This window comes from Nitratireductor aquibiodomus (assembly GCF_900105565.1).
Taxonomy (GTDB): domain Bacteria; phylum Pseudomonadota; class Alphaproteobacteria; order Rhizobiales; family Rhizobiaceae; genus Nitratireductor; species Nitratireductor aquibiodomus.
In genome coordinates this window covers 2,557,428-2,611,710 of the sequence record NZ_FNSL01000001.1, presented here as the reverse complement: position 1 = coordinate 2,611,710, position 54,283 = coordinate 2,557,428, and the positions used below count along the sequence as shown (strand labels likewise).

At 62.3% G+C, this 54,283-nt stretch carries 60 protein-coding genes and 1 tRNA gene (2 of these 61 only partly in view); 30 read left to right on the top strand and 31 right to left on the bottom strand.

Annotated elements, in window-relative coordinates:
* From BLW55_RS12540 to BLW55_RS12520, 5 genes are all read right to left on the bottom strand, one after another.
* Positions 1-754, bottom strand: partial view of a dihydrodipicolinate synthase family protein gene (locus BLW55_RS12540; protein WP_090329990.1) — the 5' portion only. The gene continues 209 nt to the left of window position 1, outside the view; 754 of the gene's 963 nt are visible here — the first part of the coding sequence; it begins with the start codon at positions 752-754; its stop codon lies beyond the left edge, outside the window.
* Between the two features lie 174 nt (positions 755-928).
* On the bottom strand, positions 929-1,633 hold the full coding sequence (locus tag BLW55_RS12535) for a GntR family transcriptional regulator (protein ID WP_090329027.1): 705 nt from the start codon (positions 1,631-1,633) through the stop codon (positions 929-931).
* A gap of 186 nt (positions 1,634-1,819) precedes the next feature.
* Positions 1,820-2,443: a glutathione S-transferase family protein gene (locus BLW55_RS12530; protein WP_090329026.1), complete on the bottom strand. Its 624-nt coding sequence runs from the start codon at positions 2,441-2,443 to the stop codon at positions 1,820-1,822.
* A gap of 139 nt (positions 2,444-2,582) precedes the next feature.
* Positions 2,583-2,658: transfer RNA gene (locus tag BLW55_RS12525), tRNA-Ala, on the bottom strand.
* Between the two features lie 174 nt (positions 2,659-2,832).
* On the bottom strand, positions 2,833-3,240 hold the full coding sequence (locus tag BLW55_RS12520; protein WP_090329025.1) for a TIGR02300 family protein: 408 nt from the start codon (positions 3,238-3,240) through the stop codon (positions 2,833-2,835).
* Between the two features lie 301 nt (positions 3,241-3,541).
* Between BLW55_RS12520 and aroA the strand changes: the two genes are divergently transcribed.
* The 5 genes from aroA to BLW55_RS12495 all read left to right on the top strand — a co-directional run bounded on the left by aroA (position 3,542) and on the right by BLW55_RS12495 (position 8,632).
* Positions 3,542-4,879 carry a 3-phosphoshikimate 1-carboxyvinyltransferase gene (aroA, locus tag BLW55_RS12515; protein ID WP_090329024.1) on the top strand — a complete coding sequence of 446 codons (1,338 nt, stop codon included), beginning with the start codon at positions 3,542-3,544 and terminating at the stop codon, positions 4,877-4,879.
* Positions 4,880-4,908: 29 nt separating this feature from the next.
* Positions 4,909-5,613 (top strand): SDR family oxidoreductase, encoded by a 705-nt coding sequence (locus tag BLW55_RS12510; protein ID WP_090329023.1) that lies wholly within the window; start codon positions 4,909-4,911, stop codon positions 5,611-5,613.
* Between the two features lie 5 nt (positions 5,614-5,618).
* Positions 5,619-6,269: a (d)CMP kinase gene (gene cmk, locus BLW55_RS12505; RefSeq protein ID WP_090329989.1), complete on the top strand. Its 651-nt coding sequence runs from the start codon at positions 5,619-5,621 to the stop codon at positions 6,267-6,269.
* A gap of 148 nt (positions 6,270-6,417) precedes the next feature.
* The gene (gene rpsA, locus BLW55_RS12500; protein WP_090329022.1) at positions 6,418-8,121 is read left to right on the top strand and encodes a 30S ribosomal protein S1; all 1,704 of its coding nucleotides are present in this window, start codon (positions 6,418-6,420) and stop codon (positions 8,119-8,121) included.
* Positions 8,122-8,326: 205 nt separating this feature from the next.
* The gene (locus BLW55_RS12495; RefSeq protein WP_143038432.1) at positions 8,327-8,632 is read left to right on the top strand and encodes a hypothetical protein; all 306 of its coding nucleotides are present in this window, start codon (positions 8,327-8,329) and stop codon (positions 8,630-8,632) included.
* 337 nt (positions 8,633-8,969) lie between these two features.
* Here BLW55_RS12495 and BLW55_RS12490 read toward each other — a convergent pair whose 3' ends face one another.
* Positions 8,970-9,173 carry a SlyX family protein gene (locus BLW55_RS12490; RefSeq protein ID WP_007008515.1) on the bottom strand — a complete coding sequence of 68 codons (204 nt, stop codon included), beginning with the start codon at positions 9,171-9,173 and terminating at the stop codon, positions 8,970-8,972.
* Between the two features lie 178 nt (positions 9,174-9,351).
* Here BLW55_RS12490 and BLW55_RS12485 point away from each other — a divergent pair, with 178 nt between their 5' ends.
* From BLW55_RS12485 to deoA, 6 genes are read left to right on the top strand one after another with little or no spacing between them, the layout of a single operon-like run.
* The gene (locus tag BLW55_RS12485; RefSeq protein ID WP_090329020.1) at positions 9,352-10,884 is read left to right on the top strand and encodes an ABC transporter ATP-binding protein; all 1,533 of its coding nucleotides are present in this window, start codon (positions 9,352-9,354) and stop codon (positions 10,882-10,884) included.
* Positions 10,881-12,020: an ABC transporter permease gene (locus BLW55_RS12480; protein ID WP_090329019.1), complete on the top strand. Its 1,140-nt coding sequence runs from the start codon at positions 10,881-10,883 to the stop codon at positions 12,018-12,020. Before BLW55_RS12485 ends, BLW55_RS12480 begins: the two co-directional genes overlap by 4 nt.
* A 1-nt stretch (position 12,021) precedes the next feature.
* Positions 12,022-12,993 (top strand): ABC transporter permease, encoded by a 972-nt coding sequence (locus BLW55_RS12475; RefSeq protein ID WP_090329018.1) that lies wholly within the window; start codon positions 12,022-12,024, stop codon positions 12,991-12,993.
* Positions 12,993-13,388: a cytidine deaminase gene (locus BLW55_RS12470; protein WP_007010600.1), complete on the top strand. Its 396-nt coding sequence runs from the start codon at positions 12,993-12,995 to the stop codon at positions 13,386-13,388. The genes BLW55_RS12475 and BLW55_RS12470 overlap by 1 nt, the downstream gene beginning before the upstream one ends.
* Positions 13,385-14,191 (top strand): purine-nucleoside phosphorylase, encoded by an 807-nt coding sequence (locus BLW55_RS12465; protein WP_090329017.1) that lies wholly within the window; start codon positions 13,385-13,387, stop codon positions 14,189-14,191. Before BLW55_RS12470 ends, BLW55_RS12465 begins: the two co-directional genes overlap by 4 nt.
* A gap of 7 nt (positions 14,192-14,198) precedes the next feature.
* Positions 14,199-15,518, top strand: a complete 1,320-nt coding sequence (gene deoA, locus BLW55_RS12460; protein ID WP_090329988.1) for a thymidine phosphorylase — start codon at positions 14,199-14,201, stop codon at positions 15,516-15,518.
* A gap of 31 nt (positions 15,519-15,549) precedes the next feature.
* On the opposite strand, the gene BLW55_RS12455 is transcribed toward deoA, so the two are convergent.
* The 3 genes from BLW55_RS12455 to BLW55_RS12445 form a co-directional block, all read right to left on the bottom strand.
* Complete coding sequence (locus tag BLW55_RS12455; RefSeq protein WP_090329016.1) at positions 15,550-16,125, bottom strand: retropepsin-like aspartic protease family protein; 576 nt, start codon at positions 16,123-16,125, stop codon at positions 15,550-15,552.
* A 96-nt stretch (positions 16,126-16,221) separates the two neighbouring features.
* On the bottom strand, positions 16,222-16,851 hold the full coding sequence (upp, locus tag BLW55_RS12450; RefSeq protein WP_025031130.1) for a uracil phosphoribosyltransferase: 630 nt from the start codon (positions 16,849-16,851) through the stop codon (positions 16,222-16,224).
* 175 nt (positions 16,852-17,026) lie between these two features.
* Entirely contained in the window at positions 17,027-18,007 is a 981-nt protein-coding gene (locus BLW55_RS12445; RefSeq protein ID WP_090329015.1) for an adenosine deaminase, read from the bottom strand.
* Between the two features lie 108 nt (positions 18,008-18,115).
* Between BLW55_RS12445 and ubiE the strand changes: the two genes are divergently transcribed.
* From ubiE to BLW55_RS12415, 6 genes are all read left to right on the top strand, one after another.
* Positions 18,116-18,892 (top strand): bifunctional demethylmenaquinone methyltransferase/2-methoxy-6-polyprenyl-1,4-benzoquinol methylase UbiE, encoded by a 777-nt coding sequence (gene ubiE / locus BLW55_RS12440; protein ID WP_090329987.1) that lies wholly within the window; start codon positions 18,116-18,118, stop codon positions 18,890-18,892.
* 10 nt (positions 18,893-18,902) lie between these two features.
* Positions 18,903-20,480 carry a 2-polyprenylphenol 6-hydroxylase gene (gene ubiB, locus BLW55_RS12435; protein WP_090329014.1) on the top strand — a complete coding sequence of 526 codons (1,578 nt, stop codon included), beginning with the start codon at positions 18,903-18,905 and terminating at the stop codon, positions 20,478-20,480.
* A 296-nt stretch (positions 20,481-20,776) separates the two neighbouring features.
* The gene (locus BLW55_RS12430; protein WP_007010430.1) at positions 20,777-21,031 is read left to right on the top strand and encodes a FitA-like ribbon-helix-helix domain-containing protein; all 255 of its coding nucleotides are present in this window, start codon (positions 20,777-20,779) and stop codon (positions 21,029-21,031) included.
* Entirely contained in the window at positions 21,015-21,440 is a 426-nt protein-coding gene (locus tag BLW55_RS12425; RefSeq protein WP_007010429.1) for a type II toxin-antitoxin system VapC family toxin, read from the top strand. Before BLW55_RS12430 ends, BLW55_RS12425 begins: the two co-directional genes overlap by 17 nt.
* Before the next feature lie 14 nt (positions 21,441-21,454).
* A complete protein-coding gene (gene coaBC / locus BLW55_RS12420; RefSeq protein WP_025031415.1) occupies positions 21,455-22,699 on the top strand; it encodes a bifunctional phosphopantothenoylcysteine decarboxylase/phosphopantothenate--cysteine ligase CoaBC in 1,245 nt (414 codons plus the stop codon).
* Positions 22,696-23,220, top strand: a complete 525-nt coding sequence (locus tag BLW55_RS12415) for a GNAT family N-acetyltransferase (protein ID WP_090329013.1) — start codon at positions 22,696-22,698, stop codon at positions 23,218-23,220. The genes coaBC and BLW55_RS12415 overlap by 4 nt, the downstream gene beginning before the upstream one ends.
* Before the next feature lie 161 nt (positions 23,221-23,381).
* On the opposite strand, the gene BLW55_RS12410 is transcribed toward BLW55_RS12415, so the two are convergent.
* A complete protein-coding gene (locus tag BLW55_RS12410) occupies positions 23,382-24,200 on the bottom strand; it encodes a helix-turn-helix transcriptional regulator (RefSeq protein WP_210184101.1) in 819 nt (272 codons plus the stop codon).
* Between the two features lie 73 nt (positions 24,201-24,273).
* On the opposite strand from BLW55_RS12410, the gene BLW55_RS12405 reads away from it, so the two are divergent.
* Complete coding sequence (locus BLW55_RS12405; protein ID WP_090329012.1) at positions 24,274-25,851, top strand: MFS transporter; 1,578 nt, start codon at positions 24,274-24,276, stop codon at positions 25,849-25,851.
* A gap of 152 nt (positions 25,852-26,003) precedes the next feature.
* Positions 26,004-26,921, top strand: a complete 918-nt coding sequence (locus BLW55_RS12400; RefSeq protein ID WP_090329011.1) for a pirin family protein — start codon at positions 26,004-26,006, stop codon at positions 26,919-26,921.
* A gap of 46 nt (positions 26,922-26,967) precedes the next feature.
* Here BLW55_RS12400 and BLW55_RS12395 read toward each other — a convergent pair whose 3' ends face one another.
* The 7 genes from BLW55_RS12395 to BLW55_RS12365 form a co-directional block, all read right to left on the bottom strand.
* Positions 26,968-27,360 (bottom strand): VOC family protein, encoded by a 393-nt coding sequence (locus BLW55_RS12395; RefSeq protein WP_090329010.1) that lies wholly within the window; start codon positions 27,358-27,360, stop codon positions 26,968-26,970.
* Positions 27,361-27,367: 7 nt separating this feature from the next.
* Entirely contained in the window at positions 27,368-27,790 is a 423-nt protein-coding gene (locus BLW55_RS12390) for a VOC family protein (protein ID WP_007007969.1), read from the bottom strand.
* A gap of 34 nt (positions 27,791-27,824) precedes the next feature.
* Positions 27,825-28,373, bottom strand: a complete 549-nt coding sequence (locus BLW55_RS12385) for an SRPBCC family protein (protein WP_090329009.1) — start codon at positions 28,371-28,373, stop codon at positions 27,825-27,827.
* A 42-nt stretch (positions 28,374-28,415) separates the two neighbouring features.
* A complete protein-coding gene (locus tag BLW55_RS12380; protein WP_090329008.1) occupies positions 28,416-28,769 on the bottom strand; it encodes an ArsR/SmtB family transcription factor in 354 nt (117 codons plus the stop codon).
* A gap of 71 nt (positions 28,770-28,840) precedes the next feature.
* On the bottom strand, positions 28,841-29,191 hold the full coding sequence (locus BLW55_RS12375; RefSeq protein WP_090329007.1) for an MliC family protein: 351 nt from the start codon (positions 29,189-29,191) through the stop codon (positions 28,841-28,843).
* A 143-nt stretch (positions 29,192-29,334) separates the two neighbouring features.
* Entirely contained in the window at positions 29,335-29,994 is a 660-nt protein-coding gene (locus BLW55_RS12370; protein WP_007007973.1) for a peroxiredoxin, read from the bottom strand.
* A 188-nt stretch (positions 29,995-30,182) separates the two neighbouring features.
* Positions 30,183-31,772 carry a peptide chain release factor 3 gene (locus tag BLW55_RS12365; RefSeq protein ID WP_090329985.1) on the bottom strand — a complete coding sequence of 530 codons (1,590 nt, stop codon included), beginning with the start codon at positions 31,770-31,772 and terminating at the stop codon, positions 30,183-30,185.
* Between the two features lie 201 nt (positions 31,773-31,973).
* Here BLW55_RS12365 and dut point away from each other — a divergent pair, with 201 nt between their 5' ends.
* The 4 genes from dut (at position 31,974) to BLW55_RS12345 (ending at position 36,277) form a co-directional block, all read left to right on the top strand.
* Complete coding sequence (dut, locus tag BLW55_RS12360) at positions 31,974-32,459, top strand: dUTP diphosphatase (protein ID WP_090329006.1); 486 nt, start codon at positions 31,974-31,976, stop codon at positions 32,457-32,459.
* Between the two features lie 226 nt (positions 32,460-32,685).
* Entirely contained in the window at positions 32,686-33,642 is a 957-nt protein-coding gene (locus BLW55_RS12355; RefSeq protein ID WP_090329984.1) for a TAXI family TRAP transporter solute-binding subunit, read from the top strand.
* A gap of 161 nt (positions 33,643-33,803) precedes the next feature.
* Positions 33,804-35,921 carry a TRAP transporter permease gene (locus BLW55_RS12350; protein ID WP_007007977.1) on the top strand — a complete coding sequence of 706 codons (2,118 nt, stop codon included), beginning with the start codon at positions 33,804-33,806 and terminating at the stop codon, positions 35,919-35,921.
* Complete coding sequence (locus BLW55_RS12345) at positions 35,918-36,277, top strand: DUF1850 domain-containing protein (RefSeq protein WP_090329005.1); 360 nt, start codon at positions 35,918-35,920, stop codon at positions 36,275-36,277. The genes BLW55_RS12350 and BLW55_RS12345 overlap by 4 nt, the downstream gene beginning before the upstream one ends.
* Before the next feature lie 9 nt (positions 36,278-36,286).
* Here BLW55_RS12345 and BLW55_RS21040 read toward each other — a convergent pair whose 3' ends face one another.
* From BLW55_RS21040 to BLW55_RS12335, 3 genes are all read right to left on the bottom strand, one after another.
* Positions 36,287-36,421, bottom strand: a complete 135-nt coding sequence (locus BLW55_RS21040; RefSeq protein ID WP_280109689.1) for a hypothetical protein — start codon at positions 36,419-36,421, stop codon at positions 36,287-36,289.
* Between the two features lie 211 nt (positions 36,422-36,632).
* A complete protein-coding gene (locus BLW55_RS12340; RefSeq protein ID WP_090329004.1) occupies positions 36,633-37,679 on the bottom strand; it encodes a M42 family metallopeptidase in 1,047 nt (348 codons plus the stop codon).
* Between the two features lie 99 nt (positions 37,680-37,778).
* Positions 37,779-38,480: an ArsR/SmtB family transcription factor gene (locus BLW55_RS12335; RefSeq protein WP_090329003.1), complete on the bottom strand. Its 702-nt coding sequence runs from the start codon at positions 38,478-38,480 to the stop codon at positions 37,779-37,781.
* A 71-nt stretch (positions 38,481-38,551) separates the two neighbouring features.
* Between BLW55_RS12335 and BLW55_RS12330 the strand changes: the two genes are divergently transcribed.
* Genes BLW55_RS12330 through BLW55_RS12320 form a run of 3 tightly spaced genes read left to right on the top strand, consistent with a single transcriptional unit; the run spans position 38,552 to position 39,507 of the window.
* Positions 38,552-38,767, top strand: a complete 216-nt coding sequence (locus BLW55_RS12330) for a DUF1127 domain-containing protein (RefSeq protein WP_090329002.1) — start codon at positions 38,552-38,554, stop codon at positions 38,765-38,767.
* A gap of 24 nt (positions 38,768-38,791) precedes the next feature.
* Entirely contained in the window at positions 38,792-39,163 is a 372-nt protein-coding gene (locus BLW55_RS12325; RefSeq protein ID WP_177175071.1) for an NIPSNAP family protein, read from the top strand.
* Entirely contained in the window at positions 39,160-39,507 is a 348-nt protein-coding gene (locus BLW55_RS12320; protein WP_090329982.1) for an antibiotic biosynthesis monooxygenase family protein, read from the top strand. Before BLW55_RS12325 ends, BLW55_RS12320 begins: the two co-directional genes overlap by 4 nt.
* A gap of 6 nt (positions 39,508-39,513) precedes the next feature.
* Here the strand turns inward: BLW55_RS12320 and mbfA are convergent, their stop codons facing one another.
* The 5 genes from mbfA to BLW55_RS12295 all read right to left on the bottom strand — a co-directional run bounded on the left by mbfA (position 39,514) and on the right by BLW55_RS12295 (position 44,295).
* Positions 39,514-40,497 (bottom strand): iron exporter MbfA, encoded by a 984-nt coding sequence (gene mbfA / locus BLW55_RS12315; RefSeq protein WP_007007984.1) that lies wholly within the window; start codon positions 40,495-40,497, stop codon positions 39,514-39,516.
* A gap of 102 nt (positions 40,498-40,599) precedes the next feature.
* Complete coding sequence (locus tag BLW55_RS12310; RefSeq protein ID WP_090329001.1) at positions 40,600-41,733, bottom strand: ABC transporter permease; 1,134 nt, start codon at positions 41,731-41,733, stop codon at positions 40,600-40,602.
* The gene (locus BLW55_RS12305) at positions 41,730-42,647 is read right to left on the bottom strand and encodes an ABC transporter ATP-binding protein (RefSeq protein WP_090329000.1); all 918 of its coding nucleotides are present in this window, start codon (positions 42,645-42,647) and stop codon (positions 41,730-41,732) included. Before BLW55_RS12305 ends, BLW55_RS12310 begins: the two co-directional genes overlap by 4 nt.
* Positions 42,644-43,597: an HlyD family secretion protein gene (locus BLW55_RS12300; protein WP_090328999.1), complete on the bottom strand. Its 954-nt coding sequence runs from the start codon at positions 43,595-43,597 to the stop codon at positions 42,644-42,646. The genes BLW55_RS12305 and BLW55_RS12300 overlap by 4 nt, the downstream gene beginning before the upstream one ends.
* Positions 43,594-44,295, bottom strand: coding sequence for a CerR family C-terminal domain-containing protein (locus tag BLW55_RS12295; RefSeq protein WP_090328998.1), 702 nt, complete (start codon positions 44,293-44,295; stop codon positions 43,594-43,596). Before BLW55_RS12295 ends, BLW55_RS12300 begins: the two co-directional genes overlap by 4 nt.
* Before the next feature lie 137 nt (positions 44,296-44,432).
* Here BLW55_RS12295 and BLW55_RS12290 point away from each other — a divergent pair, with 137 nt between their 5' ends.
* The 3 genes from BLW55_RS12290 (at position 44,433) to BLW55_RS12280 (ending at position 47,382) form a co-directional block, all read left to right on the top strand.
* Positions 44,433-45,248, top strand: a complete 816-nt coding sequence (locus BLW55_RS12290) for a YiiX/YebB-like N1pC/P60 family cysteine hydrolase (RefSeq protein ID WP_025031256.1) — start codon at positions 44,433-44,435, stop codon at positions 45,246-45,248.
* Entirely contained in the window at positions 45,248-46,456 is a 1,209-nt protein-coding gene (locus BLW55_RS12285) for a cation:proton antiporter domain-containing protein (protein WP_090328997.1), read from the top strand. The genes BLW55_RS12290 and BLW55_RS12285 overlap by 1 nt, the downstream gene beginning before the upstream one ends.
* A gap of 131 nt (positions 46,457-46,587) precedes the next feature.
* Positions 46,588-47,382, top strand: a complete 795-nt coding sequence (locus BLW55_RS12280) for a DUF2189 domain-containing protein (protein WP_007007990.1) — start codon at positions 46,588-46,590, stop codon at positions 47,380-47,382.
* Between the two features lie 22 nt (positions 47,383-47,404).
* On the opposite strand, the gene BLW55_RS12275 is transcribed toward BLW55_RS12280, so the two are convergent.
* Positions 47,405-47,983, bottom strand: coding sequence for a MarR family winged helix-turn-helix transcriptional regulator (locus BLW55_RS12275; RefSeq protein WP_333782884.1), 579 nt, complete (start codon positions 47,981-47,983; stop codon positions 47,405-47,407).
* On the opposite strand from BLW55_RS12275, the gene lepA reads away from it, so the two are divergent.
* Complete coding sequence (gene lepA, locus BLW55_RS12270) at positions 47,982-49,790, top strand: translation elongation factor 4 (RefSeq protein ID WP_090328996.1); 1,809 nt, start codon at positions 47,982-47,984, stop codon at positions 49,788-49,790. The two genes, BLW55_RS12275 and lepA, sit on opposite strands and share 2 nt — an antisense overlap.
* A gap of 189 nt (positions 49,791-49,979) precedes the next feature.
* Here the strand turns inward: lepA and BLW55_RS12265 are convergent, their stop codons facing one another.
* From BLW55_RS12265 to gyrB, 5 genes are all read right to left on the bottom strand, one after another.
* On the bottom strand, positions 49,980-50,339 hold the full coding sequence (locus tag BLW55_RS12265; RefSeq protein ID WP_090329981.1) for a hypothetical protein: 360 nt from the start codon (positions 50,337-50,339) through the stop codon (positions 49,980-49,982).
* 108 nt (positions 50,340-50,447) lie between these two features.
* Positions 50,448-50,930, bottom strand: a complete 483-nt coding sequence (locus BLW55_RS12260) for a hypothetical protein (protein ID WP_090328995.1) — start codon at positions 50,928-50,930, stop codon at positions 50,448-50,450.
* On the bottom strand, positions 50,927-51,562 hold the full coding sequence (locus BLW55_RS12255) for a CGNR zinc finger domain-containing protein (RefSeq protein ID WP_090328994.1): 636 nt from the start codon (positions 51,560-51,562) through the stop codon (positions 50,927-50,929). The genes BLW55_RS12260 and BLW55_RS12255 overlap by 4 nt, the downstream gene beginning before the upstream one ends.
* Before the next feature lie 125 nt (positions 51,563-51,687).
* Positions 51,688-52,353, bottom strand: a complete 666-nt coding sequence (locus BLW55_RS12250) for a dihydrofolate reductase family protein (RefSeq protein WP_090328993.1) — start codon at positions 52,351-52,353, stop codon at positions 51,688-51,690.
* A gap of 155 nt (positions 52,354-52,508) precedes the next feature.
* On the bottom strand, positions 52,509-54,283 hold the 3' portion of the coding sequence (gyrB, locus tag BLW55_RS12245) for a DNA topoisomerase (ATP-hydrolyzing) subunit B (protein WP_090328992.1). It continues 673 nt past the right edge of the window; 1,775 of the gene's 2,448 nt are visible here — the last part of the coding sequence; the start codon falls outside the window, past its right edge — the gene reads right to left on this strand; its stop codon occupies positions 52,509-52,511.

Here is a 54,283-nt window from a genome sequence, read left to right as displayed (position 1 = left end):
AGAGCACTGCAAGCGCTGCATCGAGCTCGGAAGCGCGCTGACGCGCATCCGCATCGCCGGCCGCAGCGGCCTGGCTCAGCGCGACGAGATGCAGGACTTCGCGGGGAAGCACATTGCCGATGCCGGTGATGGCACCATCGGCGCCGCAGTTGACAAAGCCGTGATAGACCGTGGTGTCGACACCGATCATCAGCTTGATGTCGGGGTCGCCGCTGGTGATGTTCTCCGCCGCATAGCGCAGATCGGCTGCGCCGCCGAATTCCTTGAAGCCAACCAGGTTGGGATGCTCGGCACGCAGGGCGAAGAAGAGGTCCGCCCGGGTGGCAAACCCGTAATAGGGGCTGTTGTAGATCACCGCCGGCAGATCGGGCGCAGCCGAAAGAATGGCCTTGAAGTGGTTCCGCTGCGCGGCCGGCGAGCTGCCGCGCGACAGGACGCGCGGGATGACCATGAGACCCTCGGCACCGACCTCGGCCGCATGCGCCGCATGGGCCACGGCGCTTGCCGTGTTCACCGCTCCCGTGCCCACGATGACCGGCACGCCAGCCTCAACCAGCCGGTCAACGCCTTCCATGCGCTGCGCGTCGGTCAACAGCGGCCAGTCGCCCATGGATCCGCAATAGACCACGGCGCGCATACCGGTATCGATCAATTCCTTGCCCTTGCGCACCAGCGCGTCGAAGTCGGGGCTGCGATCCGCCTTGCAGGGGGTCATCAGAGCGGGAATGCATCCCGAGAAAATATGGTTGGTCATGCCGATCTCCTTCAAATGCCTGATCTCATGCGCCGCAATGCATCCGCAGCCGGCCGCTCACAGTTTGGATCGCCTGCAAAATATCACTTGTATTTTTTTTGTCGACACAAATTTTCGCGCAGTGGCACTTCGATGAATCGGGATGGGCGGAGCGTTTTTTCCGGGGTTCTGATGCTAAAGCGCGATCTTCTGGCGATGGTCGCGGGCAATCATGTTGCGAATCTGCTCGACGATCTGGTCGGCGTGCTCATTGGCCAGCGCATCGGCCTTTTCCACATCCCGCGCCTCGATGGCCGCTATCATGTCCTCATGCTCGACAACGTAGCGTTTTGGCAATTGATCGTTGAACGAGGAATAATAAAGCCGAAGGAGCCGGCGCCCCTCATCGAGGAGGCGCAAAAACAGGCTTTCATAATAGGGGTTGCGGGCCGCTGCGGCGATGGCCGCGTGGAACTCGCGATTGGTGGCGATCATCGCCAGCGCGTCCTGTTCCGCGACAGCTTTGGCAAACTCGGCCTGGCGGGCGCGTATGGTGACGAGATCGTCCGCCTGATGATTGAGGGCGGCGAGCCGCGTCGTCACACGATACATCAGCGTCAGCGCATCGAAGAATGTGTGCAGGTTCAGAAAGTCGATATTGGCGACCACGGTGGAGCGGTTGGGCAGGGTCGTGACCAGCCCCTCACCGGCCAGACGCACCAGCGCCTCACGAATGGGCGTGCGCGACATGGAAAGACGCTGAGCAAGCTGGATTTCGTCGATCGGTGTGCCCGGCGCCAGCGCGAGGTCCAGTATTTCGTCACGCAGCACATTGTAGACGAACTGAACGCCGGAACCGCGCTTGCGTTCGGCGGGTTTGCGCGTGGCGGCTTCGGACATGTCTGATCCTCATGTGTACAAGAAAAATACTGTTAGGAATGAAAGGGCGCGATCGTCAAGTGCGCACGAAGCCTGTCCGCTGAACTTGACTGGACAGGGCCGGGCCGGGGCCAAACCGCTCGAAAGATGCTCGGCGGGCGTCAGTCCGCGCCGACGACCGACCATCCGACCGGTTCGCCCCTTTGCTCAATCGGCTTTTGCGAAATGCGCCATCTGGTCCGCATGGGCTTTTTTAAAAGCGGGCCGGTCCGTGATTCGCTTTACATAGGCTTCCGTTGCCGGGCGCTCCCCGAAAGACCGGACCCTGGTGATGCGCAGGGCATCAGCCATAAGCAGATCGGCGACCGTGAAGCGGTCGGCTGCCAGCCATTCCCGTTCAGCGAGTACGTTTTCCATATGACCAAGGCGACTTTCCAACCAGCCGGTCAGATAATTCTGCTCTGCGCCCCTCACTTCCAGAAACCACCAGGGGACGGAAACCATTTCGACCGAATTGAGCGCGGCAACCAGCCATTGTAGGGTTTGCGCTTCTCCAGCAGGGTCGCGCGGCATCAGCTTTTCGCTTTTCCGGGCCAGATGCAGCAGGCATGCGCCGCTCTCGAACAGTTCGAGATCACCGTCGCTCAGAAACGGGGTCTGACCGAAGGGCTGTTGCGCGAAATGCTCCGGTCCGCGATCTTTGAATGGGACGGTGCGAACGGTGTAGGCCAATCCGGCCTCCTCGCATGCCCATCTCAGCCTTATGTCGCGCACAAAACCGCGGGGACCTTCCGGAACCCAGTCATACGTCCAGACAATCAGATCACTCATGACATCCAATCCAGTTCAACCGGCGCTCCCCAAGCGGCATGATGCCGCCGGCACGATTGCCTGATTTTCCCTGCGGATCAAGGTGCGTTGACGGGCGCGCCCAAGAAGCGGTCAATCTGTCGGAATTTCAGAGGAAAACTGGTGGAGCCAAGGGGAGTCGAACCCCTGACCTCTTGAATGCCATTCAAGCGCTCTCCCAACTGAGCTATGGCCCCACACTCCGGCGATATGGCCGGTCGCCGTCTCCGGCGAAGAGGTCCGGAAGGCCCGCCGGGCCAACCGTGTGGGCGGCTTCTAAACCCGCCCGGCGGGAAGATCAAGCCCCGATTTGCACCCCGCGCCACTTTTGACACGGGGCCGAAGCCATTCTTCCCGCGTGCGCTGAAAAATCAGCTCTCGTCGTCGTCGTCGCCGACGCCGATGAAGTCCTTCACATCATCGTCATCGTCGTCTTCGTCGTCATCGAGGAACGTGTCGTCCTCATCGTCGCCGAGGTCGACATCATCGTCATCATCATCATCGCCGTCGAGATCCGGGATCTCTGCCTTGTCGCTGGACGATGCCTCATCGTCGGCATCTTCGAGCGAGACGACCTCCGGTGCATCTTCCTCACCGTCCAGCTCTTTTTCCTCCACTTCGTCTTCTTCATCCATGGAGGTGTCGCCGCCGGCCTCGAAGAAGCTGCGCGGATAGGTCTGGCCCGTATAGGGCGAAACGATCGGGTCCTTGTTCAGGTCGTAGAATTTGCGGCCCGTCTCCGGGCAGATGCGTTTTGTTCCGAGTTCCGGTTTAGCCACCTTGCTGCCTCATCGTCTTGCGGTCGGCCCAGCCTGCGACGGCTCCATCGCGGCCGGCACCGGAAGCGCTTCCTGCCTTACTGAAAATTTCGGTCCCCATAACGGCAAGTCGCGCACCTGTCAAAGCCTAATACGCACCCTGGAAAGGCCTCTCCTCCCAAGGTCCGCTCTCTTTACAACCCCGACAGGGGCCATCCGTCAACCGGGGGATGACCGACTATCCTCATCATGCTAGAGCGAGCAGGCAAAATCCTCGAATAATCTGCCGCCCGGCAGAACGCCTATCATCAGGGACCAGACAATGCATACGACCGAGCCGCGCCCCATGAGCGCCAGAAAATCAGACGCCCTTTCGGGCCGGGCCCGCGTGCCCGGCGACAAGTCGATTTCGCACCGGGCGCTGATGTTTGGCGGGCTGGCGGCCGGCGAGACACGCATTACCGGCCTTCTGGAGGGCGAAGACGTGCTGCGCACAGGCGAAGCCATGAAGGCCATGGGCGCGACCATCGAGAAGCACGGCGATGAATGGATCGCCACCGGCACCGGCAACGGCGCCCTGCTCGAACCCAAAGAGCCGCTCGATTTCGGCAATGCCGGCACCGGCGTACGGCTGACCATGGGTCTTGTCGGCTCCTACGACATGACGACGCGCTTCATCGGCGATGCGTCTCTTTCCAAGCGCCCCATGGGCCGGGTGCTCGATCCCTTGAAAGAAATGGGCCTGCAGGTGGTTTCCGCCGAGCCGGGCGATCGCCTGCCCATTACGCTGCGCGGGCCGAAACACGCAGCGCCCATCTCCTACCGGGTGCCGATGCCGTCCGCGCAGGTGAAGTCGGCAGTGCTGCTCGCCGCGCTCAACACGGCCGGTGTGACCACGGTGATCGAACCCGTTGCCACGCGCGACCACACCGAAAAGATGCTGGCTGGCTTCGGTGCTACACTTGAGGTGGAGACCGACGCCGACGGTGCGCGCCACATCCGCATCGAGGGCCAGCCGAAACTCATCGGCCAGACCATTGCCGTTCCCGGCGACCCGTCTTCGGCTGCCTTCCCGCTCGTGGCCGCGCTCATCGTGCCGGGCTCGGAGGTGGTGATCGAAAACATGCTCATGAACCCGACGCGCACCGGGCTCGTCACCACGCTCATGGAGATGGGTGCGGACATCGAGATTCTCGACCGCCGCAATGAGGGCGGCGAGGATGTGGCGGATCTGCGCGTGCGCGGTTCCGAACTCAAGGGCGTGACCGTGCCGGAAGACCGCGCACCCTCCATGATCGATGAATATCCCGTGCTTGCCGTGGCGGCCTCCTTTGCCGAGGGCGACACGCTGATGCAGGGGCTGGAAGAGCTGCGCGTCAAGGAATCCGACCGGCTTTCGGCTGTCGCCGACGGGCTCAAGGCGAATGGTGTCGATTGCGAAGAGGGCGAGGCCTCGCTCAGGGTCACGGGCCGCCCTGGCGGCAAGGGGCTTGGCGGCGGCACGGTCCAGACGCATCTCGACCACCGCATTGCCATGAGCTTCCTCGTCATGGGCCTTGCGACCGAGAAACCCGTCACCATCGACGACCAGGCGATGATCGCCACCAGCTTTCCCGATTTTACCGCGCTCATGACGCGGCTGGGTGCAAAGCTGGCCTGACATTCGCATCGGATATGGGAGAGAGAAAAATGACTGCGCAGAAGGTTGCCATGATCATTGGCGGCGGGAGCGGCATGGGTGCTGCAGCCGCGCGCAAACTGGCTGAAATCGGCTATGGGGTGGCCGTCATGTCGTCCTCAGGCAAGGGCGAGGCGCTGGGCAAGGAGCTCGGCGGGCTGGGCTTCACCGGCTCCAACCTTTCCCCGGACGATCTCAAGCGCTTCACCGACGCGACGATGGAGCGTTTCGGCCGCATCGACGCGCTGGTGAATGGCGCCGGCCATGGGCCGAAAGGCGATGTGCTCGACATCTCCGACGAGGACTGGCACCGCGGCATGGATTTCTACCTGCTCAACGCGGTGCGGGCGACGCGACTCGTTACCCCCGTCATGCAGGCGCAGAAGTCGGGTTCCATCGTCAATATCTCCACCTATGCCACCTTCGAGCCGGAAGCGGCCTTTCCCACATCAGGCGTGTTCCGCGCCGGACTTGCCGCCTTCACCAAGCTCTTCTGCGACAAATACGCAGCCGAGGGCCTGCGCATGAACAATGTGCTGCCGGGCTTCATCGATTCGCTGCCGGAAAAGGAAGACCGCCGCTCGCGCATCCCCATGGGCCGCTATGGCACGGTGGAAGAGGTTGCCGAGCTCATCGCCTTCCTTGCTGGCGAGAAATCCAGCTACATCACCGGGCAGAACATCCGCATCGATGGCGGCATCACGCGTTCGGTATGACGGGCATGAGCGGCAAACTCACCATCGCCATCGACGGGCCAGCCGCCTCCGGCAAGGGCACGCTCGCCCGGCGGCTGGCGGCGCATTACGGCCTGCGCCACCTCGACACCGGGCTCACCTATCGCGGTGTCGCCAGGGCGCTGATCGAAGCCGGCCAGCCGCTCGACGATGAGGCGATTGCCGAAAGGGCCGCCCGCGCGCTCGATCTCGGTGCACTCGACCGGGCCGTGCTTTCCGAACACGGCATCGGCGAGGCGGCCTCGAAAGTGGCGGTCATGCCCAACGTGCGCAGGGCGCTGGTGGACAAGCAGCGCGCCTTTGCGAGCGCCCCGCCCGGTGCCGTGCTGGACGGGCGCGACATCGGCACGGTGGTGTGCCCCGATGCCGATGTGAAGCTCTATGTAATTGCAAGCGCCGAGGTGCGCGCCACCCGCCGCTGGCGCGAGATCGAGGCTGGTGGCGGCAGCGCCGCCTACACGGAAATCCTCGCCGATATCGAGCGTCGCGACGCCCGCGACATGGGCCGGGCGGACAGTCCGTTGAGGCCGGCAGACGATGCGCACTTGCTCGATACGAGTGAAATGGATATAGAAACGGCGTTCCTGGCGGCCTGCAGACTGGTGGATGCCACGCGGATCTCCGGGAACGAAGACTGAAAGAACCGTCTGCCACGCATTCTTTGCGCCGGATCTGCCGCTTCGCGCGGCGCCAGAGCGATCCGCTCGGATGCATGACCGACAAACGCAACACGAACCACCGGCGCTTTGCCCCGACTGAAACCGCAGGGGCTTTTCAGGAGCATCAATGTCAGAACTCAATCCGTCTCGCGATGATTTCGCGAGCCTTCTCGCAGAATCCTTCACCGAACGCGACGCCGCCGAAGGCTCCGTCGTAAAGGGCCTCGTCACCGCCATCGAAAAAGACATGGCGATCGTCGATGTCGGCCTCAAGGTCGAGGGCCGTGTGCCGCTCAAGGAATTCGGCGCGAAGGGCAAGGAATCCGATCTCAAGGTCGGCGACGAAGTCGAAGTCTATGTCGAGCGTATCGAAAACGCGCTTGGCGAAGCCATGCTGAGCCGCGAGAAAGCACGCCGCGAGGAAAGCTGGGTCAAGCTGGAAGCGAAGTTCAACGCCGGCGAGCGCGTCGAGGGCTTCATCTTCAACCAGGTCAAGGGCGGCTTCACCGTCGATCTGGACGGCGCCGTGGCCTTCCTGCCGCGTTCGCAGGTCGACATCCGTCCGATCCGCGACGTCACCCCGCTCATGCACACCCCGCAGCCCTTTGAAATCCTCAAGATGGACAAGCGCCGCGGCAACATCGTCGTGTCCCGCCGCACGGTTCTCGAAGAGAGCCGCGCCGAGCAGCGCTCCGAGATCGTCCAGAACCTCGAAGAGGGTCAGGTGGTCGAAGGCGTGGTCAAGAACATCACCGATTACGGTGCGTTCGTGGACCTGGGCGGCATCGACGGCCTGCTGCACGTGACCGACATGGCATGGCGCCGTGTCAACCATCCGACCGAGATCCTCAACATCGGTCAGACGGTCAAGGTGCAGATCATCCGCATCAACCAGGAAACCCACCGCATCTCGCTGGGCATGAAGCAGCTCGAGGCCGATCCGTGGGACGGCATCGGCGGCAAGTACCCGCTTGGCAAGAAGGTTCTGGGCCGCGTCACCAACATCACCGACTACGGTGCGTTCGTGGAGCTGGAGCCGGGCATCGAAGGCCTGATCCACGTTTCGGAAATGTCCTGGACGAAGAAGAACGTTCATCCGGGCAAGATCCTCTCCACCACGCAGGAAGTCGAAGTGGTGGTGCTGGAAGTGGATCCGGTGAAGCGCCGCATCTCGCTGGGCCTCAAGCAGACGCTCGAGAATCCGTGGGAGGCATTCGCCCGCAATCACACCGTCGGCTCCATTGTCGAAGGCGAGGTCAAGAACAAGACCGAGTTCGGCCTGTTCATCGGTCTCGATGGCGATGTGGACGGCATGGTTCACCTCTCCGACCTCGACTGGAACCGTCCGGGCGAGCAGGTGATCGAGGAGTACAACCGTGGTGACATGGTGAAGGCTCAGGTTCTCGACGTGGACGTGGACAAGGAGCGCATCTCGCTCGGCATCAAGCAGCTTGGCCATGACGCGATCGGCGAAGCGGCCGCTTCCGGCGAACTGCGCAAGGGTGCTGTTGTGACCTGTGAAGTGACGGGCGTGAAAGACGGCGGCCTCGAGGTCCAGCTTGTCGATCACGACGTCGAAAGCTTCATCAAGCGCTCCGACCTGTCGCGCGACCGTGCCGAGCAGCGCCCCGAGCGCTTCTCTGTCGGCCAGAAGGTGGACGCCCGCGTCACCGTCTTCGACAAGAAGACCCGCCGCATCAGCGTCTCGATCAAGGCTCTGGAGATCGCGGAAGAGAAGGAAGCCGTGGCACAGTTCGGTTCCACCGACTCCGGCGCCTCCCTCGGCGACATCCTCGGCGCAGCCCTGAAGAACAAGGGCGGCGACGAATAAGCCTCAGGGCTTTATCGGGTGAAAATGAAAGACCCCGCCGGAGCGATCCGGCGGGGTTTTTTGATGCACCAAACAAAATCATATTTTTATATAAAATAAGTTTTTATTTCGACTAATCAATAAAAATCATTGACAGGCTAGAAATTAACAATAAATACTATCTTTTACTTTATTGTTTAAAGAATTTTGACTTATGATTATTTCGTTGGAATTTTTTGATGCCTCTCTTACGTCGGATTTTAGCTTTGGCGGCGGTGGCGGCTCAGGCAATGAAGCAGGCTCGGGCAACGAAAGACCCGGTTCCGGCAATCCTGCAGGAGGCTATATAGGTGCCGCTATCGGCGGCCTGGTGGGTACCACGCTGGGCGCCAGCATCGGGCCTGCCGGCGCGATTGGTCTCGGCGCTGCGGCGGCATCGATAGGTCAGGATGTCGGCGGCAGTATCGGCTCTGATCCCATGGGTGGATACGGCCCAGGTTCCGGCGTCTCTATAGGCGGACCGCAGCCTTAGCAGGGCTACTCAGCGCACATCCGACTGCTTATTTTAGCCGTCACGATGAAAAATGCATATCTTTTACAAAACGCCCGAATATTCCCCATGGCATACAAGATAATACTTATCGTAATATCCATTATATCGGCGCTATACATATCGGATAATTACCACATTAGCGGCGGGTTCAGATACATCTTCATCGGCCTGGTCGCGCTGATATCCTCATTGATTGTGAGGATTGGACAGTGAATTAACGCCAGATATCAGCGCAGAATCGCGTTGCCTGAAGTGCTGCACCGGGCTGGCGACCCCGAGGAAGGCACCGCCGCCCGGAAACAGGCGGCGCCCTCCCTCACCAATGCGGCGGCTTGGTCACGGGCACATCGCCCGCCGTCTGCTCCTCCAGCTCCATGAAACGCTCCGAGAGCCGATCAAGCTTCTTCTTCAGCGCTTCCGTCTCGCGCCACTGGCGCGTGAGCTCGGCGGAAAGCTCTTCGATGGTCTTTTCCTGCTCGGCGGCCAGGATTTCCAGCTTCGTGATGCGGTCTTCGCTCATGGCGCGCTTCTTTCTGCGGTTTCGGTGCATTCTCGCCTGCGGAAATTGACAAGCAAGGCCTGATTTGTCGAGAGTGCTTGAGGTGCCTTTCGCCCGGGCCTACCGCACAGGTTGGCAGGCGGCAGGCAGGCATGGTAGAAATTTGACCAAACGATAAAAACGGGGAAGCGGGCCGCCGATGGCTGAAACGGCAATCGAGCTCAAGGGCATCAGCAAGAGCTTTGGCGCGGTTCATGCAAACCGCAACATCGATCTGAAAATCGAAGCCGGGACAATCCACGGCATCATCGGCGAAAACGGGGCCGGAAAATCGACCCTGATGTCGATCCTCTATGGCTTCTACCAGGCCGATCGCGGGCGGATCGACGTGGGCGGCAAAAAGGCCGCGATCAACACGCCGAGCGACGCCATCGCGCTGGGCATCGGCATGGTGCATCAGCACTTCATGCTGGTGCAGAATTTCTCCGTTCTGGAAAACGTGATCCTGGGGGCGGAAGGCGAGGCGCTGCTCAACACCTCCATCGCCAGGGCGCGCTCGGAGCTGGAGCGGCTGGAGCGCGACTATGGGCTGGAAGTGGACCCCGACGCCATCATCGAGGATCTGCCCGTGGGCCTGCAGCAGCGGGTGGAAATCCTCAAAGCGCTCTATCGCGGTGCCGATATCCTCATCCTCGACGAGCCGACCGGCGTTTTGACGCCGGCAGAGGCGGACCACCTTTTCCGCATTCTCGAACAGCTCAAGGAAGAGGGAAAAACCATCATCCTCATCACCCACAAGCTGCGCGAGATCATGGCGATCACCGACAATGTCTCGGTCATGCGGCAGGGCACGATGGTGGCAACCCGCAACACCGCCGAGACAAGCGTGGAGGAGCTGGCCGAGCTGATGGTGGGCAGGCGGGTGCTACTTCAGGTGGAAAAGGGCGAGGCAAGCCCCGGCGAGGTGCTGCTTTCGGTGCGCAATCTCACCGTGAAGGATTCGCGCGGCGTCACCATGGTCGACAATGTGTCGCTCGACGTGCGCGCGGGCGAGATCGTCGGCATTGCCGGCGTGGCGGGCAATGGGCAATCCCAGCTTCTCGATGCCATCACCGGTGTGCGCAGGGCCGTTTCCGGCACGGTGACGCTGGATGGCGAGCCGGTGGACCTGACCGGCGCGGCAGACCCCGCAGACCTGCGCGCGCGCGGCATGGCCCATGTGCCCGAAGACCGGCATCATGTGGGGCTCGTTCTGCCCTTTGAGGAGAACGAGAACGCCATGCTCGGCTATCACCGGCAGGCGAAATACCTCAACGGCCCCTTCCTCAACATCGAGGCGATCCGCGCCGATGCGCGCGAGAAGATCGAGAAATACGACATTCGCCCGCCCGACTGCCGGCTGAAGACGGCGAACTTCTCCGGCGGCAATCAGCAGAAGATCGTGCTGGCGCGTGAGATGGAGCAGGATCCAAAGGTGCTGATCGTCGGCCAGCCGACGCGCGGCGTGGATGTGGGCGCCATCGAGTTCATTCACAAACGGCTGATCGACATGCGCGATCAGGGCAAGGCGGTGCTTCTGGTCTCGGTTGAGCTCGATGAAATCCGCTCGCTCTCCGACCGCATCCTGGTCATGTTCGCCGGCCGCGTGGTGGGCGAACGCGGGCCCGAAGCCAGCGAAAGCGAGCTTGGCCTGCTCATGGCCGGCGTCGAGGAGAAGGAGGCGGCGGAATGAGTGCGCCTTATGCGAAACTGCCCGCTTGGGCCGATTACGGGCTGATCCCGCTCATCAATCTTGCCGTCGCCTTTCTGGTGGCCGGGCTGGTGGTGATGCTGGTGGGAGAAAACCCCTTCCGCGCCGCCGCCATTCTGGTGGAAGGGGCGCTGGGCCGCGGGCAGAACATCGCCTACACGCTCTACTACGCAACGAGCTTCATCTTCACCGGGCTCGCCGTGGCCGTCGCCTTCCATTGCAGCCTGTTCAACATTGGCGGCGAGGGGCAGGCCTATGTGGGCGGGCTGGGCGTAGCGGTGGTCTGCCTCGCGTTCGACAGCATTCTGCCCTGGTGGGCGGTGTTTCCGCTGGCCATTGTGGGCGCGGCGCTGTTCGGCGCGGCGTGGGCCTTCATCCCGGCCTATTTCCAGGCAAAGCGCGGATCGCACATCGTCATCACGACGATCATGTTCAATTTCATTGCCGCCAGCCTGATGGTCTATCTGCTGGTCAATGTACTCAAGCCCGCCGGCGCGCAGGCCCCGCAGACCCGCAATTTTCTTGAAGGCGGGCAATTGCCCAAGCTCAACTGGGTGCTGGAGGCGATGGGCTTTTCCATCCGCTCCGCTCCGTTCAACCTCTCCTTCCTGCTGGCGCTTCTGGCGGCGTTTCTCGTCTGGGTGCTGATCTGGCGCACGCGGCTCGGCTATGAGATCCGCATGCGCGGTTTCAGCCCCAAGGCCGCGCGCTATGCCGGCGTCAGCGAAACGAAGATCATCATCATCACCATGCTCATCTCCGGCGCACTTGCCGGCATGATGGCGCTCAACCCGGTGATGGGGGATCAGAACCGTTTGCAGATCGACTTCGTCACCGGGGCCGGCTTCGTCGGCATCGCCGTGGCGCTGATGGGGCGCTCGCATCCGGCGGGCATCGTGCCGGCGGCCATCCTGTTCGGCATGCTCTATCAGGGCGGTGCCGAGCTTGCCTTCGAGATGCCCAACATCTCGCGCGACATGATCGTCATCATTCAGGGTCTCGTCATCCTGTTCGCCGGCGCACTGGAGCACATGTTCCGGCCTTCGATACAGGCGCTTTTCGCCAGCCTAAGCCCGCGCTCTGCAGGCATCGAGGCGCAGCAGGGAGAGGGTGGCTGATATGGATTTCTTTCATTCCCTGATCCTCGTTCTAGATTCGACGGTACGGTTATCCATACCGCTGCTTCTGGCGGCACTCGCCGGGCTCTATTCGGAGCGGTCGGGCGTGTTCGACATCGGCCTCGAAGGCAAGATGCTGGCCGGCGCATTTGCTGCCGGCGCGGCGGCGGCCGTCACCGGCTCCGCCTGGGCAGGCCTTGGCGCGGCGATGCTGATCTCGGTCTTCCTGGCGCTCGTGCATGGCTTCGCCTCCATCACCCATCGCGGCAACCAGATCGTCTCCGGCGTCGCCATCAATTTCATTGCCGCAGGTTCCACGATCATTCTCGGGCAGGCATGGTTCCGGCAGGGCGGGCGCACCCCCTCGCTGCCGGGCGATGCCCGGTTTGGCGCGATCGAGCTGCCCTTTGCCGAGGCGGTGCGCGATGTGCCCATTCTGGGCGAGATCTATTCCGAGCTCATCTCCGGCCATTCGCTTCTCACCTATGCTGCCTTCCTGCTCGTGCCCTTCACGTGGTGGGTGCTATTCCGCACCCGTTTCGGCCTCAGGCTGCGGGCGGTGGGTGAAAACCCGGCAGCGGTCGACACGGCGGGCATCTCCGTCTCATGGCTGCGCTATCGCGCAGTCATCTGCACCGGCATCCTCACCGGCATGGCCGGAACCTATCTGTCGCTGGCGCAGAATGCCGGCTTTGTGAAGGACATGACGGCAGGCCGGGGCTTCATCGCGCTGGCAGCCCTCATCTTCGCCAAATGGAAGCCCGTGCCGGTGATGTTTGCCTGCCTTCTGTTCGGCTTTCTCGATGCGTTCGCAATCCGCATTCAGGGCACGCCCCTGCCGCTTGTCGGCCAGGTGCCGGTGCAATTCATGCAGGCCCTGCCCTATATCCTCACCGTGGTGCTTCTGGCCGGCTTTATCGGCAAGGCGGTGCCGCCGCGCGCCGGTGGCGTGCCCTATGTGAAGGAGCGTTGATGAGCGCCAGAGACCTCTTTTCCGCCGCCAGTGCGGCCATGAAAAACGCCTACGCCCCTTATTCGCGCTTTCCCGTGGGGGCCGCGGTCAGGACCGAGGCGGGCACCATCCATGCCGGCTGCAACATCGAGAACGCCTCCTATCCCGAAGGCTGGTGTGCGGAGACCACCGCGCTCGGCCATCTCGTCATGGCGGGTGGCGGCCGCGTAACCGAGATCGCCGTGGTGGCGGAGAAGATGCCGAAGATCATGCCCTGCGGTGGCTGCCGGCAGCGGCTGGCGGAATTCGCCACGGAAGATGCGGTGCTGCATCTGTGCGACACCAACGGCGTTTTGGAAACGGTGCCTTTTTCTGCGGTCTTTCCGCGCGGATTCAGCTTCGAGGATGGCAAATGAAACAGGCGGTCGATCGTCTGACGGAGCGGCTCAACGGGCTTGCCCCGCAGCTTGCGCTGGTGCTGGGCTCCGGGCTCGGCGGGCTTGTCAACGATGTGGACGATGCCGTGCGTATCTCCTATTCCGAGTTACCGGGCTTTCCGCAGAGCGGGGTCACCGGCCATGCGGGCGAGATCGTCGCCGGCCGGCTTTCCGGTACGCCGGTTTTGATGCTGGCGGGCCGCGCCCATTATTACGAGCACGGCGATCCCGCCGCCATGCGCCCGGCACTCGAAACCTTATGGGGCATAGGCATCACGCAGCTTATCCTCACCAATGCCGCCGGCTCTCTGCGTGAGGACATGCCGCCCGGTTCAGTCATGCTGATCGAGGATCACATCAATTTTTCGGGCGCTAACCCGTTGATCGGTGAAGGCAGCGACCGCCGGTTCGTAGGCATGAGCGAGGCCTATGACGCGGGCTTGCGCACAAGCCTTCAGAAAGCCGCACAGAAGACGGGCACGCAATTGCACAAGGGCGTCTATATGTGGTTCTCCGGCCCCACCTTCGAAACCCCGGCGGAAATCCGCATGGCGCGCACGCTGGGTGCCGATGCGGTCGGCATGTCGACGGTTCCCGAGGTCATTCTCTCGCGCTATCTCGGCCTTCGCGTCGCGGCCTGCTCTGTCATCACCAATCTCGGTGCCGGCATGAATGCGGGCGAGCTTTCGCATCAGGAAACGAAGGACATGGCGCCCATTGGCGGGCAGCGGCTCGCCACCATCCTCGGCCAGTTGTGCGCCGATGGCCTCCCAGCCGGCTGAGGGCGCGATGCTGCCGCAGGAGATCATCCGCAGAAAGCGCGACGGCAAGGCACTGACAGGCGAGGAAATCGCCGAGTTCGCCGACGGGCTGGCCGATGGCACATGGAGCGAAGGGCAGATCGCCGCTCTTGCCATGGCCATTTTCCTCAACGGTATGGATGCCTCGGAAGGTGCTGCCCTCACGCTCGCCATGCGCGATTCGGGCGCCGTGCTTGACTGGTCGGACCTGCCCGGCCCAGTGACCGACAAGCATTCCACCGGTGGCGTGGGCGATAATGTCTCCCTCATGCTCGCCCCCATCGTGGCGGCCTGCGGAGCCTTCGTGCCGATGATCTCCGGGCGCGGCCTAGGCCACACCGGCGGCACGCTCGACAAAATGGATGCCATCCCCGGTTACACGAGCCAGCCGGGCCAGCAGCGCTTTGCCGAGACCGTGCGCCAGGTGGGTTGCGCGATCATCGGCCAGACAGCGGATCTGGCGCCGGCCGACAAACGCTTCTATGCCGTGCGCGACGTCACGGGCACCGTGGAATCGATCCCGCTCATCACCGCGTCGATCCTGTCGAAGAAGCTTGCCGCTGGCCTTTCCTCGCTGGTGCTCGATGTCAAATCAGGCAACGGTGCCTTCATGGACGATGCCCGGGCGGCACGCAAACTCGCCGAAAATCTGGTGCGCGTCGCTGGCGAAGCCGGCCTTTCGACCACCGCGCTCGTCACCGACATGAACCAGCCGCTCGCCCCGGCTGCCGGCAACGCGGTTGAAGTTCTCAATGCCGTCGACTTCCTGACCGGCAGGAGACGTGGCCGGCGGCTGGAGGATGTCACACTCGCACTCGCCAGCGAAATGCTCCTTGCCTCCGGGATTGCCGCAACCACGCGCGAGGCATTCGACCGAGCCCATGATGCGCTCGAGAGTGGCCGCGCTGCCGAGCGGTTCGGCCAGATGGTGTCTGCCCTCGGCGGACCGGCGGATTTCGTTGACAGCCCACAGAAGCACCTGCCCGGTGCGAAAATCATCCTGCCTGTTCCCGCCGAAAGGGACGGATTTGTCGGGGCGATCGATTCCCGCGCGGTCGGCATTGGCGTCATCGAGCTTGGCGGCGGGCGGCGCACGCCCGAAGACACGATCGACCATTCGGTCGGCCTGACCGACCTTCTTCCCGTCGGTGCGGAATTGCGGCGTGGCGAGCCGATCTGCATGGTGCATGCATCATCGGAAGACGCCGCACAGCGCGCAGTACGTTCCGTGCGCAATGCCTATGATATTGCTGAGACCAAGCCGCGCGCGCGCAAGACAATCCTGCGCCGCGTGACAGCCGAGGCCTGACAGCGCCTTCGGCTCCGCTTTGGATGTATCGCTATTGCTCGAGCACCAGAGCCCGATTTTCCACCTCAAAGCGCGAGAGGCGACCGAGAAAGCTCATGCCGATCAGCACCTTGTCCAGCGCCCGGTCGTCCAGCACAACGGCGTCGATGTTCTCGACATAGATGCGGCCTATCTGGAGGCTTTCTATCGCGGCGGCTGCAGCGCGAACCTTTCCGTTGGCCGTATTCACCTCATATTTGAAATCGGACGGGCTCAGCTGGACACCGATCCGTCGGGCCGTTTCCCGATTGATCGCCACATAGGTCGCGCCCGTATCGATCATCGCGCTCATCTCGCGGCCATTCAGCTTGAAACGCCCCACGAAGTGACCGGTGTTGTCAGCCGCAATGCTGACCTTCTTGCCGAGGAGAACGGAGGTCTCACCGCGCATCATTGAAGGGCTGGAAGACGGATGCGCGGCTGCGACCTCTTCTGGAGCGTCGTCCCCGCTTTCGGTCAGCGCCGCCTGCAGGAGGCCCCGGTAGAAATCCGGATTGCTCTGATAGAGGGCGGGAACGCCCGCTGCCGCGCCAACCACGACCCCCAGCATGATCATCTTGCGAAACATAGGTTCCTTCCAGCCTGCTTCCGGAAGAACCATAAGAAGAGCCGCCGATCATTCGCTTAACGGAAGCGACAACCGTCCCGGTTGGTTAAGTGCGGGTTACTTGGTGCCGTACATGCGGTCGCCGGCATCGCCGAGGCCAGGCACGATATAGCCCTTCTCATTCAGGCATTCGTCTATCGAGGCCGTAAAGATCGGAACGTCCGGATGAGATTTCCGGAAATTGTCAACACCCTCCGGGGCGGCCAGCAGGCACAGGAAGCGCAGATTGGTGGCGCCACGCTCCTTGAGCTTGTCGACCGCGGCGATGGCGGAGTTGGCAGTCGCCAGCATCGGATCGACGACAATCACCAGCCGGTCGCCAAGATCGCTCGGTGCCTTGAAGAAATATTCAACCGCTTCCAGCGTCTCGTGATCGCGATACATGCCCACATGTGCCACGCGCGCCGCCGGCACCAGGTCCAGCATGCCATCGAGCAGTCCGTTGCCGGCGCGCAGCACCGACGCGAAGACGAGTTTCTTGCCCTCAAGCGTCGGCGAATCGATGGGTTGAAGGGGTGTTTCTATTCGCTTGGTGGTCAGCTCCAGATCGCGCGTGACCTCATAGCAGAGCAAGAGCGAAATCTCGCGCAGAAGACGCCGGAAGCCAGCCGTCGATGTTTCCTTGTCGCGCATGATGGTGAGCTTGTGCTGGACAAGCGGATGGTCGACGACTGTCACGCCCTGCATATGATGTTCCCCGGATGCTGGTTTCTTGTTGCCGATACTAGAGCATCGGACCGAAAAGTGGAATCCGGTTTTCGGATTATTCCGACGCTCCATCAATAGTTTAGATCGTCCTTTGTGCGTCCAAATGGACGCACGGCAATCTAGCCGCCCCACGTGTTTCCGCATACCGCAAGCCTCATTGAGCCACAGTTTTGTCGTCAAGAATGCCGAGCAGGCGTGTGCGGGTGGTTTCATCGACGAAGGCAGCCTCTATGGCCGTGCGCGTCAGGCTACGCAAGGTCGCATCGTCAAGGCCGAAATGCTCCCGCGCCACGTGATATTCATGGCCAAGCGAGGTGTGAAAATGCGGCGGATCATCCGAATTGAGCGTGACGCGACACCCCGCCTCGAGCAATTCTGGTAGAGGGTGACTGGCATAATCGGAAAAGACTTTCAGCACGATGTTGGAGACCGGACACACTTCCAGCACCACCCCTTCCTCCGCCAGCCGGCGCACCAGATCCGGGTTTTCGATGGCGCGCACGCCATGGCCGATGCGCGCGGGACGAATGTGGTTCAGCGCTGCCTCCACACTCTCCCAGCCACCGAACTCCCCCGCATGGACGGTCAGTCCGAGCCCCGCCTCGCGGGCGGTCTCGAAGGCGTTTTCGTAGTCACGCACATTGCCGAAACGCTCATCGCCGGCCATGCCGAAACCGGTCACCAGCCTATGCCCGCAGGCGGCGGCAAATCGGGCCGCATCCTCGACCGCACCCGCTCCGAAATGGCGCACGCCCGTTATAATGATCCGTCCCTCGATGCCCGTTGCCGCCCGCGCGCGCTCGATCCCCTCGCCCAGGGCATTTGTGTAGGCCATGCGCGAAAGCCCGGCGCGTTCGGCATGATCGGGCGAGGTGAATATCTCCGAGTAAACGGCTCCCTCGCGTGAAAGGCCCGTCAGGTAATCCTCGGCCAGAAGCGCGTAATCTTCTTCGCTTCGGAAGAGGTTTGCCGCCGCGTCATAGGCTGCCAGAAAACTCGTGAAGTCGTACCAGTGATAGGCCCCGTCGCGCAGGAAATCCGATGTATCGACACCGTATTTGCGCGCCTGGCACAGAACGAGGTCGGGCGAGGCCGCGCCCTCGATATGACAGTGAAGCTCGGCTTTGGGGACCATGTGGACTCCGTTTTAACCAGTCCGCCGGCGCGGCTGTTCATCGCGCTTTTGACAATAGCGCCAGAAGCGGCAATGAGCTATGGTCCCGGCGATTTCGAAAGGGTGACAATGTCAGATCAGCGGACCACCGCCCATGGCGGCATGGAGACGGCCTACGGTTTTCGTCAGGTAGACGAAAACGAGAAGCAGGGTCTGGTCAACACTGTGTTCCACCGCGTTGCAAAACGCTACGACGTGATGAACGACCTGATGTCGGCAGGTCTGCACCGGGCCTGGAAGGATGCCATGATTTCATGGCTCGCCCCTTCAAAACAGCCGGGCTATCGCGCGCTGGATGTGGCTGGCGGTACGGGCGACATCGCCTTCCGCATCGTCGAGGCATCCCGCCGCAGCGCCGAGGTGACGGTTCTCGACATCAATGGCTCGATGCTGGAAGTCGGCCGCGAACGCGCCGAGAAGAAGGGCATTGCCGAAAACCTGACCTTTGTCGAGGCCAACGCTGAGGAACTGCCCTTCGAGGACAACAGTTTTGACGCCTATACGATTGCCTTTGGCATTCGCAATGTTCCGCATATCGACCGGGCGCTGGATGAGGCCTTCCGCGTTCTGAAACCCGGCGGACGCTTTCTCTGCCTCGAGTTTTCCGAAGTCGAGATGCCCCTCCTCGACAAGGTCTATGAGAACTGGTCCTTCCACGCCATTCCGCGCATCGGGCAGGCAGTGACGGGCGATGGCGAACCCTATCGCTACCTGATCGAATCCATCCGCAAGTTCCCCAACCAGCAGAACTTTGCCGCCATGATCACCGATGCAGGCTTTTCGCGCGTGACCTGGCGCAACTACACGGGCGGCATCGCCGCCCTGCACTCCGGCTGGAAGATTTGACGGCATATTCATGAGCACGGTCGGCGCATATCTGAGGCTTGCACGCGCGGGCTGGATTCTCGTTCGCGAAGGTGTGGTTGCAGCCATGCCCGGCGATCAGCTGGAAGGCATGCCGCGCTTTGGCTGGCGTGTTGCAAAGCTGATGTCACGGCGACGCTCGGCGCGGCGCGACCGACCTGAACGCCTTGCGCAGGCCGTGAACCGACTCGGCCCCTCCTATGTGAAGCTCGGCCAGTTCCTGGCGACGCGGCCCGATGTCGTCGGTCACGACATGGCCCGCGACCTCTCGCGCCTGCAGGATCGGATGGACACGTTTCCGGAAGCCCAGGCAAGGACAGCCATTGAGAGTTCGCTCGGTCTGCCCGTCGAAAAGCTCTTCGTCGAGTTCGACGGGCCGGTTGCTGCCGCGTCGATTGCGCAGGTGCATGAGGCCCGCGTCGATGCGGGCGAAGCCGAGCCGCGAAAGGTGGCCGTCAAGGTCATTCGGCCTGGCGTCAGGCGCCGCTTCCAGAACGATCTGGAAAGCTATTTTCTGGCCGCGCATCTGCAGGAGCGGTTCATGCCGTCCACGCGCCGTCTCAAGCCCGTGAAGGTGGCGGAGACGCTCGCGCAGGTGACAAAGATCGAGATGGATCTGCGACTGGAAGCCGCCGCCATTTCAGAGATACAGGAAAACACGAAGGACGATCCAGGCTTCCGCGTGCCTGCTGTCGACTGGCAGCGCACCGGCCGCGACGTGATGACGCTCGAATGGGTCAACGGCACGAAGATGTCGAACATCGACGCGCTGCGTGAGGCCGGCCACGACCTCGATGCGCTCGCCCGGACGCTGATCCAGTCCTTCCTGCGCCATACATTGCGCGACGGCTTCTTTCACGCCGACATGCATCCCGGCAACCTGTTTGTCGAGGATGACGGCACGATCGTTGCCGTCGATTTCGGCATCACCGGACGGATTGGACGCAAGGAGCGGCATTTCCTGGCCGAAATCCTCTACGGTTTCATTACCCGTGATTTCCGCCGGGTGGCGGAGGTGCATTTCGAGGCGGGCTATGTGCCGGCACATCACGATGTCGCCGCGTTCGCCCAGGCGCTGCGGGCCATCGGCGAGCCGATCCACGGCCAGTCGGCCGAGACCATCTCCATGGCGCGGCTTCTGACGCTTCTCTTCGAAGTCACCGAGCTCTTCGACATGCAGACCCGGCCCGAGCTTCTGCTGCTGCAGAAAACCATGGTCGTGGTCGAGGGCGTCGCACGCACGCTCGATCCGCACTTCAACATGTGGAAGACGGCCGAGCCCGTCGTGTCCGACTGGATTGCCGCCAATCTCGGACCACGCGGCATGCTGAACGATGCCCGCGAGGGTGTGGGAGCGCTCGTCGCGCTCGTTCGCCAGGCCCCGGACCTGGCCGCCCGTACCGAGCGCCTCTCCCGCGAGATCGACACGATGGCCCAGAAGGGGCTGCGTTTTGATGCCGAGACGGCCGAGGCGATCGGCAGGGCGGAAGCGCGCCATTCGCGCGGCGGACGCCTGGCGCTATGGGTGATCGCGATCGCCCTTGCCGCAATCGCCTGGCAGATGTCCTGATCAAATCCAACCGGAATCCGTTTTCGAGGCAGCACGTCACAGCCTCGCGCCAACCACCGCGAATGCAATGACAGCAGTGCTAGCAAACAAGCCTTAAGATACGGATTCACTTCACTTATTCCGCGCAGAAGAAGTGTGAATAATGCAATGCCGGCACTGACAGTCATGCAGTCAATACGCTACAGCATTTCGCAATCAGGTTTGGGCGCATCGCCAGCGCGCCCGTGGTTGAAACGGTCTCGTGCAGCAATGCTGTCACGGTGTTCAGGCAGGCAGCCCAGCGTAATGGAGTATCGATGGCGACACTGACCATTCGAAATGTGGACGAGAAGGTTCGGCGCGCCCTGAAGAAACGCGCCGCTGAAAATGACGTCTCGATGGAAGAAGAAGTGCGCCGTATCCTCGCGCGCAGCGTCCAGCCGCACACAAAAGCCCCCACGCATCAAAACAGTCGCCGTGCCGAGCTCATCGAAGCGATCTCGGTCAGACCCATTGGCGCATTCGACCTGAAGGCCATCACCGACGAGATCTGGAATGGCCGTACACTGTGAAACGAAATTCGTCGTCGACACATCGGCGCTTATCGCCGTTCTGAACGGTGATGCGGATGCGGACATGTTTCGGCAGGCTTTCGTGCAGGCCGAGCAGATCCTTATCAGCAGCACCACCACCTTCGAGGCGCACTGCGTTGCAAGGCACATTGCGATGATCGAGGGAACCGCGCGCCTCAACACGCTGCTCAAGGCTCTCGACGTGGAAACGGTCGACTTCGACGACCGGCAGTTGAGCATCGCACGCAAGGCGTACGCGATCTACGGTGCAGGCACCGGCCACCGGGCCGCGCTCAACATCGGTGACTGCTTCGCTTACGCGCTTGCCCGCAGCGCTAACCTGCCGCTTCTTTTCAAGGGCGACGATTTCGTTCATACCGATATCGAGCCAGCCATGAAGCCGTCGTAAGAGAGCCTGCATCGATGACAACCCCGCAGCAGACCCTTCGCAAAACGCGCATCCTGCTTTTGATCGGCGGGGGCATCGCAGCCTATAAATGCCTCGACCTGATCCGCCGCCTGCGCGAGCGCGGGGCAAGCGTGCGCTGTGTGATGACAAGGGCCGCACAGGAGTTCATCACGCCGCTTTCCGTGGGCGCACTCTCGGCGGACCATGTCTTCACCGATCTGTTCGACCGCCAGGACGAACACGATGTCGGCCATATCCGTCTTTCGCGCGAGGCCGATCTTCTCGTCGTCGCGCCCGCGACCGCCGACCTGATGGCCAAACTCGCCACCGGTCAAGCCAATGATCTCGCCTCGACGGTGCTGCTTGCCACCGACAAGCCCGTTCTCATGGCACCGGCCATGAACCCCCACATGTGGGAGCACCCGGCCACACAGCGCAATGCCAGGACGCTCCGGGAAGACGGGGTGCATTTCGTTGGCCCAAACCGGGGTGAGATGGCCGAGAGCGGCGAGGCCGGTGAAGGCCGAATGGCCGAACCGCTGGAGATCGTAGCAGCCATAGAGACCCTGCTCGACACCGGCGAAAAGCCGCTTGCGGGGCGCAAGGTGATCGTCACGTCCGGTCCGACCCATGAGGTAATCGACCCGGTTCGCTATATTGCCAATCGTTCTTCGGGCAAACAGGGACACGCAATCGCTGCGGCACTTGCCCACCTCGGGGCATCAGTTCACCTCGTTTCGGGGCCCGTCTCCATTCCGGACCCGCAGGGTGTCACCACCACCCATGTGGAAACGGCACGCCAGATGCGCGAAGCGGTGGAAGCCGCACTTCCGGCAGATGCCGGTGTCTTCGTCGCTGCTGTCGCCGACTGGCGTCCGGCTGTCGAGACTGCCGAAAAGATCAAGAAGAAACAGGGCGAAGGCGCGCCGATGCTGGAGCTCACCGAGAACCCGGACATTCTCGCCGGTGTCGGCCACCATGAGAAGCGCCCTGCACTCGTCATCGGGTTCGCTGCCGAAACGCAGGACCTGTTCAAGAATGCACGCGCGAAGCTGAACAAGAAGGGTGCCGACATCATCGTCGCCAATGACGTCTCGCATGACAGCGGCGTCGGCCCCGGTGGTGTGATGGGCGGCGACCGCAACAGCGTGGTGATCGTCAGCCAGGACGGACACGATGAATGGCCGGAGATGGGCAAGGACGACGTTGCCGAACGTCTGGCACAGTTGATAGCCGACCGGCTCGGACCAAAAGAATGACCCCGCAGACTCCGGTTCTCGAAACGGAGCGCCTCGTGCTGCGTGCGCACTCCATCGCAGATTTCGATGCCTTCGCCCGCCTCTGGTCTCTGCCGGAGGCCACGCGCTTCACCTCAGGCAAGCCGCTCACCGGCGAAGATGCCTGGCGCCGTCTCGCCATGCATCGCGGCATGTGGGACCTGATGGGTTTCGGCTATTTTGCCGTGACGGAGAAGGCGACTGGCGCATTTCTGGGTGACGCAGGCGTTCAGGAAGCGCGGCGCGTCATCACCCCATCGCTGGAAGGCACACTCGAAGCCGGGTGGGTTTTCCTCCCGGAAGTCCACGGCAGGGGCTATGCGAGAGAAGCCATGGAAGCCGTGTTTTCCTGGTGCTCCGCGGCACACGGCAACCGGGACATCACCTGCATCATTGATGAGGAGAATTCGCCCTCGCGCAAACTCGCGGAGCGCCTTGGCTTCTCCGAAAAGGCGCGCACCCAATACAAGGATCGCCCGACCATCGTCTTCTGGCGCGACTGACCGCATTGCAAAGACTGGGGTCTGAGGCTAACGCATGTCTCCCGAAAGTGGGCACCGGTTTCGGAACAAAGACATGCGTCAAATCAAGAACCTAAAGCGCTCAGAGCGAATCTGAAAGATCGCGACGCGCTTTAGCAGACCAGATGCCGGGCATCCCCGGCTCACCCGTCTTTTGGCTCGCTGCGAAAATAGACCACCATCCTGAGATGCCTGTGCTCATCGACGGTCAGCACCTCATGCTGAAAACGCAACCGTTCACCCGTTTGCGCGACAATCGTGCCGATGCCCCGGCTGTAGCCGGTCATGTCCGGCTGCTCCATCCAGCGGCGAAAATCGGGGGAAAGCTTCTTCAAGTCGTCGATCAGCGTGCGGATCGCCGGATCGTCCGGCGTACCCGTCAGATCGCAGCGGAACTGAGCGACGAGGCTCTGCGCATCTTCCCCCCAGTCGGGAAGACGGCGGCGCATATCGGGATCGGCGAAGATCATGCGCAAGAGGTTTCGGTCGGCCGGATTGCGACCGCCAAGATCGAGAAGATCGTCGGCCGCGGCATTCCAGGCAACCACGTCCCAACGCAGATTGAACACATAGGCCGGGCGGTTTGAAAGATCGTCCAGCAATTGCTGAATGCGCGCGCTGATGGAGGTGGGCTGGTAGGCCTGTGAAGGCGGCGGCCGCTGCTGCGCCAGGAGAAACAGATGGCAGCATTCGGCATCGTCCAGCCGCAACGCCTTCGAGACGTTGAGCAGGAAGGATTCAGAAACCTGAATATCGCGCCCCTGCTCGAACCAGGTGTACCATGTGAGCCCGACACCCGCGAGCAGGGCCACCTCCTCACGTCTCAGTCCCGGCGTGCGACGGCCGCCCGTTGTCGGAAGGCCGACATCGGCAGGCGTGAGCTTTGCCCTGTGATGCCGCAGAAACTCGGAGAGCTCGCTGCGCGTGCGGGCAAGGGATCGGTGGGGCAGCCTATTGCTCATGGTAACAGGATAATTTCCAATATTGTAACAGTTTCATTTTGCACGGAAAGTCCGCCTCCCGCAAGGAGGCATCATGACCACTTACAACGAAACCGCTGTTTTAGAAGACCATCCAATACCGGCATCCGCACACGCGCTGCCCTCGCAAGCAGGCCCCCGCGAATGGCTGGGGCTTGCCCTTCTTTCATTGCCGACCATCCTGCTTGGGCTCGATCTGACCCTACTGCATCTGGCCCTGCCGGCACTGGCAGCCGACCTGAGGCCGACGAGCACGGAGGCGCTCTGGATCATGGATGCCTATGGCTTCATGATCGCGGGCTTTCTCATCACCATGGGCACACTGGGCGACCGCATCGGCCGGCGCAGACTGCTCATGATCGGGGCGGCGGCGTTCGGCGTCACCTCCATCATCGCCGCATTCTCAACCAATGCCCTCATGCTGATGGTCGCGCGCGCGGCTCTGGGAGTGGCAGGCGCAACGCTTATGCCTTCCACGCTGGCCCTCATCAGCAATCTGTTTGCCGATCCCCGTCAGCGCGCATTGGCAATCGGTGTCTGGGCGACAACATTCGCACTTGGAATGGCTGCGGGGCCGATCGTGGGCGGGGTGCTTCTGGAGCATTTCTGGTGGGGCGCGGGCTTTCTCGTCGCCGTGCCCATCGTCTTGCTTCTCCTGTTGCTCGCGCCGGTTCTGCTGCCGGAATACCGCGCCCGGAAAAGCGACAGGATCGACCTCCTCAGCGCCGCGCTTTCACTCGCCGCCATGTTGCCGGTGATCTATGGCATCAAGGAGATTGCCAAGGACGGGTTCGGCCTCTCCACCATCGCCACGATTGTCGCGGGCATTCTCTTCGGCCTGCTTTTCGCATGGCGGCAGCGGCGCCTTGCCGATCCGCTTCTCGATCTCGACCTCTTCGCAAGCAGGGCCTTTTCGGTCGCCCTTGTGGTGTTGCTGTTCGGGCTTGTCGCGGTTGGAGGAACCATGCTTCTGGTCACGCAATATCTGCAATTGGTGGCTGGTTTCTCACCGCTGGTCGCCGGACTGTGGATGGGGCCTCCCGCGCTGGCGATGGTGGCCGCGGGCATCGGCACGCCGCTGCTTGCCCGCCATGTCAGGCCGGGCTTCGTCGTGGCGGGAGCGCTCGCCCTGTCGGTCGTCGGCTATCTCATGCTCACATGGCTCAAGAACGATGCGAGCGGGCTTGTCATGGTCGTCGCCGGCTTCTCGCTCGCCTATCTGGGGCTTGGCACGATCGCGGCCCTTGGCACGGACCTCGTGGTCGGGTCGGCGCCGGCGGAAAAGGCAGGTTCCGCTTCCGCCATGTCCGAAACCGTACAGGAGTTGGGCGCTTCGCTGGGCATCGCCCTGCTCGGCAGCATCACGACGGCGGTCTATCGCCAGACGATGCAGGGCCGATTGCCAGACGGCCTTTCACCGGAGGTAGAGGCATCGGTTGGCGACAGTCTCTGGGCGGCATCCGCGATGGCGCAAAGACTGCCGGCCGGGCTTTTGGAGGATGCGCAATCCTCCTTCATCACCGGCTTCAACACCGCGGCCGCCTTCAGCGCAGCGACCGTTGCCGTTCTGGCCGTGCTCGCCGGCGTGGCGCTGCGAAAAATCCCGACACTTCACGCCGCGCCACAAGAGTAGAAACAGGCGCATCGAGCGCTTGGCTCGATGCGCTTCCACTCCTCACCCAACCGATTGTCTCCAATATGTGAACAGCGCGTCTTCGCTGTTGCGGATGCGATGACCGCACGCACAGCCTATGTTTGCGGCAAGCAACAGATGGAGAGACAATCATGTCCATTCGTCCCGTAAAACAGATTTCACATGCGCAGCCCACCATGGAGGGCGCCGGCGTCCGGCTCGACCGTGCATTCGGGTTCGGCGATCCGAAACTCGCCGACCCCTTCCTGCTTCTGGACGATTTCCGCAACGACCGGCCGGAAGACTATCAGGCGGGTTTTCCATGGCACCCGCATCGCGGCATCGAAACGATCACCTATGTTCTGGCAGGCAGCGTCGACCATGCCGACAGTCTCGGCAATACGGGCTCGCTGGGCGCGGGCGACGTTCAGTGGATGACGGCTGGAAGCGGCATCCTCCATCAGGAGATGCCGCAAGGCGACAAGCTTGGCCGCATGCACGGCTTCCAGCTCTGGGCCAACCTGCCCTCAAGCGAGAAGATGACGACGCCGCGCTACCAGGATGTGAAGGCCGGCGAGATTCCCGAGGTGATCGACGATGACGGAACGCGCGTGCGTGTCGTGGTCGGCGAGTTCTGGGGCAAGCGTGGTCCCGTCGACGGCATTGCCGCCGATCCGCAATATCTCGATGTCTGGGTGCCGCCCGGAAAGCGCAAGGTTCTGCCGGTCGACACCTATCGCAGCGCCTTCGCCTATATTTTCGAGGGTTCAGGCACGTTCCGCGATGCCTCGCGGCCGTTTGGCGTGCTGGTCGAGAAAGAGGTGGCAGGCGAAGAACTGCATCTGCGTGACATGAGCGGCGACCGCACGCTTGTCGTTTTCGACACGGGCGACGAGGTGGTGGTGCAGGCCGGCGAACGGGGCATCCGCTTTCTGCTCGTTTCGGGCAAACCGATCCAGGAGCCTGTCGCCTGGCACGGCCCCATCGTGATGAACACGCGGCAGGAACTGATGCAGGCGTTCAACGAACTGAATGCCGGCACGTTCATCCGCGAAAGCGCGAAGTTCTGACGTCAGACTGCATGGAGGGCGGACGCCTTGTGTCCGCCCTTTCTTCTCAAGATGCCTCGAACATCTGAACGAGGTTGCCGCACGTATCCTCAAACACGGCGATGGTCGGCATCCCTTCCATCCGGGTCGGCTCTGCGCGAAACACCACGCCGCGCGCTCTCAGCCGATCATACTCTGCCTGCACGTCCTCGCTGGCAAACATCGTGCAGGGAATCCCGGCATCATAGAGCGCCTTCTGGTAGGTGCGCGCGAAGTCGTATCCCATGGGTTCCAGCAGCAGCTCGGTGCCGTTCTCGGCTCCCGGTGTCACGACCGTCAGCCAGCGGGCACCGCCGACCGGAAAGTCCTGCTTCTTCCGGAAGCCGAGCACGTCCGTGTAAAATGCCTCGGCCTTGTCCTGATCATCCACAAGGATGCTCGTCAGTGCGATCTGGAGCATGGTATCTTCACCAGGCGCCTGACTTGCTGTCGACAAGATGGATGATCTGCGCGGGGCTCGATATCCAGAACCCGTCGAAATTCTCGCCCAGCGGTTCGATGTCGTCGCAGCGCGCGATGCCCGCCGCTTCGAGCCGCGCGGCGGCAGCCTTCGTGTCATCGGTCACGATTTCCAGCCAGAGTTCCGACTGGCTCATGCCCGGCGTCTTGTCGATCCAGAGCTGGTTGGCTCCGAAGCGGAAGCCGACAGCGGGCAGAAGCTCCTCGATCTGCTCCATGCCGAGTACGTCCCGGTAGAAGCGCACCGTCTCGTCATATTGATGCGGCGGCACCTTCATGGCGATGTTGCGCCCGCCGGAAAGTTTCGGCTTGGTGGCGGGACCGGCATCGTGCTGCGAGCGGGATTCATTCTGCGTTGCGGAAATGTTCATCTCATTCTCCTTGGCGCCGATAGCGGCGTGGGTCTCATTGCCTGTCGAAACGTCCGGTGTAGGTGGCTTCCAGCGCCGTAATCTGCGACCAGAATGGAGGCGCCTTTTCGCCCGAAAGCACCGCTTCCAGAACCGCGAGATGCGCGTGCCAGCCACCGGAGACATTGATCATCTCGCCACGGTCGGCGAGGCGCTTGTGGGTCACCACCAGCCGCACCCTGTCGCCCTCCCGAAAGAGTTCGAACTCAACCTGACTGTCTTCGCCCTCGCCCGGCCAGGTCATGGCCAGAAGACGCGGCGGGTCCCACGCAAGGATGCGGCCTTCGGAAAGAAAACCGTTCTCGTTCATCTCCCTGTAGCGCGCGGGCGGCTCCTCGTCGGTGAACTCCGAATGCCTGAACACGAGCTGCGCCGTGCCCCCGGCACGGGGCTCCATCTCGCCGCCTGCCAGCCACTGCCTGCGCCTGTCCGCCTCGGTCAGATAAGCCCATACGCGCTCCACCGGACCTGGCAGGAGCCTTTCGAAACGCACTTCATCGGGCGCCGTGGCGACGCCAAAATCACTTTCGTCGATCTGTCTCATCGTGTTCCTCTCAACGGTCGCGATGGCTGATATGACGCTGTGTCAGTCCTGCCCGGCAGCGTTCTGCCGGTCCTCGGCCTCCAGAATGGCCTGCAACGTGTCGAGCCGGTCGGTCCAGAAGCGCTCATAGTAGCGGAACCACGCCTGCGCCTCGGCAAGACGCGCCGCCTCCAGCCGGCAATAATGGGTGCGGCCGTCCACACGCCGGCTGACCAGACCCGCCGTCTCCAGAACCTTGACGTGTTTGGAAGCGCCGGCGAGCGACATGTCGAAGGGCTGCGCCAGTTGCGACACGCTGCGCTCTCCGCCCGAAAGACGGTGGAGCATGGCGCGCCGGGTCGGGTCCGACAGGGCGTGAAAAACGGCATCGAGATGGGGCGACTGATGTTCAACCATATGGTTTATATATCAGTCGAAGAACAGATAGTCAACCAAATGGTTTACTTTTTAGTCCGTTGGCTTTCGGATCAGTCTTTGGCGGTGCAGGAAACCGGCTTCGCGTCCTCGCCCTTCATCAGGTCGTAGAGGTCGGCAGCATCGCCCTTGGTCCACCAGATATAGGGCCCGCCCGCATATTTCGCGCCGGCAGCGGCCAGCACATTGCTCATCACCACCGGGCTGCCGTCGATCATGACGACCGCAAGCGACGCATCGCCGGCATTGTAATAGGTGGCTTCAATCTCACCGTCCGGGCACGCATAGGTGACCGCGCTGGTGTCCACGCTCTCCACATCGGGCAGCTCGATCTCGACCGTTGCGGCGAAAGCCGGGGACGCGGCCAGGAAAAGGGAGGTGAGCGCAAGAACGGAACGGCGCATGGCGGGACTCCTGAAAACAGTTTCGTACCGAACCAAAAGACCGTGACAGCGTGTCGATTTGAAGACAAGGGAGGCGGTGCAGGAAAAAGAAAGCCCCGGACGCGGGCAGCGACCGGGGCTCATGATTCAGGGTCTGACGATGGTCAGCCGGAGGGCTGCTTGGTCTTGCGCAGATAAGGCAGGATCGTCTCGAACGAACCGAAACGCTTCACCGCATCCTCGTTGGAAACGGCGGGCGTGATGATGACATCCTCACCCTGCTGCCAGTTGGCCGGCGTCGCGACCTGGTGCTTTGCGGTCAACTGGATGGAATCGATCGCGCGCAGGATTTCCGCAAAATTACGGCCCGTGGTCATGGGGTAGGTGAGCACGAGCTTGATCTTCTTGTCGGGCCCGACGACATAGACCGAACGCACGGTGGCGTTGTCGGCGGCGGTGCGGCCATCGGAGCTGTCACCCGCTTCGGCCGGCAGCATGTCGTAGAGCTTTGCGACTTTCAGATCCTTGTCGCCGATCATCGGATAATCGACGGCATGACCCGTGGCCGACTTGATGTCGTCCTTCCAGCGCACATGGTCTTCGACCGGATCGACCGAAATACCGATGATCTTGGTGTTGCGCTTCTTGAACTCGCCCTCAAGCCCCGCCATCGTGCCGAGCTCGGTCGTGCAAACGGGCGTGAAATCCTTGGGATGGCTGAAAAGAACGGCCCAGCCATCGCCGATCCAGTCATGGAAGTTGATCGTTCCGTGGGTCGTCTCGGCGCTGAAATCCGGCGCGGTGTCGTTGATGCGAAGGCTCATCGTTCTCTCCTCCTGGGTGAGATGAAACGCGATTGGTGTTCCTGACGCTGCAGGATAGCAACCCGCACACGCACAGATGAACCTCATCTAGGCGCTATTTGAACCATTCGCTTGGAATTAAATTCCTTAGAATCTACCTATGGAGAAAAATTCATCCCTGCCGGTAAATGATCGGCGAATCCGTTCGCTCAGGCAGCCTTGCGCGTCTGGTAATCCTTCACCGTGGCGAAGCGCACGGCCTTCCAGCGGTCGGCCTCGTAATTCAGGCCGAACTCGTGCGGTGCCAGGAAAACCGGATCATCGTCGAGATCACGTGCGATGTCGCCGCGATGGCTGGCGATGAAGCGGTCCACTTCACCGGGTTCGTCGGACGAAATCCAGCGGCACACACTGAAACGCGCCATCTCGAAATCCACGGGAAGCGAATATTCGATCTTCAGCCGCTCCTTGAGCACATCGAGCTGCAGCGCGCCAACCACACCGACAATGGCGGGTGAGCCATCTTCGGGCGTGAAGAGCTGCACGACCCCCTCTTCGGCCATCTGCTGCAGGGCTTCCTTCAGCTTCTTGGCCTTCATGGCGTCGCCAAGCCGGACACGGCGCAGGATTTCCGGCGCGAAGTTGGGCACGCCCCGAAACAGAAGCTCTTCGCCCTCGGTCAGCGTGTCGCCGATGCGCAGCGTGCCGTGGTTGGGAATGCCCACCACATCGCCGGCAAAGGCCTCGTCGGCGGTAATGCGGCTCTTGGCGAAGAAGAACTGTGGTGCCGACAGGCTGATCGGCTTGCCGGTGCGCACCAGCTTGGCTTTCATGCCACGCTGGAGCTTGCCGGAGCACACACGCACAAAGGCGATGCGATCGCGGTGATTGGGGTCCATATTGGCCTGGATCTTGAAAACGAAGGAGGTCATCTTTTCCTCCGTCGCTTCCACCCTGCGCGAATCCGCATCCTGAGCGCGCGGCGCGGGACCGAAGCTGCCCAGCGCTTCGATCAGGTCGCGCACGCCGAAATTGCGCAGTGCCGAGCCGAAATAGACCGGCGTCAGATGCCCCTCGCGGAAGGCCTGCATGTCGAAGGGACGGCAGGCTTCCTTGCCGAGCAGCATCTCCTCGACCAGCATCTCCCGCTCATGTTCGGGCAGAAGCCCGGCAACGGCATCGGAGTCCGGCCCGTTGACAGCGATGGGTTCCACATCGTCATCCGAGCGGCGCATCGTGTTGTTAGCGAGATTGTAGGTGCCGACAAAGCTCTTGCCCCGGCCGATGGGCCAAGTGACGGGCGCCGTGTCCAGCGCCAGCTTCTGTTCGATCTCGTCGAGAATCTCGAACGGATCGCGGCTTTCCCGGTCCAGCTTGTTGACAAAGGTGACGATCGGGATGTCGCGCATGCGGCATACTTCGAACAGCTTCAGCGTGCGCGGTTCGATGCCCTTGGCCGCGTCAATGACCATGATCGCGCTGTCGACAGCGGTCAGCGTGCGATAGGTGTCGTCGGCGAAGTCCTCGTGGCCCGGCGTGTCGAGCAGGTTGAAGACGTGGTCGCCATATTCGAACGTCATCACCGAGGTGACGACAGAGATGCCGCGCTCGCGCTCGATGTTCATCCAGTCCGAACGGGTCTGGACGCGATTCTTCTTCGCCTTCACTTCGCCGGCAAGCTGGATCGCGCCACCGAAGAGCAGCAGCTTCTCGGTCAGCGTGGTCTTACCGGCGTCCGGGTGCGAAATGATTGCGAAGGTGCGGCGGCGGGCCACCGCATCGGCGATTTTGTCGGTCATCTTGATCTGGTTTTCCTGAAGCCGGGCGCTTGTAACAAGCGGCACGGCGCGTGTCGAACGGAAAGTGCCCCGGCAAAGCCCCACATAGCGGTGAAGATATGTATTCGCGGGCCATGCGGCGGTTGAAATCGCCGGCAAAACGGGCCAGACGGAAGGGGTGGTGATCGTCGCCCCGGATTGCAGCGCACAGGATCAGAGATCATGTCCAACACCGTTTCTTCCATGCCCGTCATCGGTCCCACCGTCGGCATTGTCCGCCTGCCCCATGGCGCGGGCCTGCCGCTGCCGGCTTATGAAACGGCCGCCGCCGCCGGCATGGACCTGCGCGCCGCCGTGCCGGAAGACCGCCGCATCGTGCTTCTGCCGGGCAAGCGAGTGGTGGTTCCGACCGGCTTCATCCTCGAACTGCCCGAAGGGTTTGAAGGGCAGGTGCGGCCGCGCTCCGGCCTTGCGCTCAAACATGGCATCACCTGCCTCAACGCACCCGGCACCATCGACGCGGACTATCGTGGCGAGGTTCAGGTTCTGCTTATCAACCATGGTGAAGACGACTTCGCCATCACGCGTGGCCTCAGGATAGCCCAGCTTGTGATTGCCCCGGTGGTGCAGGTCCGGCTGGAAGAGCGCAGCCATGCCAGCGACACGGCACGCGGCGGCGGCGGGTTCGGCTCGACCGGGATCGCCTGACGCCCGGCTCCTCTCCGCTTGCCCCCTATACTTTGGTATAAGACGCGCAGGCTCTTTGCGAAGCCGAAGGGGGTTGCGCGCGGTTTTTTGTCCGATTATCGGCTTTCACAGGCCGTTCGCCCCCTTGCCAGTCGCTTTCCTGTTGGCAAGCGCGCGCGGTTGTCTACAGTCATGGGCAGCGCAGGCGGTGATGCCTGCGGAGCAGCTACATTGCGGAGGAGACATGATGTTACATGCAAGCAGGAAGTATCTCGCAGCCGGTGCTGTGGCGTTGTCGCTGGGCCTTGCACCCGCCGGCGCCGTGGCGCAGGACTTCATCAACGTGCTGACCGGCGGCACTTCGGGCGTCTACTATCCGCTCGGCTCGCAGCTTTCCAAGATCTATGGCGAGAACATCGAAGGCGTGCGCACCCAGGTGCAGTCGACCAAGGCATCGGTCGAGAACCTCAACCTGCTTCAGCAGGGCCGTGGCGAAATCGCGTTTGCACTTGGTGATTCCGTCAAGTCGGCCTGGGAAGGCGATGCCGAAGCCGGCTTCGACCAGAAGCTCGACAAGTTGCGCGCCATCGCCGCGATCTATCCCAACTACATCCAGATCGTCGCTTCGCAGGAATCCGGCATCAAGGAATTCGGCGACCTGAAGGGCAAGGGCCTTTCCGTCGGCGCGCCGAAATCCGGCACCGAGCTCAACGCCCAGCGCATCTTCGGCGCCATGGACATGAGCTATGACGATCTCGGCAAGACCGAGTACCTTCCGTTCGGCGAATCCGTCGAGCTGATCAAGAACCGCCAGCTTGATGCGACCCTCCAGTCGGCCGGCCTTGGCGTTGCTTCGATCAAGGACCTCGCGCTTTCGCTTCCGGTGACCATCGTGTCGGTGCCCAACAGCGTGGCCGGGACGCTCGGTGCGCCGTTCATCGCCGCCACCATCCCCGCCGGCACCTATGAGGGCCAGAGCGAGGACGTGCCGACGCTGGCCATCACCAACATTCTCGTCACCCATTCGGATGTCTCCGACGAGGTTGCCTACGAGATGACCAAGCAGCTCTTCGAGAATCTCGACGACATGGTGGCCGCACACGCCGCTGCCAAGGCGATCTCTGCCGAGAATGGCCCCAAGGGCCTGCCGCTGCCGCTGCACCCCGGCGCAGAGCGCTATTACAAGGAAAAGGGCCTGCTCTAGGCCAGTCCTGCGAGGCCCCGTCCATCGGACGGGGCCTTCCTGTCACATCCCGGGGCGGGGCGTGACAGGAAGGCCCGAAATGCCGAGCCCTCGCGCGTGCCATGCACCCGAGCGGACAATCGGCAAGGCCCTGACGCGTAGCATGGGAAGCGGAGCGCCCGATGACCAACACCGAAACTGGCCAGGCCGCGAGCCCGGCCGAGGCTGAATTGCATGACCATTCGCATGGTGAGTTCGGGACCGATCGCATCGGCCGGCTGCTCTTCTGGATCGCGGTGGTGTTCTCGCTGTACCAGATTGCCACCGCCGCGCATGTGATCAGCCTGCCAAGCCAGGTCGTCCGCGCCTTCCACGTCGGTTTCCTGACGCTGCTGGTTTTCCCGCTGGTGGCGCAGGCGCGTGACAGCGCTCCCATGATCAAGGCGCTTGCCTGGACACTGGCGCTCGCCGGCGTTGCCGTCGCGCTCTATCAATACATCGAGTACAAGCCGTTGCTCCTGCGCGCAGGCGATCCCTTACCGCTCGACATCGTGTTCGGCGTGATCGCGCTCGTCACCGTCTTTGCCGCCGCCTATGTGCTGATGGGGCCGGCCCTGCCGATCATCTCCGGCGCGTTTCTCGCCTACTGCCTGTTCGGCCAATATCTGCCATCGCCGCTGAACCATCGCGGCTATGATTTCAGCCAGGTCATCGACCACATGGCCTATGGCACTGAAGGCATCTACGGCATTCCGATCTACGTTTCGGCCACCTACATCTTCCTGTTCATCCTGTTCGGCTCGTTCCTCGAACGCGCCGGCATGATCAAGCTCTTCACCGACGTGTCGCTCGGCCTTGTCGGCCATGCGCGCGGCGGTGCGGCCAAGGTGTCGGTCATCTCCTCCGGCCTGATGGGTACGATCTCCGGTTCGGGCGTCGCCAATGTGGTGACCACCGGACAGTTCACCATCCCGCTAATGAAGCGCTTCGGCTATCGCGCAGCCTTTGCAGGCGGTGTGGAATCGACTGCTTCCATGGGCGGGCAGATCATGCCGCCCGTGATGGGCGCGGTGGCCTTCATCATGGCCGAGACGCTGGGCATCGAATATTACGAGGTGGTCAAGGCGGCGATCATTCCCGCCGTGCTCTACTTCGCCTCCGCCTTCTGGATGGTGCATCTGGAAGCCGGCAAATACGGTCTGCACGGCCTGCCGCGCTCCGAGCTCCCTTCCGCACGCAATGCGCTGCGCAAGGGCTGGTATCTCATCCTGCCGCTGGCCGTGCTGGTCTACCTTCTCTTCTCCGGCTACACGCCGCTCTTTGCCGGCACGATCGGCCTGTCGCTGACAGTACTGCTGATCCTTGGCGGCTCGGTCGCGCTCGGCCTTCCCGGGCAGGTGCTGAGGGTGATCTTCTGGGTCGGCCTCGGCCTCGTTGCGGCAAGCTTCTTCAGCTACGGCATCACGGCAATCCTGATCGCCGCGCTGGTGCTGATCGTCGCCAACCTCTTCGTCGATGGCGGCCGCAGGACGCTGGTGGTCTGCAGGGATTCGCTCGCCGAGGGAGCCAAGACCGCGCTTCCCGTGGGCGTGGCCTGCGCCGTGGTCGGCATCATTATCGGAACCATGACCCTGACCGGCGTTGCCAACACGTTTGGTCAGTTTATCGTGTCGGTCGGCGAGACGAGCCTGTTCCTTTCGCTCGTGCTGACCATGATCACCTGCATCGTGCTGGGCATGGGCATTCCGACCATTCCCAACTACATCATCACATCCTCGATTGCCGGACCGGCACTCCTGGCGCTTGGTGTGCCGCTGATCGTCAGCCACATGTTCGTGTTCTATTTCGGCATTCTGGCGGATCTGACGCCGCCCGTTGCGCTTGCATGCTTCGCAGCCGGTCCCATCGCCAAGGAGAACGGCCTCAAGATCTCCATGGAAGCGATCAAGGTGGCTGCCGCCGGCTTCGTGATCCCCTTCATGGCGGTCTACACGCCGGCGCTGATGCTGCAGGATGGCGGGCCGCTGGCGGAGGCCTGGGGCTATTATCCGGCGGTCGTCTATATCGTATTCAAGGCGCTACTCGCCATTGCGCTCTGGGGCGCGGCGGTGATCGGCTTCCTGCGCTCGAAGCTTGCCGTCTGGGAGCGCATTCTTGCAGCCGCAGCGGCCTTTACGCTGATTGCCGCGCTTCCCATTACCGATGAACTCGGCTTCGCGCTTGCCGCCCTCTTCCTCGGCCAACACTGGTATCGCACACGCACGGCGCACGCCTCGGAAGAAACGAAGGCCGACGCATGAGCATATGCGTTCTGGCGGGCGGAAAAGCGCTGACCCTAGGGGCAGCGCTCTTCACCCTGTCATGGACGCATTCGGTCGAGAAAATCCGCTGGGAGGAAGACTGGCGGGCAACACCTGCCGGGCTGGAGATCGTCGAGGCGCGCGTTCAGGGGTCAGGAGCGGGCATGGAGCCGCCGCCTGACGCGCACTTTGAAGATGGCTGGTGGCGCTATCGCCCTTCCCTGCCAGCGCAGAGCGAACTTGCCCTTGCGGCTTCGGGCGCAACAGACTCCGGCTGGAAATTGTGCGCATCAGAAAAATGCCACGAGCTGGGCGCGTCAGCCGGAAAGCCGGTGATCGTCAGATATTGTGAGTGAGCGTTGCCGTCAGGCAGCCGTGGGAGTGCCGCCACCACGCTTCTGGCAGGCAGGGCCGGGGCCACGCATGTAATGACGCTCGGGGTGATAGCGCGGGGCGAAGAAATCGCGAAGAACGGCAACGAGGCGAATGATAAGAGCCATGGGTCATGTCCAACCGGTGGCGGCTCCTCCAAAACCGCCTGTGTGAAGTATCGGGCCAAAAGTACACACACGAAGTGAACGCTCCGTGAATGCCGGTCGGATTTCGCCGGAATTTGCGCCGCTTTGATGGCGCAAATCGGGTCTTGTTGCGGAAGAGCGCGCAGTGTGGCCGCCGCGCCACAGTTTTATGCAGCGCGGCGGTGCTTCAGCTTTAGTTTTCGCCGAGATAGGCGACGATGATGTCGAGCGCGGCCTGAAGGTCGTTGCGGTCGATCATTTCGGTCACGGTGTGGATGTAGCGGGTGCCCACCACGATGCCCACGGCGCGCGCGCCGGCGGCCGCCTGCTGGGCTGCCGCGCCATCCTGCCCGCCACGGGCCAGAATAGTGCGCTGGTAGGGGATCGCCTTCTTTTTGGCGAGCTGCTCGACCTCGCGCACCAGCGCCTGATCAGCGATGAAGGAAGAGTCCTTCACATGAAGACCGAAGCCTTCTCCCTGCTTCGTCACCGCCTCGTGCTCGCCGATGCCCGGCGTGTCGCAGGCAAGCGTCGTGTCGATGCCGAGGCCGATATCGGGCTTCACCGCATAGGCGGCCGTGCGCGCACCGCGCAGCCCCACCTCTTCCTGAGCGGTGAACGCAACATGGATCTCGCAATCATGCTTCGTGCCGGCTTCCTCCAGCGCACGGATCGCCTCAATACCGAGCCAGCAGGCGACGCGATTGTCGAGCGCCTTGGAGACCAATTTTTCTCCCATTTCCAGGAACGGCTCGTCCATGACCACGAAGTCGCCAACCTGCACCAGATCGCGCGCTTTCTCTCCAAGCCCCATATCGACGATGAACTCGCCGGGTTCGGGCACTTTCTTGCGCTCTTCCGCACTCTGAATGTGAATGGGCTTGCCGGCGGGGTTCATCACGCCCTTGTAATCGCCGCTCTCGGTGCAGACGAGCACGCGGCGGGAGAACAGGTTGCGCGGGTCGAAGCCGCCCACCGGGTCGAGATGGAGGAAACCCTTCTCCGTCACATGGGTGACGAGAAAGGCAATCTCGTCCATGTGGCACAGAAGCATGATTTTGAGCGGGTCGCCCTTGACCTTCCTCCGCGGCTTGCGCACGCACAGGAGCGACCCCATCGGGTCGGTCCGCACTTCGTCGAACAGTCCATCGATCTCTTTTTCGATCAGGGCGCGGACGCGCGTTTCGTGGCCCGGCGCACCCGGCGTTTCGCAGAGCCTGCGCAGCAGTTCGGTGTTCATCATTGTCCCCGGCAGAGCTTTGTTGGAATCATCGGTGAAGCGCGACCATGGCGCAAAGCAGCGCGGAAAGAAATGGCCACGCCCCCGCTTCAGACTGGCTCACGCGCCGGTCCGGCCTTCGTCTGCCCGCAGCATCTTCTCGAACGCGGCGCGCCCGGGCGGCGTAAAGCGGATGACACGACTGTTCTTTTCCCGCCGTGCCCATTTCAGCGCAATGAACCGGTCGAGCATGCCAGCGCCCAGGCTGCCCGCCAGATGCGAGCGCCGCACGCTCCAGTCAAGGCAGGAGCGGCATACCGGGCGGCGCTTCCCGCGCATCGCCTCAATGTCGAGACCGAAATCGCTGAAGAATCCGGCCCCTTTGTCCGTGAGGTTCACGTCGTCTCCATCGATGGCGATCAACCCGCGCCCGGCAAAGGCGTCGAACATGGCGACACCTGCCTCGCCCGCCAGATGGTCGTAGCAGATTCTGGCTTCGCGCATGGCCGTATCGCGCGGGCCGGGCAACACCTTTCGCGGCCCCAGCGCCGCCGCCACGCCCATGATGGATTCAAGCATGGCGGCCACCTGATGATCCGCCAGTGCGTAGTAGCGGTGGCGGCCCTGCCGCGTCATGCGCAGCAACCCGCCATCTGACAGCCTGGCGAGATGCGCACTCGCCGTCGGCAAAGTGACACCGGCCTCCATCGCCAGCTCACTGGCCGTGAGGGCCGTGCCTCCCATCAACGCCGCCAGCATATTGGCGCGCGCCGGGTCACCGACGAGGCTTGCGATCTGGGCGAGGTCCGTTCCTGCTTTCATAGTTCGATGCTAACCAAAGTATGAATGTTCGACAAGCGCTATTCTCGGACCATCGAACAGGGAGAGAAGCGATGCGGGCATATGAGAGATCGATCATCCCCCCCGTGGAACAGGCCAAAAACCGCCGAACGTGGATCCTGTCGTGGTTCTACCGGCTCGCGCTTGCTTCGGAGCGATACCGCCAGCGGCGAGACCTCGCCGATCTCACGGACGAGCAACTCCGCGATGTCGGCCTCACCCGCCGTGACGTGGAACGCGAATGCGCAAAGCCCTTCTGGGACGTCTGACACAGAAAACAGGAAAACGCTTCCATGCTCATCGAAGCATGCCAGCAGAAAGGGATCATACCCGTGACCATCACATGCTTCATCCGTTACGAGATCGACCCGTTCAAACGGGATGCCTTTGAGGAGTATTCCCGCAACTGGGGGCAGGCGATCCCACGCGCCGGTGTCGACCTCATCGGCTATTTCGCGCCATATGAGGGGTCGGCGACGACCGCCTATGGCGTCTATGATGTCGACAGTCTCGCTGCCTATGAGGCTTATCGGACACGGCTTGCGGCGAGCCCCGAAGGTCGCGCGAATTACGAGTTCGCAAAACGCGAGCGCTTTATTCTCAAGGAGGATCGCATGTTCCTGAAACGCGCTTCCACGCCCCATGCCGAATGGGTGCGGCCATGATCGCAGTCATCTTCGAAGTTCAACCTGCAGAGGGCAGGCGCGATGCCTATCTTGGCATCGCCGCCGACCTGCGCCCGCTGCTCGACGGGGTCGACGGCTTCATTTCCATCGAACGCTTCCAGAGCCTCAACGACGAAAGCCGGATTCTCTCACTGTCGTTCTGGCGCGACGAGGAAGCGGTCAGGGCCTGGCGCAACACGGAGGAACACAGGCAGGCCCAGCGCGCGGGTCGCGGCGGAATATTTGCCGGCTATCGTCTGCGCATCGCCCATGTCCTGCGCGATTATGGCATGACCGAGCGCGCGGAAGCCCCGGAAGACAGCCGCGCGCTGCACGACGCATGAGCGGCGTCAGGCATTGCCGATGAGCATGCCCGTGGCAAACACAAGAGCACCGCCAAGCACCACCTGGAAGGTGGCGCGGCTCCACGGGGTCTCCATGTAGCGGTTCTGGATCCAGGCGATCGCCCACAGCTCGATGAAAACGATGATGAAAGCGATGATGGTCGCCGTCCAGAAATGTGGGATCAGATAGGGGAGCGCGTGGCCAAGGCCGCCCACGGTCGTCATGATGCCCGTGGCAAGGCCGCGCTTGATCGGCGAGCCGCGCCCCGAGATCACACCATCATCGGAGGCCACTTCCGTGAAACCCATGGAGATGCCGGCACCGATGGACGCGGCAAGACCGACGAGGAAGGTCTGCCATGTGTCGCCCGTGGCAAATGCGGCAGCGAAGATGGGCGCAAGCGTCGAGACCGAGCCGTCCATCAGGCCGGCAAGGCCAGGCTGCACATAGGTGAGTATGAACTGCTTGCGCTCGGTCTGCTCTTCCTCGGCGCGTTCGTCTTCGCCCAAATGCTTCTCGGAAAGCCGGTGCGCCAGAGATTCATGTGTCTTTTCGGCGATGGCCAGATCGCCAAGAAGTTTGCGAATGCCGGCGTCCCCGGTTCGTTTGGCCGCTTCCACGTAGAAGCGATGCGCCTGCTCTTCCATCTGCTCGGCCTGCGCACGCACATTGTCCAGCCCAAGCGGGCGCACCAGCCAGTCGGGCTTGCGGTCGTAATAGCCGCGCACATGCTCGCGGCGGATCAGGGGAATGCGCTCGCCGAAGCGCTCCCTGTGCGCCTCGATCAGCGCCGCACGGTGTCCGTCCTCTTCCTCTGCCATTTCATCGAACACGGCCGCCGAATGCGGGTATTCGTCGCGCAGCCCTTCCGCATAGGCGCGATAGATGCGGGCGTCGTCCTCTTCCGAAGAGATGGCAAGAGCGAGAATCTCCTGTTCATCGAGTGAGGAGAAAGGGCGGCGGTGGGAGCCGAAGAAGCGTGAAAACATGACAGAGGCAATCCATTGTTTAGAATAATTCTAAGATAGAGATCAGCTCCATCGTCGTCAATATATTAGAATGGTTCTAAAATATGAATTCCGCCGGCGCTCTCAATCCAGCGTCCGGCGGAACCGCATCAGCGCGAACCCGGCATAGACGATGATGAACAGGACGAGGATTCCCGTCTCGAAGGCGACTGTCGGCAGGTCCGCCCCCTTCAACATGACGGCGCGGATGACGCGCAGGAAATGGGTGAGCGGAAAGATCTCTCCCAGCCATTGCGCCCAGTTGGGCATGCCGCGAAACGGAAACATGAAGCCGGAGAGCAGGATCGACGGCAGGAAGAAGAAGAAGGTGAGCTGCAGGGCCTGCATCTGCGTGCGGGCGACGGTTGAGATCGTGTAACCGAGCAGAACGAGTGCCAGAACGAAGATCAACACCGCCGTCAGAAGCAGCCACAGGCTGCCGATGAAGGGAACGCCGAACAGCAGTTTCGCCGCGCCGAGAATGACCGCCACCTGCACCGCACCGACCACCAGATAGGGCAGCACTTTTCCGAGCATGATCTCAAGCGGGCTCGCCGGCATGGCGAGCAGGTTTTCCATCGTGCCGCGTTCGCGTTCGCGGGTGAGCGCGATGGATGTCATCATCACCATGGTCATCTGCAGGATGACGCCAAGCAGCCCCGGCACGATGTTGTATTGCGAGATGCCCTCGGGATTGTAGCGGCGGTGGACGATCACTTCGAGCCGGTCAGCCGGTTTTGCCTCCGAAGCCGGCACGCCGCGCTCGCGCAAGAGCGCCTCCGAAGCAACCGTTCCGAGCGTGGAGATCGCTCCTGATGCGACCGACGGGTCGGTCGCATCCGCCTCGATCAGGATCTGCGGCCGCTGCCCCCGGTCGACACGGCGGGCGAAATCCGACGGGATGGTGACCACAAAGACCACCTTGCCACTCGCCATAAGCTTCTCGGCCTCCGCCGCGCTCTCCACCACGTGATCGAAACGGTAATAGTCCGTGTTCTCCAGCGCCGAGACCATCGCCCGGCTGTAGTGGTCCTGGCTGAGCGAGACGAGTGCCGCCGGCAGAGCCTTCGGGTCGGAGTTGATCGCATAGCCGAACAGGACGAGCTGCATCAGCGGCACGCCCAGCATCATGCCGAAGGTGATGCGGTCGCGCCGCATCTGGATGAACTCCTTGATCAGCAGGGCAATGAGCCGACTAAATGAAAAGAAGCCGTTCATTGCATGTTGTCCGTGGAATTGGCCATGAACTGGATGAAGACATCCTCAAGGCTCGTTTCGCCGCGTGATACGCGCACACCCTCGCGCCCGTCGAGATCCTGCAGCGCCGCCTTGAGCGCTTCTTCGTCCGATCCCACCACATGAAGGCTTGCGCCGAAGGGTGCCACCTGCTCCACGCCAGGCCGCTCCCGCAACTCGGCGGCCAGCTTCTCCAGCTTCGGCCCGTCAACGAGATAGGTGACAAGCCCGGCGTCGCGCACCACATCGGCCACGGACCCCGTGGCCAGCATGGTGCCGTAGGAGATGTAGGAGATGCGGTGGCAGCGCTCGGCTTCATCCATGTAGTGGGTGGAGACGAGAACCGTCAGCCCGTCGGCGGCAAGGCGGTGAATCTCGTCCCAGAAATCGCGCCGCGCCTTGGGATCGACACCCGCCGTCGGCTCATCGAGCAGGAGAAGTTTCGGCTGATGCATGATGCAGGCCGCCAGCGCCAGCCGCTGCTTCCAGCCGCCCGAAAGCGTGCCGGCGAGCTGGTTGCGGCGCGAGGCAAGGCCGAGATCCTCAAGTGTGCGGTCCACATGCGCACCCACCGGCTTCAGATCGTAGAGCCGGGCGACGAAGGCGAGGTTCTCCGCGATGGTCAGGTCTTCATAGAAGGAGAAACGCTGGGTCATGTAGCCGACTTCGCGCTTGATCTTCAGCCCCTCGGTTCGCAGGTTGAAGCCCAGAACCGTGCCATCGCCCTCATCCGGCGTCAAAAGCCCGCACATGATGCGGATCGTCGTCGTCTTGCCAGACCCGTTCGGGCCGAGAAAGCCGACAATCTCCCCCCTGGCCACCTGCATCGTCACATCGTTGACGACCGTCTTGTCGCCGAAACGCTTTACCAGACCGTGGACGTCAATCGCGTTCATGGCGCGTCGGCTTTCAGGCGCACATCCACGATCTGCCCCGGCTGCAGTCTGCGCGCGTCACCCTCCGGCCGCGCCTCGACCAGATAGACAAGCTTCTGGCGCGTCTCGAGCGAATAAATCACCGGCGGGGTGAATTCCGGATCCGGCGAAATGTAGGAGATGCGTGCCGTCAGCCCCGGCGCACAACCGTCGCAGTTCACGGCCAGAAGCGCATCGGGTTCAAGGCCGGAGAATGCTGCTTCCGGCACATAGACCTTGAGCTTCACCCCGCCGTCGGGCAGCAGCGAGACGACCGGAGCCGAAGGCCCGGCCACATCGCCCGCATTGCGGATCACATCGTCGATGCGACCGGCGGAGGGCGCGGTGATGGCACGTTCGGAAAGGCGCCAGCGCGCCTGTTCCAGCGCGGCTTCCATCTGGTCGCGGCGCCTGGCGGCAGCCCTGATTGCTTCGGCGCGGGCTGGCAATCGTGCAACAGCCAGATTGGCCTCGGCCTGGCCGACCCGCGTGTCCGCCAGCTCCTTTGCAGTGCGCGCCTTGTCGAGCTCGGCCTGCGTGGCGATGCCCCGGCGAGAGAGGCCTTCCGTCCGCGCGAGCACGCGGCCGGCTTCCGCCGCCTCGGCCTTTGCCGATGCAAGGGCAGCCTCCAGAACGGCGATTTCTTCGGGTCGCTTCGGCTCCTTTAGATCGGCAAGCTGCGCTTCCGCTTCCGCCAGCCCCGCCTCGGCCTGCCGCACGGCAATGCGCGCATCCGTATCATCCATCACGGCAACCGTGGCGCCCTTCTCCACAAAGGCACCGCGTCGCACCGGAACGACGCTCAACTGCCCCACTTCCGTGGGTGCAAGCAGCACATAATCGCCTTCCACATAGCCCACGGCCAGCGGCTCGGCTGAACCGCAACCGGAAATCAGCCCGGCGAGAACCGGTATGGCGCAGAGCATGCTCATGATGTTTCCTTTCCACGCGTCCGCGCGGCGAGTATGGCGTCGAGATTGCCACCGGCTATGGCCGTGATGGCTGCTGCTTCGCGTGCGCCGATTTCACTCCATCCCATGCGCCGCTGCACCGCTTCGCTGGCGATGCGGAAATAGACGAGCTGGCCGATCAGCGTGAACACAGTCAGCCGTGTCTCGTCGCTCTCCGCCGGTTCCCCGGTCGCTGCCTCCCAGACCGCGCAGAGGCGCTTGTGAACCGGGGCGAATATGCCTTCATAAATGCGGTCGAGTGCGACCGTGGGGTGGGAGAGTTCCCGCAGCACGAATTTGACGATGAGCCCGGCTTCGGGCCGCGCGGCGATGAAGCCGGTCATCGTGTCGAGAACCTGCATCAAGACGGCGCGGGCCTCGGAAGGCGTCAGAGTTGCGCCGTGATCCGGCTTGAGGTCGAGGGCACTGCCGGCAATCCTGCCGATCAGTTCGACGATGTAATCGGCACAAGCCGCGCGCAGGCCTTCCTTGCCGCCGAAATGATAGGAGATCGACCCAATGTTCGCACCAGCCGCGCGCGCGATCTCGCGCGTTGTCGTGCCATCGAATCCTTTTTCGCCGAAAAGCTTCAGCCCCGCCCGGATGAGCGAAAGCCGCGTGTGATCCGCCGATGAAAGCCGCGTTTCGGCATTCTGCGTATTGCCATTGTCATGCATCATATCTCTGATTTAATCAAACGTTTGAATTAAGTCAAGCCGATCTCTGTTTGCCTCTAGCCGCATCAGGCCGTTTGCCCGACGCGATAAAACCTCTAAGTTCCACCTGCCATTGATCGAAGAATCGCGGACGGGAGCGAATGAGCGAACAACCCAGCACCCTGCTCGACCGGTTCGGCCGCTTTCTGGCGCGGCGGCTGCAAAGCGAATCCTCAGGGTATCAACCCTACACGCCGTCCGACCCCGAAACGCTGCATCGCACCCTGCAGCCCGGCGATATTCTGCTGATTGAAGGCAATCAGCGCATTTCGGCAGCGATCAAATATCTGACCCAGTCCACCTGGAGCCATGCCGCGCTCTATGTGGGCGATGCGCTGCCGGAGCCCGAAGACGGCTCCGAACGCCCCCGTCTCGTCGAGGTCATCCTGGGCGATGGCTGCATTGCCGTGCCGCTTTCCAAGTACAAGACCTACAACACGCGCATCTGCCGGGCGAACGGCCTTACACCGGACGATCGGAACCTGATCGTCGGCTTCATGATCGAAAAACTCGGCCTGCGCTATGACATGCGCAACATCTTCGACCTGCTGCGCTATTTCCTGCCGACACCGCCCGTTCCCGTACGCTGGCGCCGGCGCATGATCGCCATCGGCTCGGGCGATCCGACGCGCGCCATCTGCTCCTCGCTCATCGCCCAGGCGTTTCAGAAAGTCGGCTACCCGATCCTGCCCGAAATCACCAAGGCCAAGGGGCACGCCTCGGCCGAATCCACCTATTCGCGGCAGGAAATCCTCCACATCCGCCACCACAGCCTTTTCACCCCGCGCGATTTCGATCTCTCGCCCTATTTCGCCATCGTCAAGCCAACCCTCACCTTCGGCTTTGACTACAAGACGCTGAACTGGGGCAAACCGAAAAGCGGCGATGCGGCTGTGGAAGACAGGGGATCACGCTGATGGACGTTCACGTGGCGCTGGTCCTTCTTTTCATTGCTTTCACCGCCTACTCACTGGTCTCTCGAAAGCTTGAAGCCTCGGTTCTCTCCGGCCCCATGCTCTTCACCGCGCTGGGCTATGGGTTTCATCTCACGGATGCAACGCTGACCTCACCGCTCGACAATTCGGTCGTCGAGTTCCTCGCAACGGCGACGCTGGCGATCATCCTCTACCGCGACGCTGCCAACATCCGAGTTTCAAGCGTGATGGCCAAGCGCGCGACCGCCCTCCTCTCCGCACGGCTCCTCTTCATCGGCATTCCGCTCACCATCCTTGCCGGCACTGCCGCGGGGATGTTTCTCTTTCCCACGCTTGGCCTCTTCGGCGCGCTTGTGCTCGCCATCGTCCTGACCCCGACCGACGCGGCACTGGCGCAGCCGGTTTTCGGCAATGACGGGCTGCCCGAAGTCGAGCGCGAGGCCCTGGACGTGGAAAGCGGGCTCAATGACGGGCTGTGCCTGCCCCTGCTCCTCATTGCACTGGCACTCGCCGCCGACACCGGTGGCGGTGAAGGCATGGCCGGGCACGCGGCCTTCTTTCTGAAACAGGTGGTTTTCGGACCGCTCGCCGGGCTCGCCGCTGGCTATCTCGGCGCCGTCGCCGCAGACTTTGCTTTTACACGCGCCTTTTCCAACCCAGCCGGGCGCACGCCCATCATGGTCGGGCTTGCCGGGCTCGCCTATCTCGGCGCAGAACTGGCGGGCGGCAACGGATTTCTTGCCGCCTTTGCAGCGGGGCTGGCCTTTGGCTGGCGGCTGCCTGCCGAAACGGTGGAGAACGCGAGCAATTTTGCCATGACCGAGGGATCGATCCTCACCAATCTCACCTTTCTCCTGTTCGGCGCGGCCATGCTGCCGCAGGCGCTGGAAGCGCCCGCCCTGTCGGCGCTTTTCTATGCAGTGCTCAGCCTCACCGTCATTCGCATCGTTCCCGTTTTCATCGCCATGCTGGGAACCGGAACAGGCACACGGGCACGGCTTTTTGTCGGCTGGTTCGGCCCGCGCGGCCTTGCCTCCGTGCTCTACCTCATTCTCGTGGTCGACCAGTCCGGTTTCGACGTGGCGGAGGCAATCACCAACATCGCCGTCTTCACGATCCTTCTGTCCGTCATCCTGCACGGCGCCACCGCACCGTTCGCCAAACGGGCATTCTTCCCCGCGCAATCCTGACGCCGCTCACCACCTGCTCCAGAAGATGTGACCGACGCCTGTCTCGCCGCGATGCCGCTCAGGCCCTATACTCCGGGCTTGGTTTGCCGTCGGGGTGCGGTCTGCGTCCTGGCATATCCGGGAGGTCTGAAATGGCGGATTTTCATGTCATGGCCGGAACCGACAAGACCCTGTCCTTGCCGGCTGTTCGCAAGATCAGCACGTCGGATGTCATCGATGCGCTGGGGCGCGGGCTCGATGATTTCTGGCAGAAACCTTCGCACTACGCGTTCCTGTGCCTCATCTACCCGCTTGTCGGGGTGGTGTTGATCTACTGGGCTTCGGATGCAAACGCGCTTCCGCTGCTCTTCCCCCTGGCCTCCGGCTTTGCGCTGCTCGGGCCATTTGCAGCCATCGGCCTTTACGAAATCAGTCGAAGACGCGAAGCCGGGCTCGATACCAGCTGGCGGCACGCGCTGGCAGTGCTCAAGTCACCCGCGATACCATCCATTATCGCCGTTGGGGCAATGCTGTTCGCCATCTTCGTGACGTGGCTGCTGGTTGCTCAGGGGCTTTATGTGCGCCTGCTCGGTCCAGAACCGCCGGCATCGATCTCGCTGTTCCTTGAGAGCCTGTTCACCACCGACGCCGGCTTCATGCTGCTCGCGCTCGGCAATGCGATTGGCTTCATTTTTGCCCTCGTGGTGCTGATTACCACGGCCATCGCCTTCCCCATGCTGCTTGACCGCGACTGCGGCGCCGTTGCCGCAATTGTCACGTCGGTGCGCGCCGCCAGCATCAATCCGCTACCCATCGCGCTCTGGGGCGTGCTGGTAGCCGGTGCGCTCCTCATCGGGTCACTGCCGCTCTTTGCCGGTCTTGCTGTGGTCATGCCAATTCTCGGCCACGCCACATGGCACCTCTACCGCAAGCTGGTCGCCGATTGAAACCCGCCAAGACAGGGCGTAGTCACGCCCTGTCTGCGGCTTCAGGTCCATAGAGATTCTGCGCCATCTTGCCCAACGCCCCGAAAAGAACCCGGCGCTCATCGTCAGCCAGGCCAGAAAGCGCCTCTTCATAGACGGAAGCGCTGATTTCCTGGATGCCGCCACAGGCGTCTCTTGCTTTTCTGGTCGCATAGATCATGCGCACGCGCCGATCCGTTCTGGCAAGGCGGCGTTCGACCCAGCCATTCTCGGCCAGCCGGTCGACCATCCGTGAAACGCTGATCGGTTCCACTTCCAGAAGCTCGGCCAGCCGCACCTGCGGAACGCCATCTTCCTTCAATAGCCGGAAAAGCAGCCGCCACTGGGCAGATGAAAGTCCGAATTCATTGTCCTGTTCCAGGAAGCGCTTGCGCATGAGGCGCGCAACGTCATGGATCAGGAAACCCAGCTTGTTTTGGTCAGGATCGCACATGTGCGGGATATATGGTCGGCCGATCGCATCCGCAATGTTGCTGTTTTTTCCTCCTGACACGGCGCGCAGCTCCTTCCCTGCAGCAATCTGCTTGTCGAAGAACGGGCCGCCTGCTAAGGCCAGCGGCATGACGAACACGCCACTTTCCCATATTCGCAACTTTTCCATCGTCGCGCATATCGACCATGGCAAGTCGACGCTCGCCGACCGGCTGATCCAGATGACCGGCTCGCTGGAAGACCGCGAGATGAAGGATCAGATCCTCGACTCGATGGACATCGAGCGCGAGCGCGGCATCACCATCAAGGCGCAGACCGTGCGGCTGGAGTACGACGCGCGCAACGGCGAGCACTATGTGCTGAACCTGATCGACACGCCCGGCCACGTAGACTTTGCCTATGAGGTTTCTCGCTCGCTCTCGGCCTGCGAGGGCTCGCTTCTGGTGGTCGATGCCAGTCAGGGTGTAGAAGCCCAGACGCTCGCCAATGTCTACCAGGCAATCGACAACGATCATGAAATCGTGACCGTCTTGAACAAGGTGGACCTGCCGGCTGCCGACACAGACCGCGTCAAGGAGCAGATCGAGGAGGTGATCGGCCTCGACGCTTCCGATGCAATCCCGATATCGGCCAAGACCGGCGTGGGCATCGACGAGGTGCTCGAAGCCATCGTCACACGCCTGCCGGCGCCAAAGGACGGCGACCGGGAAGCGCCGCTCAAGGCACTCCTCGTCGACAGCTGGTACGATGCCTATCTGGGCGTGATCGTGCTGGTCCGCATCATCGACGGCAAGCTCAGGAAGGGTCAGACCATCCGCATGATGGGCACGGACGCCAAGTACCCGGTTGACCGGGTCGGCGTCATGACCCCGAAGATGGTCATGGTTGAAGAGCTCGGTCCCGGTGAGATCGGCTTCATTACCGCCTCCATCAAGGAAGTGGCCGACACCCGCGTCGGCGACACAATCACCGAAGACAAGCGCCAGACGGCCAAGCCCCTGCCGGGCTTCAAGCCGGCGCAGCCGGTCGTCTTCTGCGGCCTCTTCCCGGTCGATGCAGCGGACTTTGAGGATCTGCGCGCCGCGATGGGCAAATTGCGTCTCAACGATGCCTCGTTTTCATTCGAGATGGAGACCTCGGCGGCCCTCGGCTTCGGCTTCCGCTGCGGCTTCCTCGGCCTTCTGCATCTGGAGATCATCCAGGAGCGGCTGGAGCGCGAGTTCAATCTCGACCTCATCGCCACCGCGCCCTCGGTGGTCTACCGCATGAACCTGACCTCGGGCGATCAGGTCGAGCTGCACAATCCGGCCGACATGCCGGACGTGGTGAAGATCGCCTCCATCGAGGAGCCTTGGATCAAGGCCACGATCCTCACGCCCGACGATTATCTCGGCCCGATCCTCAAGCTCTGTCAGGAGCGACGCGGCATCCAGACGGATCTTTCCTATGTCGGCAAACGCGCCATGGTCACCTATGAGCTGCCGCTCAACGAGGTGGTGTTCGATTTCTACGACCGGCTGAAGTCCATCACCAAGGGCTATGCCAGCTTCGACTATCAGCTCACCGGCTACCGCGAAGGCGATCTCGTCAAGATGTCGATCCTCGTCAATGAGGAGCCGGTGGATGCGCTCTCCATGCTGGTGCACCGGCAGGCCGCTGAGAAGCGCGGGCGCGTCATGTGCGAGAAGCTTAAGGAGCTGATCCCCCGCCACATGTTCAAGATCCCGATCCAGGCGGCCATAGGCGGCAAGGTGATTGCCCGCGAAACCATTTCGGCCATGCGCAAGGATGTGACGGCGAAGTGTTACGGCGGCGACGTGACCCGCAAGCGCAAGCTGCTCGAGAAGCAGAAAGAGGGCAAGAAGCGCATGCGCCAGTTCGGCAAGGTCGAAATTCCGCAGGAAGCCTTCATCCAGGCCCTGAAGATGAGCGACTGACACGCATGGAATGCGAATCGGGTGAGCTTGCTGCCACGGCAGACAAACCCACCCTCGATGCCGCTGATACGGGCTGCCCCGCCACCCGGGCCCGGCGACATCGTCTCTTGTCCAGCTCAGCGGTAGTGCTGACTCTGGCTACTGGTGCAGCGCGTGCGCTCTGGCGGGTGTTGGTCAAGGATCGGCGGTTCAGCGCGCTTTCAGCTTGAAACCGCCGCCACTACATTCGACGATCTGTTTGCCGGCCATCTGATAGGCTGAGTCCCATGAGACCTTCACCGACTTCGGACAGCTGCGATACGTCTTGTTGACGAGGTTCACGCTTCCCTGCGGCGTGTTGGCGGTGATCTTCACCAGCTTCAGACCCTTCGTGCTGCTGATGGTGCAGACCACATGGTTGGGCACCGAGCAGTTCATCGAGGGGCCCGCCATCTGCGGGGCGAGCGCGAACTGGCCGGCCACGCCGGCGGTCGGTATGGCCGTCGCCGAAAGCATCACGAGCGAGGCTGCGGCCATGGCGATCCGGTTTGTCTTGAAAAAGTAGGGCATTGTCATCTCCAGTACGGGTTTCAGGATGGGGCAATCGCGCCCCGGCATCCGTCAGTCGCCGCGGTCTGGAGAAAGGTTCATAAAAAAAATCAGGTCGACGCTGGGCTCTCAATCTGGATTGAGATGATAACCCGGACCGATGGTGAGCGGTTTGTCCGGCACCACCCGGTCGCTGATCTGGCTCGTGAAATCCATCTCGGTCTGCCAGAGCAGGGAAGTCTTCTGCCGGTCGTAGACGCGGATTGAGACATGATAGGGCTTCCTGGCCTCGACCCCGCGAACGGGTGGCGTGCGCAGCGCGTAGCGTTCGGTCATCGTGCTCACCCGCTCCGATACCACGAGCGGCGCGCCGCCGGACGGATCGTCGAATGTCGCTTCGATGATCGAGCCGCTGGCCAGCGGCCGCACCACCTGGGCGGTAAAACCGTAGAAGACCTCCGCCTCGCGATAGTTGAACATGAAGCCACCACCGAGGATCTTGATATAAGGCTCCTGCGAGGGGTCGTTGCGGGTGAACCAGCCGATGGTGAAAAGCACGGCGCAGAGCGCCAGCGCGGCAAGGATTATGCTTCGCAAAGAGAGGGATTTCACGCCCGTTTCTCCCTTATACGGGCAGCATGCCGGCGCGCTTTTGCCGTGCCGCCACAATGATCCATGCTGCACCAGCGGCGCGATGCATTCTTTGTTTCGTCAAAGAAGAGCCACCCGCAGCCGTCCGGTCCCGGACATGCCTTCAACCGCCCAAGATCGTCGCCGGTGAGCATCGCTTCGGCACAAAGCGCGACGGCATGGAGCGGCGCATCGAGGTCGAGGCGGCTCTCGTCCCAGTTCCAGACAAAGCCGGCCGGTTCCCGTGCAAGACGCTGTTGCTGCCGGGCCTTGCCTGAAAGCCGGCTCAGCTCTGCCAGCCCGCCCTCCGGCGGATCGCAGCCCTCGATCACGCTCCGGAAAAGAGCGAAGAGCGTTTCACGGAACCGGATCGCCCTGACATGGGCTGCCTCTGCCCCGCGCCCGTCCGCCTCCGCCAGCGTACGCAGACGCTCGAGCGACGGCGCATCAAAGAGGTCTACCTGCACGGACCAGCCCAGCAGAGCAGCATAATCGGACAGGTAATCCTTCGTTACCGGCCGCGAGCGGCTGTTGACCGTGTTGACGAAGTCCAGGCAGGCCCGACCACCGAAGAAGAACGGAACCGGCCATGCGACAGTTCGGGCATCATGCATCGCACGCTCCTTCAATCTAACCAGCTAAAATAGTTTTGCCGGTTGGTCAATAAAGGCGCAACGACGGGAAAGCCGGCGCACCCGGGTGTCGCCGGTTCCGCAACCCCTTGGGTGTGCCCCTTCGCTCAGACCAGCGTCCGGCGCCGTTCGATTTCGGCATCTGATGGGGGTTTTACCGCGAAGGTTCCGGTCTTCACCTCGCCCGCGCGGGTGTATCGGTTGACCAGCGTGCCGGCCTCGGTGGTTCTGGAGCCCGTTAGCCGAAACGTGCCTGGAGCCACTTCTGTGCCGGTCCTGAACAGCCGCTTTCCCTTGCCCAGCACCACCGGAAATGTGGTGATGCTCATCTCGTCGACCAGGTCGTGCGCAAACAGGGTCTGCAGGAAATCCGTGGACCCCTGTGTGAGCAAAACCGGACCATCCTCGCTCTTGAGCGCCTTTACCGCAGCCACCGCATCCGCGCCGAGACTCCGGCTGTTCTGCCAGTCGAGCCTCAGGTCGGGATTGCGGGTGGCGACATATTTTGTGACGCGGTCGAAAATACTCCCGATCGGGTCGCCTTCGTCCTGATAGGGCCAGTAGGCGGCAAAAATGTCGTAGGTCTTGCGCCCGAGCAGCAGGTCGAAGGGCTGCGAGAACATCTCGCCGATGGCCTCACCCAGCCCTTCGTCGGCGAGCGGTTCGACCCACCCTCCAAAAGGGAAGCCGCCCGTCGGATCTTCCTCGGGTCCGCCCGGCGCCTGCATGACACCATCGAGACTGACCATCGCACTCACGATGACTTTTCGCATGTCTTCTCTCCCGTTCCGGGCCGGACAATTCCGGCTTCACCTCAAGGACGCGGATCGGGCATGCAACCCGACAAGGCATTGGAATTCCCCTGCCGGAAACGAAAGACGGCGCCGGTTTCCCGGCGCCGCTCGATAATTTTCTCTATGGAAAACAGTCAGATGTCGAGGTTTGCCACCGACAGCGCATTGTCCTGAATGAATTCGCGGCGTGGCTCCACCTCGTCGCCCATAAGGCGTGAGAAGAGCGAATCCGCATCCGTCGCGTCCGTCACTTTCACCTGAAGCAGCGAGCGCGCATCGGGATCGAGCGTCGTCTCCCAGAGCTGTTCGGCATTCATCTCGCCAAGGCCTTTGTAGCGCTGCATGGTAAGGCCCTTGCGGCCGGTCGCGAAGACCTGGTCGAGCAGCGCCATCGGCCCGGAAATGACTTCGGACTTGTCCTTGCGGCGCAGTACGGGCGATTTGGTGTAAATCTCCTGAAGGCGGGCGGTGTAGCGGTCGATCGCGCGGGCATCGGCAGAAGCGACCAGTGCCGAGTCGAGCACCACCACCTCGCGCACGCCGCGCACCGTGCGTTCAAAAAGATAGCCGCCCGCGCCCTCGTTCGAGGGGTTCACGCGCCCTTCCCAGCCACGCTCCGTATCCTCGGCGATCATGTCGAGCCGCTCCGCCACGTGCTTCACAGCTTCGGCCGCCCGGCCCGGATCAGCCAGCACCGCCGCGTTGAGCGCGCCGGCAACCGCCGCCTGCTCCACCACCGAACGGTCGTAGCGGGTGTGCAGGCCGTTGATCAGCGAACGCACGCCGCGCGCATCGTCGATTACCTGTTTCAGGTCCTGTCCGCCGCGAACTTCGCCGTTGGAAAGTTCCAGCGTTGCTTCTTCAAGGCCGGAATCGATCAGAAATTCCTCGAACGCCGCCTCATCCTTGATGTACTGGACCGACTTGCCGCGCGTCACCTTGTAGAGCGGCGGCTGGGCGATATAGAGATGCCCGCGTTCGATCAGTTCCGGCATCTGCCGGAAGAAGAAGGTGAGAAGCAGCGTGCGAATGTGGGCGCCGTCGACGTCGGCGTCCGTCATGATGATGATCTTGTGGTAGCGCAGCTTCTCGGCGTTGAATTCGTCCTTGCCGATGCCCGTACCGAGTGCCGTGATCAGGGTGCCGATCATGTCGGAGGACAACATGCGGTCGAAGCGCGCACGCTCCACGTTCAGGATCTTGCCGCGCAGCGGCAGGATCGCCTGGTTCTTGCGCGAACGGCCGGATTTGGCCGAGCCGCCAGCGGAGTCACCCTCGACGATGAAGATTTCGGATTTCGCCGGATCACGCTCCTGACAGTCGGCCAGCTTGCCCGGCAGCGAGGTAATATCCAGCACGCCCTTGCGGCGTGTCAGTTCGCGTGCCTTGCGGGCAGCCTCGCGTGCGGCGGCGGCTTCCACCACCTTGCCGATCAGCGTCTTGGCTTCCGTCGGATGTTCCTCGAACCAGGTGCCGAGCGCCTCGTTGACGAGGCTTTCCACCACCGGGCGCACCTCAGAGGAGACCAGCTTGTCCTTGGTCTGGGAGGAGAATTTCGGGTCCGGCACCTTCACCGAGAGAACCGCTGTCAGGCCCTCGCGGCAATCGTCACCGGTGAGCGAAACCTTTTCCTTTTTGGTCAGGCCTGACTTTTCTGCATAACCCGTAACCTGCCGCGTCAGCGCACCGCGGAAACCGGCCATATGCGTACCGCCGTCGCGCTGTGGGATGTTGTTTGTGAAGGCCAGCACATTCTCGTGGTAGGAATCGTTCCACCACATGGCCACTTCCACCGTGATGCCATCCTTTTCGCCGCCAATGGAAATTGGCGCGTCGATCAGCGGTTTCTTGGCGCGATCCAGATATTTCACGAACTCGACAATGCCGCCATCGAACAGGAATTCCTGCT

Coding starts and splice junctions, on each gene's coding strand:
- BLW55_RS12535 (WP_090329027.1), bottom strand. CDS start 1,633: ATGTCCGAAGCCGCCACGCGCAAACCCGCCGAACGCAAGCGCGGTTCC.
- BLW55_RS12530 (WP_090329026.1), bottom strand. CDS start 2,443: ATGAGTGATCTGATTGTCTGGACGTATGACTGGGTTCCGGAAGGTCCC.
- aroA (WP_090329024.1), top strand. CDS start 3,542: ATGCATACGACCGAGCCGCGCCCCATGAGCGCCAGAAAATCAGACGCC.
- BLW55_RS12510 (WP_090329023.1), top strand. CDS start 4,909: ATGACTGCGCAGAAGGTTGCCATGATCATTGGCGGCGGGAGCGGCATG.
- cmk (WP_090329989.1), top strand. CDS start 5,619: ATGAGCGGCAAACTCACCATCGCCATCGACGGGCCAGCCGCCTCCGGC.
- rpsA (WP_090329022.1), top strand. CDS start 6,418: ATGTCAGAACTCAATCCGTCTCGCGATGATTTCGCGAGCCTTCTCGCA.
- BLW55_RS12490 (WP_007008515.1), bottom strand. CDS start 9,173: ATGAGCGAAGACCGCATCACGAAGCTGGAAATCCTGGCCGCCGAGCAG.
- BLW55_RS12485 (WP_090329020.1), top strand. CDS start 9,352: ATGGCTGAAACGGCAATCGAGCTCAAGGGCATCAGCAAGAGCTTTGGC.
- BLW55_RS12480 (WP_090329019.1), top strand. CDS start 10,881: ATGAGTGCGCCTTATGCGAAACTGCCCGCTTGGGCCGATTACGGGCTG.
- BLW55_RS12475 (WP_090329018.1), top strand. CDS start 12,022: ATGGATTTCTTTCATTCCCTGATCCTCGTTCTAGATTCGACGGTACGG.
- BLW55_RS12470 (WP_007010600.1), top strand. CDS start 12,993: ATGAGCGCCAGAGACCTCTTTTCCGCCGCCAGTGCGGCCATGAAAAAC.
- BLW55_RS12465 (WP_090329017.1), top strand. CDS start 13,385: ATGAAACAGGCGGTCGATCGTCTGACGGAGCGGCTCAACGGGCTTGCC.
- deoA (WP_090329988.1), top strand. CDS start 14,199: ATGCTGCCGCAGGAGATCATCCGCAGAAAGCGCGACGGCAAGGCACTG.
- BLW55_RS12455 (WP_090329016.1), bottom strand. CDS start 16,125: ATGTTTCGCAAGATGATCATGCTGGGGGTCGTGGTTGGCGCGGCAGCG.
- upp (WP_025031130.1), bottom strand. CDS start 16,851: ATGCAGGGCGTGACAGTCGTCGACCATCCGCTTGTCCAGCACAAGCTC.
- BLW55_RS12445 (WP_090329015.1), bottom strand. CDS start 18,007: ATGGTCCCCAAAGCCGAGCTTCACTGTCATATCGAGGGCGCGGCCTCG.
- ubiE (WP_090329987.1), top strand. CDS start 18,116: ATGTCAGATCAGCGGACCACCGCCCATGGCGGCATGGAGACGGCCTAC.
- ubiB (WP_090329014.1), top strand. CDS start 18,903: ATGAGCACGGTCGGCGCATATCTGAGGCTTGCACGCGCGGGCTGGATT.
- BLW55_RS12430 (WP_007010430.1), top strand. CDS start 20,777: ATGGCGACACTGACCATTCGAAATGTGGACGAGAAGGTTCGGCGCGCC.
- BLW55_RS12425 (WP_007010429.1), top strand. CDS start 21,015: ATGGCCGTACACTGTGAAACGAAATTCGTCGTCGACACATCGGCGCTT.
- coaBC (WP_025031415.1), top strand. CDS start 21,455: ATGACAACCCCGCAGCAGACCCTTCGCAAAACGCGCATCCTGCTTTTG.
- BLW55_RS12415 (WP_090329013.1), top strand. CDS start 22,696: ATGACCCCGCAGACTCCGGTTCTCGAAACGGAGCGCCTCGTGCTGCGT.
- BLW55_RS12410 (WP_210184101.1), bottom strand. CDS start 24,200: ATGAGCAATAGGCTGCCCCACCGATCCCTTGCCCGCACGCGCAGCGAG.
- BLW55_RS12405 (WP_090329012.1), top strand. CDS start 24,274: ATGACCACTTACAACGAAACCGCTGTTTTAGAAGACCATCCAATACCG.
- BLW55_RS12400 (WP_090329011.1), top strand. CDS start 26,004: ATGTCCATTCGTCCCGTAAAACAGATTTCACATGCGCAGCCCACCATG.
- BLW55_RS12395 (WP_090329010.1), bottom strand. CDS start 27,360: ATGCTCCAGATCGCACTGACGAGCATCCTTGTGGATGATCAGGACAAG.
- BLW55_RS12390 (WP_007007969.1), bottom strand. CDS start 27,790: ATGAACATTTCCGCAACGCAGAATGAATCCCGCTCGCAGCACGATGCC.
- BLW55_RS12385 (WP_090329009.1), bottom strand. CDS start 28,373: ATGAGACAGATCGACGAAAGTGATTTTGGCGTCGCCACGGCGCCCGAT.
- BLW55_RS12380 (WP_090329008.1), bottom strand. CDS start 28,769: ATGGTTGAACATCAGTCGCCCCATCTCGATGCCGTTTTTCACGCCCTG.
- BLW55_RS12375 (WP_090329007.1), bottom strand. CDS start 29,191: ATGCGCCGTTCCGTTCTTGCGCTCACCTCCCTTTTCCTGGCCGCGTCC.
- BLW55_RS12370 (WP_007007973.1), bottom strand. CDS start 29,994: ATGAGCCTTCGCATCAACGACACCGCGCCGGATTTCAGCGCCGAGACG.
- BLW55_RS12365 (WP_090329985.1), bottom strand. CDS start 31,772: ATGACCGACAAAATCGCCGATGCGGTGGCCCGCCGCCGCACCTTCGCA.
- dut (WP_090329006.1), top strand. CDS start 31,974: ATGTCCAACACCGTTTCTTCCATGCCCGTCATCGGTCCCACCGTCGGC.
- BLW55_RS12355 (WP_090329984.1), top strand. CDS start 32,686: ATGTTACATGCAAGCAGGAAGTATCTCGCAGCCGGTGCTGTGGCGTTG.
- BLW55_RS12350 (WP_007007977.1), top strand. CDS start 33,804: ATGACCAACACCGAAACTGGCCAGGCCGCGAGCCCGGCCGAGGCTGAA.
- BLW55_RS12345 (WP_090329005.1), top strand. CDS start 35,918: ATGAGCATATGCGTTCTGGCGGGCGGAAAAGCGCTGACCCTAGGGGCA.
- BLW55_RS21040 (WP_280109689.1), bottom strand. CDS start 36,421: ATGGCTCTTATCATTCGCCTCGTTGCCGTTCTTCGCGATTTCTTCGCC.
- BLW55_RS12340 (WP_090329004.1), bottom strand. CDS start 37,679: ATGAACACCGAACTGCTGCGCAGGCTCTGCGAAACGCCGGGTGCGCCG.
- BLW55_RS12335 (WP_090329003.1), bottom strand. CDS start 38,480: ATGAAAGCAGGAACGGACCTCGCCCAGATCGCAAGCCTCGTCGGTGAC.
- BLW55_RS12330 (WP_090329002.1), top strand. CDS start 38,552: ATGCGGGCATATGAGAGATCGATCATCCCCCCCGTGGAACAGGCCAAA.
- BLW55_RS12325 (WP_177175071.1), top strand. CDS start 38,792: ATGCTCATCGAAGCATGCCAGCAGAAAGGGATCATACCCGTGACCATC.
- BLW55_RS12320 (WP_090329982.1), top strand. CDS start 39,160: ATGATCGCAGTCATCTTCGAAGTTCAACCTGCAGAGGGCAGGCGCGAT.
- mbfA (WP_007007984.1), bottom strand. CDS start 40,497: ATGTTTTCACGCTTCTTCGGCTCCCACCGCCGCCCTTTCTCCTCACTC.
- BLW55_RS12310 (WP_090329001.1), bottom strand. CDS start 41,733: ATGAACGGCTTCTTTTCATTTAGTCGGCTCATTGCCCTGCTGATCAAG.
- BLW55_RS12305 (WP_090329000.1), bottom strand. CDS start 42,647: ATGAACGCGATTGACGTCCACGGTCTGGTAAAGCGTTTCGGCGACAAG.
- BLW55_RS12300 (WP_090328999.1), bottom strand. CDS start 43,597: ATGAGCATGCTCTGCGCCATACCGGTTCTCGCCGGGCTGATTTCCGGT.
- BLW55_RS12295 (WP_090328998.1), bottom strand. CDS start 44,295: ATGATGCATGACAATGGCAATACGCAGAATGCCGAAACGCGGCTTTCA.
- BLW55_RS12290 (WP_025031256.1), top strand. CDS start 44,433: ATGAGCGAACAACCCAGCACCCTGCTCGACCGGTTCGGCCGCTTTCTG.
- BLW55_RS12285 (WP_090328997.1), top strand. CDS start 45,248: ATGGACGTTCACGTGGCGCTGGTCCTTCTTTTCATTGCTTTCACCGCC.
- BLW55_RS12280 (WP_007007990.1), top strand. CDS start 46,588: ATGGCGGATTTTCATGTCATGGCCGGAACCGACAAGACCCTGTCCTTG.
- lepA (WP_090328996.1), top strand. CDS start 47,982: ATGACGAACACGCCACTTTCCCATATTCGCAACTTTTCCATCGTCGCG.
- BLW55_RS12275 (WP_333782884.1), bottom strand. CDS start 47,983: ATGCCGCTGGCCTTAGCAGGCGGCCCGTTCTTCGACAAGCAGATTGCT.
- BLW55_RS12265 (WP_090329981.1), bottom strand. CDS start 50,339: ATGCCCTACTTTTTCAAGACAAACCGGATCGCCATGGCCGCAGCCTCG.
- BLW55_RS12255 (WP_090328994.1), bottom strand. CDS start 51,562: ATGCATGATGCCCGAACTGTCGCATGGCCGGTTCCGTTCTTCTTCGGT.
- BLW55_RS12250 (WP_090328993.1), bottom strand. CDS start 52,353: ATGCGAAAAGTCATCGTGAGTGCGATGGTCAGTCTCGATGGTGTCATG.